The organism is Streptomyces sp. NBC_01016 (assembly GCF_026341035.1).
Lineage (GTDB): Bacteria > Actinomycetota > Actinomycetes > Streptomycetales > Streptomycetaceae > Streptomyces.
Genome location: NZ_JAPEOQ010000001.1, coordinates 1 through 51,584, shown reverse-complemented (window position 1 = coordinate 51,584; position 51,584 = coordinate 1). Strand labels below are relative to the sequence as shown.

The 51,584-nt window shown below is 69.8% G+C and carries 81 protein-coding genes; 7 read left to right on the top strand and 74 right to left on the bottom strand.

What is annotated here, in order from left to right:
• Positions 1 to 215 precede the first annotated feature (215 nt).
• From OG746_RS00405 to OG746_RS00210, 40 genes are all read right to left on the bottom strand, one after another.
• Positions 216 to 422, bottom strand: coding sequence for a hypothetical protein (locus OG746_RS00405; RefSeq protein WP_266710620.1), 207 nt, complete (start codon positions 420 to 422; stop codon positions 216 to 218).
• 125 nt (positions 423 to 547) lie between these two features.
• The gene (locus OG746_RS00400) at positions 548 to 1,006 is read right to left on the bottom strand and encodes a hypothetical protein (protein WP_266710618.1); all 459 of its coding nucleotides are present in this window, start codon (positions 1,004 to 1,006) and stop codon (positions 548 to 550) included.
• Between the two features lie 87 nt (positions 1,007 to 1,093).
• A complete protein-coding gene (locus tag OG746_RS00395; protein ID WP_266710616.1) occupies positions 1,094 to 1,936 on the bottom strand; it encodes a helix-turn-helix domain-containing protein in 843 nt (280 codons plus the stop codon).
• Positions 1,933 to 2,469, bottom strand: coding sequence for a DUF6879 family protein (locus OG746_RS00390; RefSeq protein WP_266710614.1), 537 nt, complete (start codon positions 2,467 to 2,469; stop codon positions 1,933 to 1,935). The genes OG746_RS00395 and OG746_RS00390 overlap by 4 nt, the downstream gene beginning before the upstream one ends.
• A gap of 5 nt (positions 2,470 to 2,474) precedes the next feature.
• Positions 2,475 to 2,678, bottom strand: a complete 204-nt coding sequence (locus OG746_RS00385) for a hypothetical protein (RefSeq protein WP_266710612.1) — start codon at positions 2,676 to 2,678, stop codon at positions 2,475 to 2,477.
• Between the two features lie 164 nt (positions 2,679 to 2,842).
• The gene (locus tag OG746_RS00380; protein WP_266710610.1) at positions 2,843 to 3,526 is read right to left on the bottom strand and encodes a collagen-like domain-containing protein; all 684 of its coding nucleotides are present in this window, start codon (positions 3,524 to 3,526) and stop codon (positions 2,843 to 2,845) included.
• The gene (locus OG746_RS00375) at positions 3,523 to 3,855 is read right to left on the bottom strand and encodes a hypothetical protein (RefSeq protein WP_266710609.1); all 333 of its coding nucleotides are present in this window, start codon (positions 3,853 to 3,855) and stop codon (positions 3,523 to 3,525) included. Before OG746_RS00375 ends, OG746_RS00380 begins: the two co-directional genes overlap by 4 nt.
• 38 nt (positions 3,856 to 3,893) lie before the next feature.
• Positions 3,894 to 4,148, bottom strand: coding sequence for a holin (locus OG746_RS00370; protein ID WP_266710607.1), 255 nt, complete (start codon positions 4,146 to 4,148; stop codon positions 3,894 to 3,896).
• 10 nt (positions 4,149 to 4,158) lie between these two features.
• Positions 4,159 to 4,983 (bottom strand): peptidoglycan recognition protein family protein, encoded by an 825-nt coding sequence (locus OG746_RS00365; RefSeq protein ID WP_266710605.1) that lies wholly within the window; start codon positions 4,981 to 4,983, stop codon positions 4,159 to 4,161.
• A complete protein-coding gene (locus tag OG746_RS00360; protein ID WP_266710603.1) occupies positions 4,983 to 5,204 on the bottom strand; it encodes an Acb2/Tad1 domain-containing protein in 222 nt (73 codons plus the stop codon). Before OG746_RS00360 ends, OG746_RS00365 begins: the two co-directional genes overlap by 1 nt.
• Positions 5,205 to 5,218: 14 nt before the next feature.
• Entirely contained in the window at positions 5,219 to 5,701 is a 483-nt protein-coding gene (locus OG746_RS00355) for a hypothetical protein (protein WP_266710601.1), read from the bottom strand.
• 68 nt (positions 5,702 to 5,769) lie between these two features.
• Positions 5,770 to 7,392, bottom strand: a complete 1,623-nt coding sequence (locus tag OG746_RS00350) for a right-handed parallel beta-helix repeat-containing protein (RefSeq protein WP_266710599.1) — start codon at positions 7,390 to 7,392, stop codon at positions 5,770 to 5,772.
• 10 nt (positions 7,393 to 7,402) lie between these two features.
• Complete coding sequence (locus OG746_RS00345) at positions 7,403 to 11,206, bottom strand: hypothetical protein (RefSeq protein ID WP_266710598.1); 3,804 nt, start codon at positions 11,204 to 11,206, stop codon at positions 7,403 to 7,405.
• A 3-nt stretch (positions 11,207 to 11,209) separates the two neighbouring features.
• The gene (locus OG746_RS00340) at positions 11,210 to 13,675 is read right to left on the bottom strand and encodes a phage tail tape measure protein (protein WP_266710596.1); all 2,466 of its coding nucleotides are present in this window, start codon (positions 13,673 to 13,675) and stop codon (positions 11,210 to 11,212) included.
• Positions 13,676 to 13,879: 204 nt separating this feature from the next.
• Positions 13,880 to 14,401 carry a DUF7426 family protein gene (locus OG746_RS00335; protein WP_266710594.1) on the bottom strand — a complete coding sequence of 174 codons (522 nt, stop codon included), beginning with the start codon at positions 14,399 to 14,401 and terminating at the stop codon, positions 13,880 to 13,882.
• Entirely contained in the window at positions 14,401 to 14,886 is a 486-nt protein-coding gene (locus OG746_RS00330) for a phage tail tube protein (protein ID WP_266710592.1), read from the bottom strand. Before OG746_RS00330 ends, OG746_RS00335 begins: the two co-directional genes overlap by 1 nt.
• Before the next feature lie 10 nt (positions 14,887 to 14,896).
• Positions 14,897 to 15,328, bottom strand: a complete 432-nt coding sequence (locus tag OG746_RS00325; protein WP_266710590.1) for a minor capsid protein — start codon at positions 15,326 to 15,328, stop codon at positions 14,897 to 14,899.
• A complete protein-coding gene (locus tag OG746_RS00320) occupies positions 15,325 to 15,675 on the bottom strand; it encodes a minor capsid protein (RefSeq protein WP_266710588.1) in 351 nt (116 codons plus the stop codon). Before OG746_RS00320 ends, OG746_RS00325 begins: the two co-directional genes overlap by 4 nt.
• A gap of 12 nt (positions 15,676 to 15,687) precedes the next feature.
• On the bottom strand, positions 15,688 to 16,005 hold the full coding sequence (locus OG746_RS00315) for a hypothetical protein (RefSeq protein ID WP_266710587.1): 318 nt from the start codon (positions 16,003 to 16,005) through the stop codon (positions 15,688 to 15,690).
• The gene (locus tag OG746_RS00310) at positions 16,005 to 16,412 is read right to left on the bottom strand and encodes a hypothetical protein (protein ID WP_266710585.1); all 408 of its coding nucleotides are present in this window, start codon (positions 16,410 to 16,412) and stop codon (positions 16,005 to 16,007) included. The genes OG746_RS00315 and OG746_RS00310 overlap by 1 nt, the downstream gene beginning before the upstream one ends.
• Before the next feature lie 34 nt (positions 16,413 to 16,446).
• Entirely contained in the window at positions 16,447 to 16,722 is a 276-nt protein-coding gene (locus OG746_RS00305; RefSeq protein WP_266710583.1) for a hypothetical protein, read from the bottom strand.
• A gap of 93 nt (positions 16,723 to 16,815) precedes the next feature.
• Positions 16,816 to 17,766 carry a major capsid protein gene (locus OG746_RS00300; protein ID WP_266710581.1) on the bottom strand — a complete coding sequence of 317 codons (951 nt, stop codon included), beginning with the start codon at positions 17,764 to 17,766 and terminating at the stop codon, positions 16,816 to 16,818.
• 18 nt (positions 17,767 to 17,784) lie between these two features.
• Positions 17,785 to 18,591 (bottom strand): hypothetical protein, encoded by an 807-nt coding sequence (locus OG746_RS00295; protein WP_266710579.1) that lies wholly within the window; start codon positions 18,589 to 18,591, stop codon positions 17,785 to 17,787.
• A gap of 150 nt (positions 18,592 to 18,741) precedes the next feature.
• Positions 18,742 to 18,897 (bottom strand): Rmf/CrpP fold protein, encoded by a 156-nt coding sequence (locus OG746_RS00290; protein ID WP_266710577.1) that lies wholly within the window; start codon positions 18,895 to 18,897, stop codon positions 18,742 to 18,744.
• Between the two features lie 13 nt (positions 18,898 to 18,910).
• The gene (locus OG746_RS00285; RefSeq protein WP_266710575.1) at positions 18,911 to 21,136 is read right to left on the bottom strand and encodes a phage minor capsid protein; all 2,226 of its coding nucleotides are present in this window, start codon (positions 21,134 to 21,136) and stop codon (positions 18,911 to 18,913) included.
• A 10-nt stretch (positions 21,137 to 21,146) separates the two neighbouring features.
• A complete protein-coding gene (locus tag OG746_RS00280) occupies positions 21,147 to 22,661 on the bottom strand; it encodes a phage portal protein (RefSeq protein ID WP_266710573.1) in 1,515 nt (504 codons plus the stop codon).
• The gene (locus OG746_RS00275) at positions 22,642 to 22,845 is read right to left on the bottom strand and encodes a hypothetical protein (RefSeq protein WP_266710571.1); all 204 of its coding nucleotides are present in this window, start codon (positions 22,843 to 22,845) and stop codon (positions 22,642 to 22,644) included. Before OG746_RS00275 ends, OG746_RS00280 begins: the two co-directional genes overlap by 20 nt.
• Entirely contained in the window at positions 22,845 to 23,018 is a 174-nt protein-coding gene (locus OG746_RS00270; protein WP_266710569.1) for a hypothetical protein, read from the bottom strand. The genes OG746_RS00275 and OG746_RS00270 overlap by 1 nt, the downstream gene beginning before the upstream one ends.
• Positions 23,015 to 24,301 (bottom strand): PBSX family phage terminase large subunit, encoded by a 1,287-nt coding sequence (locus OG746_RS00265; protein WP_266710567.1) that lies wholly within the window; start codon positions 24,299 to 24,301, stop codon positions 23,015 to 23,017. The genes OG746_RS00270 and OG746_RS00265 overlap by 4 nt, the downstream gene beginning before the upstream one ends.
• Positions 24,301 to 24,834, bottom strand: a complete 534-nt coding sequence (locus OG746_RS00260) for a hypothetical protein (protein ID WP_266710565.1) — start codon at positions 24,832 to 24,834, stop codon at positions 24,301 to 24,303. Before OG746_RS00260 ends, OG746_RS00265 begins: the two co-directional genes overlap by 1 nt.
• A 73-nt stretch (positions 24,835 to 24,907) precedes the next feature.
• Positions 24,908 to 25,303, bottom strand: coding sequence for a hypothetical protein (locus OG746_RS00255; RefSeq protein WP_266710563.1), 396 nt, complete (start codon positions 25,301 to 25,303; stop codon positions 24,908 to 24,910).
• 192 nt (positions 25,304 to 25,495) lie between these two features.
• On the bottom strand, positions 25,496 to 26,233 hold the full coding sequence (locus OG746_RS00250; RefSeq protein ID WP_266710561.1) for a DNA-methyltransferase: 738 nt from the start codon (positions 26,231 to 26,233) through the stop codon (positions 25,496 to 25,498).
• 192 nt (positions 26,234 to 26,425) lie between these two features.
• Complete coding sequence (locus OG746_RS00245) at positions 26,426 to 26,566, bottom strand: hypothetical protein (protein WP_266710559.1); 141 nt, start codon at positions 26,564 to 26,566, stop codon at positions 26,426 to 26,428.
• Between the two features lie 90 nt (positions 26,567 to 26,656).
• Complete coding sequence (locus tag OG746_RS00240; protein ID WP_266710557.1) at positions 26,657 to 26,905, bottom strand: hypothetical protein; 249 nt, start codon at positions 26,903 to 26,905, stop codon at positions 26,657 to 26,659.
• An 88-nt stretch (positions 26,906 to 26,993) separates the two neighbouring features.
• A complete protein-coding gene (locus tag OG746_RS00235; protein ID WP_266710555.1) occupies positions 26,994 to 27,665 on the bottom strand; it encodes a hypothetical protein in 672 nt (223 codons plus the stop codon).
• On the bottom strand, positions 27,665 to 28,060 hold the full coding sequence (locus OG746_RS00230) for a hypothetical protein (RefSeq protein WP_266710553.1): 396 nt from the start codon (positions 28,058 to 28,060) through the stop codon (positions 27,665 to 27,667). Before OG746_RS00230 ends, OG746_RS00235 begins: the two co-directional genes overlap by 1 nt.
• Before the next feature lie 10 nt (positions 28,061 to 28,070).
• Positions 28,071 to 28,730 (bottom strand): hypothetical protein, encoded by a 660-nt coding sequence (locus tag OG746_RS00225; protein ID WP_266710551.1) that lies wholly within the window; start codon positions 28,728 to 28,730, stop codon positions 28,071 to 28,073.
• Positions 28,727 to 30,133: a hypothetical protein gene (locus OG746_RS00220; RefSeq protein WP_266710550.1), complete on the bottom strand. Its 1,407-nt coding sequence runs from the start codon at positions 30,131 to 30,133 to the stop codon at positions 28,727 to 28,729. Before OG746_RS00220 ends, OG746_RS00225 begins: the two co-directional genes overlap by 4 nt.
• 144 nt (positions 30,134 to 30,277) lie before the next feature.
• A complete protein-coding gene (locus tag OG746_RS00215) occupies positions 30,278 to 30,454 on the bottom strand; it encodes a hypothetical protein (RefSeq protein ID WP_266710548.1) in 177 nt (58 codons plus the stop codon).
• On the bottom strand, positions 30,454 to 30,624 hold the full coding sequence (locus tag OG746_RS00210) for a hypothetical protein (protein WP_266710546.1): 171 nt from the start codon (positions 30,622 to 30,624) through the stop codon (positions 30,454 to 30,456). Before OG746_RS00210 ends, OG746_RS00215 begins: the two co-directional genes overlap by 1 nt.
• Positions 30,625 to 30,787: 163 nt before the next feature.
• Between OG746_RS00210 and OG746_RS00205 the strand changes: the two genes are divergently transcribed.
• The 3 genes from OG746_RS00205 (at position 30,788) to OG746_RS00195 (ending at position 31,857) form a co-directional block, all read left to right on the top strand.
• Positions 30,788 to 31,078 (top strand): helix-turn-helix domain-containing protein, encoded by a 291-nt coding sequence (locus OG746_RS00205; RefSeq protein WP_266710544.1) that lies wholly within the window; start codon positions 30,788 to 30,790, stop codon positions 31,076 to 31,078.
• Between the two features lie 2 nt (positions 31,079 to 31,080).
• Complete coding sequence (locus OG746_RS00200) at positions 31,081 to 31,527, top strand: DUF6221 family protein (RefSeq protein WP_266710542.1); 447 nt, start codon at positions 31,081 to 31,083, stop codon at positions 31,525 to 31,527.
• 93 nt (positions 31,528 to 31,620) lie between these two features.
• Complete coding sequence (locus tag OG746_RS00195; RefSeq protein ID WP_323179529.1) at positions 31,621 to 31,857, top strand: hypothetical protein; 237 nt, start codon at positions 31,621 to 31,623, stop codon at positions 31,855 to 31,857.
• Here OG746_RS00195 and OG746_RS00190 read toward each other — a convergent pair.
• Positions 31,829 to 32,056, bottom strand: coding sequence for a hypothetical protein (locus tag OG746_RS00190; protein ID WP_266710540.1), 228 nt, complete (start codon positions 32,054 to 32,056; stop codon positions 31,829 to 31,831). The genes OG746_RS00195 and OG746_RS00190 overlap by 29 nt on opposite strands.
• A complete protein-coding gene (locus tag OG746_RS00185) occupies positions 32,053 to 32,295 on the bottom strand; it encodes an ArsR family transcriptional regulator (RefSeq protein ID WP_266710539.1) in 243 nt (80 codons plus the stop codon). The genes OG746_RS00190 and OG746_RS00185 overlap by 4 nt, the downstream gene beginning before the upstream one ends.
• A gap of 114 nt (positions 32,296 to 32,409) precedes the next feature.
• Here OG746_RS00185 and OG746_RS00180 point away from each other — a divergent pair, with 114 nt between their 5' ends.
• Together OG746_RS00180 and OG746_RS00175 are read left to right on the top strand one after the other, a co-directional pair.
• A complete protein-coding gene (locus tag OG746_RS00180; RefSeq protein WP_266710537.1) occupies positions 32,410 to 32,622 on the top strand; it encodes a hypothetical protein in 213 nt (70 codons plus the stop codon).
• Positions 32,623 to 32,636: 14 nt separating this feature from the next.
• The gene (locus OG746_RS00175; protein WP_266710535.1) at positions 32,637 to 32,798 is read left to right on the top strand and encodes a hypothetical protein; all 162 of its coding nucleotides are present in this window, start codon (positions 32,637 to 32,639) and stop codon (positions 32,796 to 32,798) included.
• Here the strand turns inward: OG746_RS00175 and OG746_RS00170 are convergent.
• The 31 genes from OG746_RS00170 to OG746_RS00020 form a co-directional block, all read right to left on the bottom strand.
• A complete protein-coding gene (locus OG746_RS00170) occupies positions 32,787 to 32,972 on the bottom strand; it encodes a hypothetical protein (protein WP_266710533.1) in 186 nt (61 codons plus the stop codon). The genes OG746_RS00175 and OG746_RS00170 overlap by 12 nt on opposite strands.
• 41 nt (positions 32,973 to 33,013) lie before the next feature.
• Positions 33,014 to 33,232 (bottom strand): hypothetical protein, encoded by a 219-nt coding sequence (locus OG746_RS00165; RefSeq protein WP_266710531.1) that lies wholly within the window; start codon positions 33,230 to 33,232, stop codon positions 33,014 to 33,016.
• An 80-nt stretch (positions 33,233 to 33,312) separates the two neighbouring features.
• Positions 33,313 to 34,059, bottom strand: coding sequence for a hypothetical protein (locus OG746_RS00160; RefSeq protein WP_266710529.1), 747 nt, complete (start codon positions 34,057 to 34,059; stop codon positions 33,313 to 33,315).
• A 96-nt stretch (positions 34,060 to 34,155) separates the two neighbouring features.
• On the bottom strand, positions 34,156 to 34,419 hold the full coding sequence (locus OG746_RS00155; protein WP_266710527.1) for a hypothetical protein: 264 nt from the start codon (positions 34,417 to 34,419) through the stop codon (positions 34,156 to 34,158).
• A gap of 2 nt (positions 34,420 to 34,421) precedes the next feature.
• The gene (locus OG746_RS00150) at positions 34,422 to 34,625 is read right to left on the bottom strand and encodes a helix-turn-helix transcriptional regulator (protein ID WP_266710525.1); all 204 of its coding nucleotides are present in this window, start codon (positions 34,623 to 34,625) and stop codon (positions 34,422 to 34,424) included.
• Complete coding sequence (locus OG746_RS00145; RefSeq protein ID WP_266710523.1) at positions 34,622 to 35,443, bottom strand: WDGH domain-containing protein; 822 nt, start codon at positions 35,441 to 35,443, stop codon at positions 34,622 to 34,624. Before OG746_RS00145 ends, OG746_RS00150 begins: the two co-directional genes overlap by 4 nt.
• Positions 35,440 to 35,832: a hypothetical protein gene (locus tag OG746_RS00140; RefSeq protein WP_266710521.1), complete on the bottom strand. Its 393-nt coding sequence runs from the start codon at positions 35,830 to 35,832 to the stop codon at positions 35,440 to 35,442. The genes OG746_RS00145 and OG746_RS00140 overlap by 4 nt, the downstream gene beginning before the upstream one ends.
• Entirely contained in the window at positions 35,829 to 35,981 is a 153-nt protein-coding gene (locus tag OG746_RS00135; protein WP_266710520.1) for a hypothetical protein, read from the bottom strand. Before OG746_RS00135 ends, OG746_RS00140 begins: the two co-directional genes overlap by 4 nt.
• Positions 35,982 to 36,035: 54 nt before the next feature.
• On the bottom strand, positions 36,036 to 36,494 hold the full coding sequence (locus tag OG746_RS00130; protein ID WP_266710519.1) for a hypothetical protein: 459 nt from the start codon (positions 36,492 to 36,494) through the stop codon (positions 36,036 to 36,038).
• 117 nt (positions 36,495 to 36,611) lie between these two features.
• A complete protein-coding gene (locus tag OG746_RS00125) occupies positions 36,612 to 36,968 on the bottom strand; it encodes a hypothetical protein (RefSeq protein ID WP_266710517.1) in 357 nt (118 codons plus the stop codon).
• The gene (locus OG746_RS00120) at positions 36,968 to 37,144 is read right to left on the bottom strand and encodes a hypothetical protein (RefSeq protein ID WP_266710515.1); all 177 of its coding nucleotides are present in this window, start codon (positions 37,142 to 37,144) and stop codon (positions 36,968 to 36,970) included. The genes OG746_RS00125 and OG746_RS00120 overlap by 1 nt, the downstream gene beginning before the upstream one ends.
• Entirely contained in the window at positions 37,141 to 37,674 is a 534-nt protein-coding gene (locus OG746_RS00115) for a hypothetical protein (protein ID WP_266710513.1), read from the bottom strand. The genes OG746_RS00120 and OG746_RS00115 overlap by 4 nt, the downstream gene beginning before the upstream one ends.
• Positions 37,675 to 37,750: 76 nt before the next feature.
• A complete protein-coding gene (locus tag OG746_RS00110) occupies positions 37,751 to 38,182 on the bottom strand; it encodes a hypothetical protein (RefSeq protein ID WP_266710511.1) in 432 nt (143 codons plus the stop codon).
• Positions 38,183 to 38,258: 76 nt separating this feature from the next.
• Entirely contained in the window at positions 38,259 to 40,040 is a 1,782-nt protein-coding gene (locus OG746_RS00105; RefSeq protein WP_266710509.1) for an AAA family ATPase, read from the bottom strand.
• Between the two features lie 343 nt (positions 40,041 to 40,383).
• Positions 40,384 to 41,211 (bottom strand): DUF2303 family protein, encoded by an 828-nt coding sequence (locus OG746_RS00100; protein ID WP_266710507.1) that lies wholly within the window; start codon positions 41,209 to 41,211, stop codon positions 40,384 to 40,386.
• 5 nt (positions 41,212 to 41,216) lie between these two features.
• Positions 41,217 to 41,591 (bottom strand): YfdP family phage-associated protein, encoded by a 375-nt coding sequence (locus tag OG746_RS00095; RefSeq protein WP_266710505.1) that lies wholly within the window; start codon positions 41,589 to 41,591, stop codon positions 41,217 to 41,219.
• Positions 41,588 to 41,794, bottom strand: coding sequence for a transcription factor WhiB (locus OG746_RS00090; RefSeq protein ID WP_266710503.1), 207 nt, complete (start codon positions 41,792 to 41,794; stop codon positions 41,588 to 41,590). The genes OG746_RS00095 and OG746_RS00090 overlap by 4 nt, the downstream gene beginning before the upstream one ends.
• Positions 41,791 to 42,432, bottom strand: a complete 642-nt coding sequence (locus OG746_RS00085) for a WhiB family transcriptional regulator (RefSeq protein WP_266710501.1) — start codon at positions 42,430 to 42,432, stop codon at positions 41,791 to 41,793. Before OG746_RS00085 ends, OG746_RS00090 begins: the two co-directional genes overlap by 4 nt.
• Positions 42,429 to 43,055, bottom strand: coding sequence for a hypothetical protein (locus OG746_RS00080; RefSeq protein ID WP_266710499.1), 627 nt, complete (start codon positions 43,053 to 43,055; stop codon positions 42,429 to 42,431). Before OG746_RS00080 ends, OG746_RS00085 begins: the two co-directional genes overlap by 4 nt.
• Positions 43,052 to 43,318: a hypothetical protein gene (locus tag OG746_RS00075; RefSeq protein ID WP_266710497.1), complete on the bottom strand. Its 267-nt coding sequence runs from the start codon at positions 43,316 to 43,318 to the stop codon at positions 43,052 to 43,054. The genes OG746_RS00080 and OG746_RS00075 overlap by 4 nt, the downstream gene beginning before the upstream one ends.
• Complete coding sequence (locus tag OG746_RS00070) at positions 43,315 to 44,064, bottom strand: exonuclease domain-containing protein (protein ID WP_266710495.1); 750 nt, start codon at positions 44,062 to 44,064, stop codon at positions 43,315 to 43,317. The genes OG746_RS00075 and OG746_RS00070 overlap by 4 nt, the downstream gene beginning before the upstream one ends.
• Positions 44,061 to 45,203: a recombination directionality factor gene (locus tag OG746_RS00065; RefSeq protein WP_266710493.1), complete on the bottom strand. Its 1,143-nt coding sequence runs from the start codon at positions 45,201 to 45,203 to the stop codon at positions 44,061 to 44,063. Before OG746_RS00065 ends, OG746_RS00070 begins: the two co-directional genes overlap by 4 nt.
• Positions 45,203 to 46,141 (bottom strand): hypothetical protein, encoded by a 939-nt coding sequence (locus OG746_RS00060; protein ID WP_266710491.1) that lies wholly within the window; start codon positions 46,139 to 46,141, stop codon positions 45,203 to 45,205. Before OG746_RS00060 ends, OG746_RS00065 begins: the two co-directional genes overlap by 1 nt.
• Positions 46,141 to 46,395, bottom strand: coding sequence for a hypothetical protein (locus tag OG746_RS00055; RefSeq protein WP_266710489.1), 255 nt, complete (start codon positions 46,393 to 46,395; stop codon positions 46,141 to 46,143). The genes OG746_RS00060 and OG746_RS00055 overlap by 1 nt, the downstream gene beginning before the upstream one ends.
• Positions 46,392 to 46,832, bottom strand: coding sequence for a hypothetical protein (locus OG746_RS00050; RefSeq protein ID WP_266710487.1), 441 nt, complete (start codon positions 46,830 to 46,832; stop codon positions 46,392 to 46,394). Before OG746_RS00050 ends, OG746_RS00055 begins: the two co-directional genes overlap by 4 nt.
• Positions 46,829 to 47,200: a hypothetical protein gene (locus OG746_RS00045; RefSeq protein ID WP_266710485.1), complete on the bottom strand. Its 372-nt coding sequence runs from the start codon at positions 47,198 to 47,200 to the stop codon at positions 46,829 to 46,831. Before OG746_RS00045 ends, OG746_RS00050 begins: the two co-directional genes overlap by 4 nt.
• Positions 47,197 to 47,319: a hypothetical protein gene (locus tag OG746_RS00040; RefSeq protein WP_266710483.1), complete on the bottom strand. Its 123-nt coding sequence runs from the start codon at positions 47,317 to 47,319 to the stop codon at positions 47,197 to 47,199. The genes OG746_RS00045 and OG746_RS00040 overlap by 4 nt, the downstream gene beginning before the upstream one ends.
• Positions 47,313 to 47,792 carry a hypothetical protein gene (locus OG746_RS00035; protein ID WP_266710482.1) on the bottom strand — a complete coding sequence of 160 codons (480 nt, stop codon included), beginning with the start codon at positions 47,790 to 47,792 and terminating at the stop codon, positions 47,313 to 47,315. Before OG746_RS00035 ends, OG746_RS00040 begins: the two co-directional genes overlap by 7 nt.
• Positions 47,789 to 48,166, bottom strand: coding sequence for a hypothetical protein (locus OG746_RS00030; RefSeq protein ID WP_266710480.1), 378 nt, complete (start codon positions 48,164 to 48,166; stop codon positions 47,789 to 47,791). Before OG746_RS00030 ends, OG746_RS00035 begins: the two co-directional genes overlap by 4 nt.
• 93 nt (positions 48,167 to 48,259) lie before the next feature.
• Positions 48,260 to 48,532 (bottom strand): helix-turn-helix domain-containing protein, encoded by a 273-nt coding sequence (locus tag OG746_RS00025; protein WP_266710478.1) that lies wholly within the window; start codon positions 48,530 to 48,532, stop codon positions 48,260 to 48,262.
• Entirely contained in the window at positions 48,529 to 48,816 is a 288-nt protein-coding gene (locus OG746_RS00020) for a helix-turn-helix domain-containing protein (protein WP_266710476.1), read from the bottom strand. Before OG746_RS00020 ends, OG746_RS00025 begins: the two co-directional genes overlap by 4 nt.
• Positions 48,817 to 49,038: 222 nt before the next feature.
• On the opposite strand from OG746_RS00020, the gene OG746_RS00015 reads away from it, so the two are divergent.
• Both OG746_RS00015 and OG746_RS00010 read left to right on the top strand, forming a co-directional pair.
• Positions 49,039 to 49,500, top strand: a complete 462-nt coding sequence (locus OG746_RS00015) for an XRE family transcriptional regulator (RefSeq protein ID WP_266710474.1) — start codon at positions 49,039 to 49,041, stop codon at positions 49,498 to 49,500.
• Between the two features lie 171 nt (positions 49,501 to 49,671).
• Positions 49,672 to 50,151 (top strand): hypothetical protein, encoded by a 480-nt coding sequence (locus OG746_RS00010; protein ID WP_266710472.1) that lies wholly within the window; start codon positions 49,672 to 49,674, stop codon positions 50,149 to 50,151.
• On the opposite strand, the gene OG746_RS00005 is transcribed toward OG746_RS00010, so the two are convergent.
• Positions 50,152 to 51,450, bottom strand: coding sequence for a tyrosine-type recombinase/integrase (locus tag OG746_RS00005; protein ID WP_266710470.1), 1,299 nt, complete (start codon positions 51,448 to 51,450; stop codon positions 50,152 to 50,154).
• Positions 51,451 to 51,584: the final 134 nt, after the last annotated feature.

Here is a 51,584-nt window from a genome sequence, read left to right as displayed (position 1 = left end):
CGGTGGTCAGTTCTGGGAAGGCGGGGCCGCCCGGTTGCTGCGTGGGCCCCACCCAACCGGGGCGGTCTGCCTCGGCCGGGGTACCACGGGGCACGTGCGGTGCAGTTCGATGCTTGCGCCCGCGCCCGAGTTGCTGAAGACGTCGGCCAAAACGACCTCATCAACGGACTGGATCGGCTCGTCGCATCGCCAGCAGATCCGCCCGCGGTCGGTGGTCATCGCGCCCGCCCTTCCTTGAGCGCGCGCCGCAGCTCGGCGGAGGCCGGGCACAAGCCGCCGTTGTCGACGCACTGCTCGCAGGACGCGGCGTGTTCTATGAGCTGCACGTACACCTGCTTCGCCGAGCACCGCGGGCAGCCACGCGGGAACCAGTGCCGGCCGCTCTCGTCATCGCGCTCGCCGACGTCGACGCTGTGGCCCATGGCGAGAGCGCTGCTGCACCACACGCAACTGCGCCCGCATCGCTGTGGTTCGGACAGAGTGTTGACGGGCGGTACGGATACGAGGATCGGCTCGGCGGGCGAGCGGACTGGTGCTGTTCTTGGGGTCATCCGAACGCCTCCGCGCGAAGTCGGCCGGCAGCGGGACCGACCGCCGCGGCGAGGTATACGGGATCCGTGATCACTCCAGAGCCGTCCGGGGCGTCGAGCCAGAACCGGCCGCACGCCGGGCGCTGGGACGACGGGCAGTGCAGCGGCCAGTCGTAGGGGTGCACGGTGAGCGGGCGGATATCAGCGAGGTCGTCGGCGGCGTCCAGCGGGACGAGCCACCATGCGACCTCCAGCCCGGAGTCGATGAGCAGGGGCCCGCGCGCTCGGCTGGGCATGCGCTTGCGTGCTTCCAGTGCGGTAAGGAGCTGGGCCTCGACGGCGAGCCAGTGGGTGCAGTGGATCGGTACGAGCCCGCCCACCGACCACACCTCGTGTGCGAGGCGTGTGTGCCCGGTGCATTCGGCAAGCCACACGTCACCGGGTGGGTGATTGGTTGCGCGAGTCTTTGCGGCCATGACCAGGACCGTAGGGAGACGGCGGGCGCGTGTGCTCGGCGATTGCGCGGGATTGCGCCTATGGCTGGTGGAGTTGGAGGGAGTTGTTCACGAGAGGTCGAAGCTCGCTCGTGCGCGAGCGATGAGCCGGTGCGCCTGCGGCCCGTAGGCGGCGGCCTCGTCGAACTGGTCCCAGACTCGACCGTACAGGGCCACATCCTCCGCAGACTCCAGCGTGAACTCCGTGTTGATCGTCTCGACGACAACCCGCTCCTCGTCGAAGATCCAAAACCCGTGCTTCGTGGTGCTCTTGAGTGGCACGCCGAAGGGCACGATTCCGAGCGAGACCGTGCTCATGCCGATCAGCCCGGCAAGACGATCGAGCTGCCCGGCCATCACCTCGCGCGGGCACACCAGCACGTGAAGCGCAGCCTCCCAGATGAGGACCCGGAACGTTTTACCCGGCTGATACAGCACCTCTTGGCGCTTCATGCGGGCGGTTACTGCCTCGTCGGTATCGCGCGGCGACCGCATCAACTCGGCGTTCCTGGTCAGGAGGTGGCGTGCATACTCCGGCGTCTGGAACAGCCCCGGGACCACTGTGGCCTCGTAGCCGCGGACGGTCGCCGTTCGCCGGTACTCGGCGACGTACCGGTCCTGCACGGCGCGGTGCCCGGAGGAAAGCTGACGTCGCCACGACCGTTGCTGCGACTCCAGCCCACGCAATCGGCTCTGCAAGTCAGCACTCGCGGAAGGCGCGTTGACCGCCTGTGCCCACGCGTCCAGATCCTCGGCCGTCGCGGTCTGTTTGCCGTGCTCCAAGCGGCTCACCTTGGACCGCTGCCAGCCGATCCGTTCGGCGAACTCCTTACCGTTCAGGCCGGCCTCGGTGCGCAGCTCGCGTAGCCGCGCGCCGAGGGCTTCACGGCCAGCCTGAAAATCGGTGCTCACCTGGCAGACGGTACCTGCGCTTGAAACTGCCTGGTAGGCACGGCGTAATGCCAGGCGAGGTCGCGGACCTGGCACGCATGGACGACGCTCTCCGCGTCTTCGAGGACATGCACGCCGAGAGTGGTCCCGTGGTCGTCGATGACGAACTTGATGACCGTGCGGGAGTCGAAGAGCCAGAAGTCGTAGCTCGGCAACCCGAGTTGCACCGCATCGGCACGCCACATGTTCCGGATGTCCTCGCCCGAGTTCACATTGCCGAGCCCGGAGGCGAGGAGGAAGCGCTGCCCCTCGGTGGGCGGGTTGTCGACCAGCCGCACGCGTTCGTAGCGCTTCCCTTCCGCTCTCTGTTTCGCGACCTGCGTGCGCCACGAGTCGGGTGGTTCGTTCGCGATGTCCTCGCCAGCCTTCCACCGGCCCCACTTCGCGCCTGCCCGGTCCGAGGCGTAGCCCCGTTGCGTCTCCAGACGCCAGGCAGTGTGCTCAAAGTCGGTGAACAGGTGGCTGATCTCGTCGAACGGGATCAACTGAGGCACTCGGGCTACTCCTTGGGGGCGAATCGGGTGAGCAGTTCGCGAGGGATGCGGACGAAGGTCTCCGAGTCCTTCACGTCCCGCAGTTGGGCGAGGTGCTCGGGGTCCGTCTCGCGCTCGCCCTGGACAAGGATCTCGCCTGTTTCCTCGACCTCGTACAGGGTCGGGCAGTTGCCGTGGTCTGACGTCGTGCCGATGAACCTGAGCGTCATGTCGCCCTCCATCTGCGCTGGTTGGAGATCCAGCATGCTGCGCATTCGGAGCGTGTGTCTTCGGATTGCGCGAGATTGCTCCGGTGCCGGGGAGCCCCGGTCGGGGCCTGCAATCGGGCATGACGAAACGGCCCCCACCACCCGCAGGTGATGAGGGCCAAGCTCTATACGTACTGCCTACGTTGCGGATCCAGTCCTACGGCGAGCGGCTCCGTGTCCGACGAGTCGGGGGCTGGCTGCTCTGGAGGTGGGGCCGCGCCGACCCGGCGGCACACCAGCGCATCCGGGTCGGTGGCCGGCGCCTGCCACGAATACCCATCCGGGCACGACGTCGTGCCGTCCTTCCCGTCCTTGCCGTCGGTGCCGTCCCTTCCCGGGGCGCCGGACGCTCCGGGCTGTCCACTCGCTCCGGGAGGACCGGACGGGCCCGATGCCGTCGAGTCCGACCCCGGCACACCCGGTGCGCCCGGCGACCCTTGCGGGCCCGGTGACGGCGTGAGCGTAGGCGCCGGCTTCCCCGATGCGCCCTGACGGCCCCGTGGCCCCGGCACGAGTACGGGATCCTTCACCCGCGCCGGGAGATCAACCGCGCGCGACGGATCCGGCGCGGCAGGCGTGCCCCCCTCCGCGCGCACCTGCTTGCGCAGGATCCGTACGTCCTCGGCGAGCGTCCGCACGTCGCCGCTCCGGCGCGATGCCTCGGCCCCCAGCTGGTCCGCACGGTGCGCCTCGGCGTCGATGCGCATCCACACGAGGAGGACCGCCCCGGACAGGACGAGGAGGATCGCCGCGAGCATGAGGGAGCGCCACCGGCGGACGAGGAGCGGCTGTGCGTGGCGTCCACTCACGTGTGCTGGCCTCCCAGGTCGGCGAGTTGCTCGCGTAGGCGACGGTTCTCGTGGTTGAGGTCGCCGATCTGTGAGAGCAGCGCGGCTTTCTCGGTGCGCTCACTGGAGAGTTCGGCGTAGGCGGCCGCCAACTTCACCTCGTTCTCGGCGAGCTGGGTTCGCAGCTTGTCGCGCTCCTCTTGGAGGTTGTCGACGAGCGTGGAGTAGCCGCCGAACACGGCGCCCGACTGGTTGGCCCGGTTGGCTCCGCGCTGGCCGATGATGCCCGCGATGGCCGCGGCGAGCCCGACGACGATCGTTCCGACGGCGCCGAGCGTCGCTGCGTCCACGTAACACCCCCTCCATCACGGCCAGTTCGAGAAGAGGGTCAGATGCTCGTCGGGCCGCGCGGCGTGTCCGCTGTGGCCACGGTCTCCGTGATGCCCGGGCCCGTGGTGCCGCCGCTCGCCACGATCGCGGTGAGTAGCGCGGCGACCGCGGCGAGCCCGCCGACCGACAGGGCGGCGCCCCAGTCGACGTCAACGAGGCCGAGCCCGTCGCCGGTGAGCAGGGCGAGTACGGCCTGAGCGAACGTGCGGATCATCCGCTCGAACGTGGCCTTCCAGAACGGAAGCGTCATCATCTGCTGAACCTCACTTCTCGTCGACGTCGAGGCGGACGGTCACGGACTCGATGGCGTCGGTGATGCGCTTCATGAGCGCGTCGACATCGACGGGGTCGCCGCGGTCGGCGAGGGCCTGCGCGAGCGTCTTGATCGTGGCCGACTGCGCGGTGACGGTGGCCTCGGTCGAACGGACACGGTTCGCGATGTCGGAGAGGACGCTGACGGCTTCCCACGTGGGATTCGTCTTGATCGTGCTCGACGTGCTCGGCGCAGGGATGGCGTCCGTCTTCCACACCGCGTTGTAGATGTCCTGCTTGGTCATGCCCGCCAAGGGGTCCTCCTCGATGCTCTGTCCGGCCACGAGGCGCTGCGCCCGGGCCACGATTTGCGGAAGCTGGGCGACGATCTTCGAGCCGGGGCACGAGGTGTGCCCGCCCCACGCGGAGCCGCCCATCGCGTGATAGCCGAGGCCCTTGCCGCTCGGCGACGAGGCGACCTGGAGCGGCACGTCGTAGACCTTGTGGGCCCACGCGAGCACCTCGGCTATGCAGTTCATCTGCGCGTCGGTCAGGGTGTCGCCGCCCTGGCCCTCGTTCTCGACCGACAGCCACGTCGAGTTGCCGCTCGCCTGCGCCCAGGCGCGGTCAGCGGTGTCGACCCACTGGTAGAGGGCGCCGGTCTTGCCGGTGCCGAAGTGCGATGAGGCCTGCGCTCGGCTGTTGCGGAACCATGAATCCGTGCCCGCGAGAGTGCCGGCCATGATGTGCACGACGACGCCGCGCACGCTGGTCTGCCCGCCCTTGGTGTAGTTGACCGGGATCGGGCGCTGCGTGGCGCTGGAGAGCTTGGCCATCAGCTGTCCGTCCCGGCGCGCGCGATCGCCGCGTTCGCCCAGAACATGACCTCTTCCAGCTTGGTCACGGCGAGAGCCTTCTCCCGTCCCTCCGGGAGCCGTTCGTTCAGCTCGTCGGCGAGGCGCCTGCACGTCTGCCGGACGCTGGTGTGCTCGTCGCGCTTCTCCTGCGTAGTCGCCGCGTGGAAGGCGAACCGGTTCTCGATGTCCTCGGGGTGCATGGGGCTCCAGACGTCTAGTCGGGGTGGATGGCGAGCTTGAACTCGGCGAGCGTGATCCGGCACGACTTGGGCGCGTTGTGCGCGGCGAGCAGTGCCACGGGCGTGCCCGGGTGCACGAACATCTCGTGCGTCTTGTGGAAGAACTGCTGACCGGGCGACGGCGGCCGGTGCTCGGTCGCCGTCGAGTCCGCGCCGCCCGCGAGGTCGAGCGGGTCACGGACGAACCGGTCGCGCAGCTCGGTGTAGTCGCCGGCCTCCCAGTAGATGAGCGCCGTGAGCGTCGCCCACCCATCCACGGCCGGCCAGATCAGCCCGGAGCGGTCGTCGCGCTGCCAGTCGCGCACCTCGTAGCCGAGCGGGTCGGCCTGCTCGTGCATGCAGTGCTTGTCGTAGGACTCGGCGCCCTGCTCGTAGGGGAAGCGGACGATGTTGTACTCGCCGCCGCCGGGCATCGACTGCGGGAGATCGGTCTTCAGCGAGCACACGTACACAGACATGCGGGCCTCCAGACATGAGAAAAGCCCCGGCCAGCGGGCTCGGGGCGTGCAGGTGAAGGAGCGATGGATCAGGTGATGTCGGTGGCCGAGGTGTTCGGAGTCGACGGGTCCGTCAGCGCAGCCCCAACCCATGTCGAGCCGCGCCAGTCATTGCCGAACCGGTGGACCAGAGTCACAGTGTTTTCGGTCCGGAAGCCGCCCTTGCCCTCGGGGGCGCTGCCGTACGGGCGCGTCTTGTTCCCGGTAACAGTCACGGAGGAACAGCCGCCCGAGATGTTGATGCCCCAGTAGCCGTCGTTGCTGTCGCGGGAGGGGCCCTTGATGAAGTTGCCGCGCAGCTGGATATCGCTGGAGGCTTGGTCGAGGAGGATGCCGCCCTTGCCCGGGTAGCAGATCTGGCAGTCGGCGATGGTGACCTGCGTGCAGTCGACGGCGGTGATGCCGTAGCCGTGCCCCCATGTGACCTGGTTGGAGCCGACGGTGATCCGGTTGCAATCCTCCAAGGAGATGCCGGTGTTGCCGGTGTTCGCGATGGCGTTGCCGGTGACTGAGGCCCGCTCGACGTACTGAAGGCGGATGCCGTTCGCGGTGGTGCCGGTGTTGTCGAAGACGTTCCCGGAGATCGCCACGTTGAGGACGGTGCCGGAGGGTTCGCCGCGGGCCTCGATGGCGTCCGCGTAGTTGCCCATATCTCTGAAGGTGTTGCCGGAGATGCTCAGGTTGCGCATCGGCTGGGACAAGTGGGTGTCCACGCCGTCGACGTTTGTCGTGTCGTTGGAGTCCGTGAGGATGTTGGAGCGCAGGCGGACGCCGCTGCCGCAGGCCACGAACGTATTGCCGACGACAGTCAAGTCCTCGTAGCTGTAGGCGCTGATCGCGTACTGGAGCAGGCCCTCAAACGAGTTGTTGGCGATGCGGATGCGGCGGTGCCAGCGGCCGATGGTGGCCGAGTGTGAGCCGACGCCGCGCGGCCATGCAGTGGTGCCGGATGTGCCGGAGGCTCCGAAGTGACAGCCGGAGACCAAGATGTCTTCACACGGGGTGTGGTCGTACGGGCCGAACCCACCGAATTCACCAGCAGACTTCGCGAGGTCGATCTGTACGGCCTCAGAGAATCCGCGCGACTTGTCGGCGGTGTTGTCGACGTAGCCGCGGAACTTGCAGTTCTCGACGAGGCCGTGGCTGGTCGAGTTCATCTCGATGCCGTGATAGCCGGAGACGTCGCGGATCTCCAGGTCGCGGATCGTGATGTCGGTGGCGTGCCCGATGCTGATGCACATGGCGTTGCCGGTCAGGCCGCTCGCCGTCCCGCGCATGTTCCAGAGGCCGCCCTCGATGATGATCCGAGAGTGCCCGGTGTAGCCGCCGAGGCTCTGGCCTCCGTCCCCGTTGAGGAGCATCGTCGCGGCGACGTTCCGCCGGAACTCCGCGCCCTGCATGAGGGTGAGCCGCGTGTTCGTGTAGATGCGGAGGGTCTGCCCGATCAGGTAGACACCCGGCGGCACGAGTACCTGCGCGCCCCCGAGATCCCGCGCGGCATTGAGCGCGGCCTGGATGCCCGGCGCCGCATTCGTCCCGCCTGACGAGTCGGCGCCGTAGTTGGTGACCATGAACGTTTGGCGCTGGTTCATGGACTCCAGGCGTGGCGCCGTGATGTCCATGCCGGGCCGCCACTCCACAGGGGTAGCCAAGAGAGACCTCCTACAGGGATGCGATCGCCGGATGGGCGAGAGAGAGCGGTGTACCGGCCGTGTGCGGCTTGACGACGCCGTTCAGTGAGCGCGTGACCGTGAAGGTCTGGGAGTCAGTGACCTGGAAGTTGTCGAAGGACGCGGTGACCGGCAGCGCCTGCGTGGACGATGTCCCGAGCAGGGACCGCACACCGACAGATCCCATCGCTGTCAGGTCCGTGTCCGTCTCGGATAGTTGCCACGCCTCCGGCTCCGTGGCGGACCGCAGCCAGCACTTCGCGCGGATCGTTGACCCGATGACCTGGAGACGGAGCGTGTAGTACGTGCCCGCGGCGAAGCTAGGCACGGTGTACGAGCCCCCCAGCTGGGCCTCCGCCCCGTTGCGCTTCCGGAGTGTCAGGACGATGTTCCCCGCCGGGGCCACCTGCGCGCGGGCAAAGTAGAAGTGGTTCGTGTCCGTGTAACGGGCCATGAGGAACGCGTAGGTGGAATCGCCTACGGCTACCTTGTCCAGGGCCCAGTCCGCACGGACGTCGACGTCAGCCGACGGAGAGGGGGCGAACATGTACCGGAGGACGTTCCGCGTGTTCATCACGTGCTGGCCGACGCTGCCGTTCACGGCGTAGTCACCAGCGGAACCGCCCGTCCAGGCCCAGACCTGGCCGGTGTCAGCCTTCCCCCAGCCGCCCGTGACGGCCCGGGTGAATGTGTCGGATACCGACTGCCCCGTCGGTGTGACGGCCCGCGGTGCCCACACGTAAATGGGTTGGGCTGCTGGCGTGCCGCCGAAGCGGGGGCGCATCTTGCCCCGGGTCGCGTTGGCTGGCGCCGTCACCGTTGCCTCCACCCACGTCCACTGGTTTGCGGGCACCGCTGCGCCGGTGTTGGGGCCGCCAGTGGATAGGTAGGTGCCCGCCGCGTTGTGCCAGTAGAGCGTGGGCTGGACATCGGTCAGGGCGACCGGGCAGTACACCCACATGCCCGCCCGGTACGCCTGTCCGGGAACGATGCTGTCGGCTGCGGACAGCGCGGAGGATGCGCCCGCCACAGCGCTCGCCCCGTTCGGTGTGATCTTCAGGGACGTGGTGCCGCGCGGGTGGGTCACCGACTGGTCCCAGGCCAGCGTCGAATTTTCCACGTCCCAGCCGACGATGCCGCTCTCGAAGAAGGGGTCCGCAGGCAGGATGGTGCGCCCGACGGTGTTCACCCGCACGACCTCGCCACCGAGGGCGACATCGAACGGGGTCTCCCTGGGGGCGTCCGTCCATTGCGCGCCGACGGTCGTGCGCACGGCCAGCGCCGTATCCGTCGCGGAGACAGGGCCGGCCAGTTCGGAACCGCCCGTGTCCGCTTTCCCGTACACCGCGTGGTCGGCGCGCGCGGTCATCCACGGGCCGCCCGGATCGCACGTGAACGTGATCTCCCACGTGCGCGGCTTGTACGTCTCCGTCAGGCCCGTGATCAGGAGATCCACCGGTCCGTACGCCACCCATGAAGGAAGGTTGAGGATGCGGAGGATGTCGCCCTCACGCAGGCGGAGCACCGCGTCGATCAGCTCCGGATGCTTGTGCAGCCGCACCGCCACCGACGGATACCGCGCCCCGTCATACGTGCCCAGATGGAGCCGCCACGGCGCGATGTACTCCAACTGCTGGTCATCGTCGACGTTCAGCGTGACCGACTCGTCGTACAGGCCGATCCCCGCCGGCGGTGGCAGCACCGACAGCGGGCCTTCCTCAAGGAGCGAGCGCGCCGAGCTCCCGCCCGTGCGGGACACCGTGATGTCGTTGCGGGTCGCATCGTCGTCGGCCGTCGGCTCCAGCGAATCCGCGGCGATCTGGCCGGCCGCGTAGTCGAGGACGAGCGCAGGCTCCTGCGTGTAGAGGCTGGAGCGGTCGCGGTAGAGCACCCCGAGACGGTCGCGGGACTCGACAAGCATGCCGCCGTCCGCGTCCGCCGCTTCCTGCAACAGATCGAGGAGGGCCTCCGGACGCTGCGGGCCGACCTGCTGCGTCGTCAGCTCTCCCGCGATGCGCGAGATGGACAACCCTTCCTCGAACGCCAGACGCTGCATCCGCGCCCACGCTGTCTCTCCCGCGTACGCGGTGTCGGACCCGTTGTAGAGAGCGTTGTCCGCGGTCGGCAGCACGGAGAGGTGGCCGACGCTCCATCCCTCCAGCTCCTTGCCCCAGGTCGCGGTGACCGCTGTGACGTGACCGGCCGAGCCCGCCGTGGTGAAGAAGCGGTATTGCACGCGGCCGGTGACGTTCTCCCAGCTCACTTGCCACGTACAGGTGCCGTCGCCCTCCTCGCGGGCCCACGCACGCAGTCGGTGCCACTCATCAAATGGGGCAACGTACTGGAAGAGCGCGGTCAGGGTGAACAGAGCGGCGCCACTGGCGTCGAAGCCCTGGATACGGCCCCTGTCAGCGCGCATGCTCACGACCAGGCGGCGGACGGTGCCGGTGGCGGAGACGCCCATCACCTCGGCGTAGTCCCCAGATTCCGGCGGTGCCTTGCCGTCGGCGTTGTACACCAACTCGACCTGCCATTGTCCGAGGTCGGCGTGTGCGGGCACGATCGCGGACAGGGTGCCGCCCGAGCTGCTGATCTTCGGGAGCGGGTCGGAGGAGGGCAGGGTGTCGAGCGCGCCGAACTCGACGCCGGTCAGTGCGGCCGGGGTGACGCCCTTGATCGGCGAGTAGGCGCGGGTGGCACCCTGGTCCTCTTCCATCGGCCAGTATGCGACCGGGTCACCGGACGGAATCCGGCGGCGAAGCGTGCTGTCGAGGGCCTTCACGCCCTGCCCGTAGCGGCGCAGGATCCCGGCCGCCTGCACGGACGTCCATACGTCCGCGCCGCTGCCTACCCACTTCTGCGGCCACGACGCGATCTCGCCGACGAACAGGTCACGCCGGTCGGCCACGGCGGCCGTGCCCGAGAACGACCAGCTGCGGCCGGCGGAGTCGGTGAATGGCGCGGTGCCAACGGGGCGTTGTGTGAAGTTGGGTGCGGCGACGATCGTGCCGTTGATGCCGGAGCGCACCTCGGCGCGGTATGCCTTGCCCTCGAACGGCAGGCGGTTGAGGGACAGGTCGCTGGGGCCAACGGCCAGCGGCGCCGGGCCGGAGAAGAGCACGACCGGAGCCGAGGGTGCGGTGCCGTTGGTGAACGTCTTGCCGATCTGCGTCCACGGGCCGTCGAGGGTGGGCGCCCAGAAGTGGTCAACGGCCCACTGCCCGGCGCCGTTGTCGGCGTCAAAGGTCACGCGCAGGGCCGCACGTTCGGGCAACGCAGGCAGCGGCTGGGAGGCGCTGTAGTTCACCGTGCCGTCGAGGCTGAAGAAGAAATAGAGCCGCCCGTCGGCGATCCGCATCAGGTAGGAGCGGTTCCCGGATGCTCCCCACTTGCCAAGCAGCATCTGCACGCCGGGCCGGTACCAGGACGCCGACAGTTCGATACGGAGGTCGATGTCGCCGGTGATGTCCAGCGCCGACGTGTCGGGAGTCGAGGCGTAGTTGGCCGGGTCGCCGTCGAGGTCGAGGAAGTGGCCGCCGCCCGGCAGCGACAGGCGTACGGGCGTGTTGCGGCCGATGAGCCCGTAGTAGGGACTCATCGGGTTGCGCGGGCTGTACCGTCCGTCGCGGTTGTTGATCGTGAGCGGCACCGACGCAGGCTCCGCCGTCGTGCTACCCGACCGGATGCCGCGCGTGTGCGTGATCGCGTCGCGGGTGTAGACGTCCCCCGTGATGTCCGTCCACCGCCCTGCCTTGATCTCGACGCGCAGCCCCAGAGGGTCCTCGGGAAAGGCCACGAGTCACCCCCTTCCGAGGACGGTCTGAACGTTGCCGCCGCGCACCTTCACGAACTGGCGGATGAGGTTGGCGAGCAGCTCGTCGGCCGCTGAGCCACCGGTGTCCACGCGGAGGGTGATGGCGGACGAGCCGCCACCGCCGGAAGCGCCGGCCACCGCCCCGCCGACCGAGGAGGCCATGGCGGCGGACGGGGTCGGGGTGTCGACGAGCGAGGACATCGTCCGGTCGAGGACGCCCGTGTTCGCCTCGACGCCCTGCGCGATACCGGCCGGAATCCACCGGCCCACCTGCGACGCCATCACCTTGGACGGGGAGTGGATGCCGAGTGCCTTGGCGATCGGGCCCGGGATCATCCCCTTGGCGAACGACATCAGCCGCGAGCGGAGCCAACTGCCCATGGACTCGACACCGGCCAGGAGGCCGCGCACGACGTCGGCGCCCTTGGAGACGAGGAGGTCTTTCAGGGAGCCGATGGCCCGCGAGATCCGGCCCGGTAGCCCGGCCGCCCACACCAGGAACTCGGTGCCCTTGCGGGCGGCAGCGTCCTTGAACATCTGCCAGCTGCGGGAAGCGACGAGCGCGATCGTGGAGCCGAGGTTGGACAGGGCCCTGCCCGCGCGCCCGGGCAGGGAGGCGACCCACATTGTGAAGTTGGCCAGGAAGGTGGACGCGGGCGTGGCGACGTACCGCGACCACAGGCCGCCGAACCATGTGCTGATCCAGGTGCCGAGTTGGGAGAGTTTCTCTCCAGCGCCTTCGAGGAGTCGCTGTCCGAGACTCCCGATGATCATTCCGGCGGCGGCGACGACCGCTGCGAGGACGAGCATCGGCAGCAGCGACATCCCGACGATGATCGCCTGAGCGAACAGGGCGATCTTGAACATTTTGTCGGGGTTCTCCATCATCCAGTTCGCCATGTCGGTGCCGAGCTGCTGCAAGCCCGCGACAGCCTTCGGGGCGAGTTCCTTGATCTTCGTGACGAGCTTCTCGCCGAGGAGCGGCAGGAACGCGAAGAACTGGTCGAGGCCCGTCGCGCCGTTCTGTCCGGCCTCGGCCCACATGCCGCCGAACTGCTGCACCACGAACGTCTTGACCTTCTGGAAGGCAGGGAGGACCTGCCCGCCGAGGAAGTCCACGACGTTCTGCTGAATGCCTCGCTTGAACGCCTCCAGGCGCGTGCCCGCGTTGTCCCGCAGGCTGTCGCCCATCCGGTCGGCAGCACCGCCCACCTTGCCGAGGGCGGAAGCGGCCGAGGACGGGTCGAGCGCCATGAGCGCCTTCTGCGTGTCCTCCGACTTGGTGCCGAACAAGGTCAGGGCAACGTTGTTCTTGTCGGTGCCGTCCTTCATCTTGGACAGCCCCTCGAAGACCTTGTCCAGGGCTGCACGCGCCGTCGGGCCGCCCTTCACGAACGCGGCCTGCATCTCCTTGCCGGACAGGCCGATCTTCTTGAACGCGTCGTCGACCTTGCTTCCGCCGGTCTGCGTGATCAGCGTGAATTCCTTCAGAGCGTCTGCGACCACGTCCGTGTCGCGGGCGCCCGCCTTCATGCCCTGCGACAGAAGCCCGGTCGCGTCGGTGGCGGACAGTCCCATCTGCCTGAAGATCGTGGAGTATTCGTTGAAGGTGTCGGCGATGTCGTCGGCGCGCGGCCCCATCTTCTGGAGGCCGCGGGTCAGTGCGTCGACGGCCTCGGTGCCGTTCTTCGCCAGCCCCGTTTTGATCATCTGGCCGACCGCGTTCGCGGTCTGCCCGAGATCCAACTCGAACGTGTTCGCCAAGTCGGACACCTTCGTGGCGAGCGACTGGAGCTGTGCCTCCGTTGCCCCCGGCGGAGCGATACCCGCCCGCATCACTGCCGAGATCGCGTCGGCGGCGCCCTGGAAATCCTCGGTGACCGCGTCCGCGTACATGCGGCCCGCGATATGCCCGTACTTCTTCATCTCCGGGCCCGTCGCCCCGAGTTGGGCGCCGAGGCGGCCGGTGATGCGGGACTGGTCGAGGGCGGTCTGCATGCCCTGCATGAGGAGCGCGCCGGCTGCCGCACCGATCGCCGCCAGTCCGAGCTTGGCGGACAGGCCCGAGCGGACACTGGTCGCGACATCGCTGACGCCCGCGGACGCGCGCCCGCGCATCCGCTGCATGAACGAATCGCCGCCGGAGTCGCCGACGCTCCCGGCTGCCTCACCGACGCTGCTGGATGAGCTGCGAACGCCCTCACCCAGCCCCTCGCCTGCCTGCCGACCTGCGGCGGTCATGTGGCGGGACAGGTCGCGTGTGCCGTTGGTCGCGCCGTGTGTGATGCCGTCGCCGAGCTGCTGTCCCGCCGACTGCCCGGCGCGCCCGGCGTCCGCGCCCATCCGGTCGCCTGCGCGCTGCATCTGGCGCTCGGCGTCGCGCAGGCCGTCGGCGACACCGGAGGCATCGAGGGTGATGGTTCCGGCGAGTTCACCGACGTTGAGCGCCACGGCGCTACCTCCTTCGAGAGTGCTTGGGTTCGGGAGGTGCGAAGTGCCGTGCGACGCGTGAATCTGCGGACAGGAGGCCGTACAGGCGGATCAGGAACCAGCGCCACGACCGATCGCGCATGACGCCGCAGGAGAGGTCGAGGCCGTACACGTCGTGCATGTCGGCCTCGACGAGCGGCCACTGTTCGAGCAGGGCCTCGCGGGTTATCTGCGGTGCGCCTTTCCGCTCCGACCGTTGCGGCGTGAGCCCGCCTTCGTACCACTCGTAGAGCCCCGTGACCGGGTCGTATTCGCCGCAGCCGACGCCGAGGCGCCGTTGGTCTGCGATCGACGGACCTGCCGGTTCGGGGCCAGGAGAGAAGGGTCGCCACCCGCAGCCCAGTAGGCGGCCGCGTTCTCACGGCTAGAGGTGATCCACACGACAGCGGTCATCGCGATGTGCCGGAAGCGGGTCCAGGCGACGTGGGAAATGATCTCGTCGTAGGCGTCGCCGAGGGCGAGCCGGAACAGGTCCTTCTCCTCGTCGTCGTTGAGGATCTCCTCGTCGGCGGGCGCACCTCCCAGAGCGAGGCGGGCGGCCATGGTGGTGACCTGGTCGATCCGCAGGCCGTCCTCGGCGGGCGGCGACGGAACCTTGAAGATGCGGGTCTGCCCGTCCTTGCAGCGCACCGGCAGCTCCAGCCAGTCATCGAGGAAGTCGCCGAGCGCCTCGAACTGTGCGGCCATCAGGGCGTGACCACGAGCGGGTTGGCGATGGTCTCCAGCGGGCCGTCGCCGGTGAACGTGATCTCCACCTGTCCGAGGTCGGTGGTTTCGCCGCCGGACTCCGCCCACTCGGGGATGGCCTTGCCCTCGTACGCCTCCGGCAGGCCGTTGCGGTCCATGTACCGCAGGTGGATCAGGTTGGCGGAGCCGTAGGCGTAGTGCGCGAGCCGGATCGCCTCGTGGACGGGGTGGTACACCTTCGTCTGGTCGTTGATCTTCCGGTTGATCGTGACGGACACCTCCCACGCCTGACCGGTCTTCGTGTTCCCCGCCCAACCGTCGGAGTCGTAGTCCGAGCTGTCCTCGATGTTCGGCTCCGAGGAGGGCTGGAACTCCACGACGCCCGGGCACAGCTTCCAGTCCGGTGTCGCTTCCGTCCCGACGTTGACCTCCAGGCGCCAACGCCGGGCGAGCGCAGTGACGTTCGTTTCCACAGGTGTGGACATAGGGGTGCTCCTATTCGTGCTGGTGGGGGCCCGGCCGAGAGGTCCGGAAGTAGTAGTTCGAGGTCAGTTCCATGCGGCCGTGCGCGTCCTGCCCGATCCACGCCTGCGACTGGCGCCACGACAGCGCCACGTCCACGCCGCCCGCGCTGTAGTGCTCGCGCATGTGCAGCACGCCGAAGACCGCGTCGGCGAGGTCGGCGATCGCGTCCGGGTCCCGGCCGGCACGCATGCGGATCTGCACGCCCGTGATCACGTCCGTGCCGCCGCCGTCCTCGACCGGGTAGTCGGTGATCCCGAGCGCCCGCTCCGGTGTGGCCGGCATGACGCCGCGGAAGATTCCGGTGTCCGGGTCGGAGATCACTGCGTCGGGCCGGTAGACGCCGACGCCGGCCTCGATGAGGAGGCCGGCGATGCCGCCGAGGAGGCTGCTCGTGTAGCTCACCGCAGGGCCCGCCTGACCTGCGCGGCGATGAGCGCGGCGACCTGCCCGCGGTTCTCGTTGAGCGGCTGCTCCAAGTACTTGGCCTGTCGCCCGGGTGCGTGCCGGTAGTCCATTTCCTCGTGCTGGCGGACGGCGTACGGGGTGTCGTAGGAGACGGCGGCTGTCAGCGTCCCCTCGTCGACGGAGGCGGTGCCGGAGTGCTGGAGCGGTCCCTCGTCGAGGGGGACGACGGCCTGTGACTCGGTGAGGACATGCTCGGCCGCGAGGTGGAGGCCGCGGGCGGAGGCCGCGCGGATGGCGTGCTCTGCCGGGGCACCGTTGAAGTTCAGTCGGAAGCGTTGGGCCACGGCAGGGCCTCCCTATTCGAGCTGGATTTCCACGTGGTCGGGGGTGCGCAGGCGCCCGCCCGCGCGGTCCTTGAGCTGGATGACCTTCGTGATGCGGCCGCCCGCCGTGGTGACGCGGGACAGCGGTGGCGCGTCCACGCCCCGCCGCGCGTAGGCGGTCGAGGAGGAGGTGACGGTGTCGCCGCCGGGTGAGCGGACGGCGCGGGTCTGCTCGTCGAGGAAGCACCGCACGCTCACGGGCGGCCCGTAGATGGGGCCCTTGGAGCCGTCGCCCTCGTACGGCTCCAAGGTGATCGTGTGGACGAGGAGCCAGCCAGGGATCCGCCCCATCACCAACCCCCGGTGACGACGCCGATGCGGAACTTGTCCGCGGGCAGCACGGCGAGCGCGCGCACCAGGCGGGGCGCGTAGTACGACGGGCTGCTCCTGTTGTCGCCTGCGCCGAACTGAAGGCTGAGCGAGCCGAGGGTGACGCCCTGGAGCGGGCCCGACACGTCGGTCTCCTCGCCGACCTCGCCCCAGAACTCGACCTGCGCGCAGACGGCGGTGGCGAATGCCTCGCTGACCACCGGGTCGGCGGGCATGCCCTCGGCGTCCGTGTCGTAGAACGCCGCGAGCAGGAAGTCGGCGTCGAGGAGCTGTGACGCCTGCGCGAGGAGGCGTTCCGCGCCGGCGGGCGGATCAGTGCCGAGATACTCGGCGAGCTGTGCTGTCGTCGCGTACACGCGGCCGGGCATGCGTCACCCCCAAATGGCGTGCAGATAGGGCGGCTTACGCGTCGCCGTAGCGCTCGACGAGCTGGTCCTTGGTGAGCGTGTCCAGCTCGTCGTTCTCGTCGGCGTCCTGCACCTGTGCGCGCGCGTACGCCAGCCACTCGGATTTGTTCGCGCTCTTGGACGGCCGGCCGTCCTGCTCGTCGGCCGGGCCCTTGTCTTCCGGTGCGGCCTCGGTGTCGAGGCGTTCCCAGTTCGGGAGCATCTCCAGGCGCGCGTCCGGGTGCTCGTACTCGACGACATCGCCGGTGTTGTTGTTGCGGTACTTCGGCATGAGCCCTCCCGGGCCAGATCAGGGCAGGCATGCGGAGGGGCGCCAGGCCGTCACGCCCGGCGCCCCTCCAGCCACCCACCACCCCAGTGAGGATCAGGCCGCGTCGGCGCCCTTGATGAGGACCGCGCGGTTCGCGTCGAGGGTCTTCGTGCCGTACAGGCAGTCGACCGACACGACGGTCTGCTTGTACTTGATGTCGTAGTCGTAGACCACGCGGAGGGCGAACCCCTTGTAGTTCATGATCGTGGCGTCCTGCGCGCCCGGGGGGACCTCCAGCGTCCGCGTGACGAGCGCGAACGCCGTCTTGTGGAACGCGACGTTTTCCTCGGTCGTCGGCTGACCAGCCGCCGGAGTGCCCGCCGGGCCCGGGATGTTCTGCGTCATGTACGGCGCGAACCCGGAAGCGTTGGCGCCGAACTGGGCCTCGGTCAGGCCCACGGTGTCGCCCCGCTGGTCGGCCGCACGCCAGATCTTCTCGGCCGTCCAACGTGCCTTGGTGCGAGGCCCGACCACGACGCGGCGCTCCGCCGCCGGAACGCTCTTTGTGTCCAGGAGTGCCCCGGCCTCGATGAGAACCCGGGAGTCGGACCACGGGTACTTCCCGGCCGGGTAGTTGTAGTTTTCCCCGTCCGTGTTCTCGGAGACGGGGCCGACCGTCTGAGAGATGTCGTCGCGCAGTGCGAGGAGGTCGCGGTCGATCTTCTGCGCCATGGCCTCCATGGCGGGGTCGAGGAGCTGCGTGGCGAAGTCGTTGATCTCAAGCGTGAGCTGCTCGGTCGTGACCGCGAATGACACGTCGGGCAGGTGGTTGAGAACCACCGGGAACCCGGACTCCGTCGCGTTCTGGGGCACGATGCCCGTGGCCCGGTTGAACTCGTTCGCCGTGAACGTCGCGGGCTTGCGGACGGTGATCGTGTCGCCCTGGCTTCCTGCGAAGTCGGACTCGTAGTCGCGGTGTACGAGCTGCGCCATGTGCGTGGTCTCGTACAGGGTCGCGAGCGCGCGCGTCGCGATCAGGTCGGGGGTGAGGAACGTGTTGGCCATGAGGGGCCCTCTCTACGGTCAGCCAGCGCGCGACTTCCGTCGCGCTTCCCGCTGGGCATCGATGCTGTTCGTGGGCGTGCGCTTCTCGGTGCTGCCGGAGAAGTCGCTCGATGTGCGCGCGGGCGCCTGGCTCGCGGCCTTGAGCTTGGGGTTGTCGGTCACGGCCTGCTTGATCGCGGCGTTGACCTTCTTCGCGAACTCCTCGTCGCCCGGGTCGAGATCCCCGATCGACTTCAGGAACGTGCGGGAGTCGGTGAGCGCGTCCGGGTCGGCCCCGTGCTTGGCCGCACCCCGATAGACGGCCAGCTCGACCGCGGTCTCGCGGTGAGCAGCGGTCGCCTGCTCGATCTGCTGCTTCAGCACCGCCGGATCCGGAGGCGTCTTGTCGTCGTCCTTGATCAGGCCGAGCGCCTTGCCGAGCTCCTGCACGATCTCCGTACGTGCCTCGTCCGCCGCGGACTTCTTCGCCGTGGTGCGGGCCTTCGCGGCTTCACCGTTCGCCGTCTTCAGCTCCTTCTGGAGCCGGGCGATCGTGGCTGCCGGATCGTCGTCGCCGTCCTTCTTCGCGGGCGGCTTCGGCTTCGGCTTGTCGTCCTTCCCCTTGGCGTCGGAATCTCCAGCGTCGTCGTCGCCGGTCCCGCCGGCGTCGTCGTCTCCGGAAACGTCCGTGCCCTCGTCGCTACCGCTGTCGTCGCTGTCGGATCCGGAGTCGTCTCCGTCCCCGCCGTCGGCGTACAGGTAGGGGGCGAAAGGGGCGTGCCCGTAGGGGTGTGCCCACCCTTCGCCGTCGAGGGCGCGGTGGCGGGCGAGAGTTCGCTTGTTCATGCGTGCACTCCTGGTGCGCGTAGAGGTGGGCCCCGCACCCGGCGGGACCTGTCTGCATGCCGGAGCGCGCCAGGCGCACCGGACGTGTGTGGGCCCGGATCCGGGCATGAAAAAAGGCCCGCACCAGGCGGGCCGTGAAGTGGGCTGATCTCAGCCGAGGTTGACCGGGCGGGCCTTCGCGTAGCCGCGCACCCACGCCGTACGGCGCAGGTCACCAGCGGGGTACGGGCACGTGGACGGCGGAGCCTTCTCGCGGCCAGCGGCCAGCCCTTCGCCGAGCGCGCGTACGAGCTGCTCGCGGGGCATAGCGGCCTCCGGGTCAGAGTCGGTTCTGCTGGTCACTCCGGGCCTTGCGGGCGGTACTCGCGGCGTCGCTGGCCTGTCCGGTGACCATCTCGGTGTACTCGGCCAGAGTAGTGCGCGGGTTGTCCGCCCACCACCGTTTCAGGTCTTCTGAGGCGCGCGCGTAGGCGACGTGTGACGGGCCCGTGAAGAGGCTGCCCGGGTCGATGCCTGCGGCCTTGGCCTCCCGGCTCAACAGGTAGCCGTTCGTGGCGTCCTCGGCGGCCATGTACTGCGCCCACACGTGCTCGTCGTACATCTCCCGTATCTGCTTCCGGGTGTACGCGCCGCGCGCCGTCTGCTGCTCCGCCTCCCGCTCGGCGATCCACCGCTCCGTCGCCGTCATGCCCGCATACGGGTCCGGGAGATCGTCGACCAGATGCGACCAGTCGTCGACGTCGCCGAGCGGGCCGAGGGCCTCGTCGAGGGCGGCCCGGTCGGCGAGCTGGCCCTCGACCGTGTGCGCGCCGGCTGCCGCGGGCGCGGGCTCGGGCGGGTAACGGCGGTCGAGCTCGGCGGCGATCCTCGCTGCGGCCCGTTCGTCCGCGTACCGCATTGCCCAGCCGAGCATGTCGTCGCCGAACGGCGCCAGATCCGCGGCGAGTTGCCCGGCAGGGAACATCGCGGCGAGCATCTGCCGGCGGTCGGCCTCCGCGGCGATCGCGGAGAGCTGGTCGCCGCTGGCGGTGGCCGCGCGCAGGCCGAGGGCCTCATCGGACATGCCGACCAGCGTGGTGTCGATGCCGGGCATGCCGGTGTCGAGGTCGCGCCGGTCGAGTTCCGCAGCGATCCGGAGCGCCTCGTCGGGCCCCATGTCGCGCAGTGCGCGCCCGAGTTCGTCATCGGCAAAGCCGGTGAGGTCGTCGACGAGCCGGCCGAGCGGCCGGATCCGCGCGAGGAGCGCCGCATGGTCGCGGCGATCAGCCTCGTCACGGACGCGGGCGAACGCGCGGTCGTCGAGGGCGCCGGAGCGCATCGCCTGGCCGAGCTGCGTGTCGCTCATCTCGGCCGGAGTCCGGGTGTCGCCCGCGCGGAGGCGTGCGGCCTCGATGGCGTCCTGCGGCGGCCGCGTGCCGGTCGACAGGTTGGAGGCGCCGGGCTGCTCGCGGTAGCGCTTGCGCATCAGCTCCGGGTGGTTGTCCAGGTGCTCGCGCATGGACTTCTGCCAGCCGCGCACGCGCGCCTGTGCGGCCCGCTTCGCTGCCGGGTCGACGGCGGATGCGGCGCGCAGCTTGTACTTGCGGATGTGCCGCTCGATCTCGCGCTGCCGCTGCGTCGCCTCGTACCCGTCCGGATCCGTGGCCGCATCCTTCGGCGGCACCGTGAGGCCCGGCAGGTAGGCGCCCACGGTGTGCCTGCAGTTCGGGTGTTGCAGCCCCGCCATACGCGCCTCGTCGACGGTGCCAGCCACGTCGACGCGAACCATGCGGCCGTCCTCGGTGGCGTGCTCGACCTCGACCGTGCGCCGCCCCGACGGGCCGGACAGGGCGAGGATCTTGCCCTCCCACGGGCGACACAGCGGGCACTCGTGCGGCGAGTTCGAGACGATGACCAGGTCGACGCCGGCCGCGGTGAGCTGGTCGGCGTGCGCCTCGACAGCGGCCCGGCCCACGGCCGTACGCGTCGCCATCTCCGCATAGGTAGGCATCGACCACGAGCGCCCGGCCCGGTCCATGAACGAGGCGATGCCCCGGTCGGTGAACCGCTGCACGGCCTGCTGGGTGGCCTGCCTGCGCGTGTCGACGCCCATGAGCGGGGTCGCCGCTGACTGCGCGATCACCTGCCGGTAGACGTCCTCGACGCCGCGGAGGATCCCCCGGTGCGAGGCGGTGACAAGTTCGTTGGCCTCGATGGCGAGGCGGTCCACGCGGCGGGTGCCCGGCGTCTCCTCGGCGATCCGGCGCGCATCGTCGTCGTGGAGCGCGCCGAGTTCGAGGATGCCCGCGCGGGCGCCCACGTTGTACGCCTCGGCGACTGCGTCATGGATCTCCAGCGAGGTCGCCTTGCCGAGCTCGTCGACGACCGCCTGAGCGCCGCGGCGCAGGGCTTGGATGTCGGCGAGCTTGGCCTCCATCCAGTGCGGTGCGTCGATGCCGTCGGCGAGCCGTCGGGCCACCATGGCGAGGAGCCGCTCCTCGGCGGCCGCGTACAGGTCCCGTACCCCCGCGGACAGGTCTTCGGCCATCCACGGGGACACCGGCATCCCGTACCCCCTACGGCAGGTCGCCCATCTGCATCGGGTCCGGCACCGCAGTACCGGACTCGGCTTGGATGAGGGCGACTTCGGCCTGTACCTGCTTGTCGTCCCACTCGGGATGCACCATGCGGACGAGGGTGTCGGTCGACGTTGCCTGCGCGCGGCGCAGTACGTCCGCCGTATTGGCCAGGCTGAGCGGATCCTCCTGGACGGAGTCCTCGAACTCGATGTTCGGCCGCTGCGCCTGCACGCCGGTGCCGAACACGAACGCGTCGACCGCGAGGAGCGCCTCGACTGAGTGCGCCAGTTCGGGCCGCCACCGGAGGATCTTCCGGCCGCGCGTCGTCATCGAACGGCGCTCCTTGGCCACGGTCTCCGTCGCGGTCACCGCGATGTCGCCGCCGAGCCCGAACGTCTGCCCCGAGTAGCCAGCACTGCGGAGGATCTGGTTCACGAGATCCTCGGCCGTGTCCCGATGCTCCTGCACGCGGATTGCGAACTGCGCCACCGTGAGCTGCGTACCGGAGTCGCCACGCGCCAGCATCTCCAGCCCCGCGAACGCCTCTTGATCCGGATTCCACGACGCGCCGCGCCCCGGTCCCTGCGACTGGAGGTACGCATTCGGCACGAGGATGCGGCCCTTGCCGAGGCGGATGTCCCGCATCCACGACGAGTAGGTTTCGTCGAGCGCGTCCATCAGCGGCTCGACGCCGTCAAGGTCGGAGCGGCCGAGGTCGGCGAGCCGCGGCCGGCACCGCCACCGGCGGGACGCCTGGTTGGGGATGTACGACACGTCGAGCAGGGGGTAGCCGGTCTCGATCGCGCCCTGGTCGTTGACGATCTCGGCATAGCCCTCGGTCGCCGGACTGTCCTCCAGCGGCACCGGCCGGCCGAGCTTGTCGCGGGTGCCCTGGTAGAGGCCGTGGAGGATGACGCCCGGCTCGTGCCGTTCCAGGTGGCGCCAGACTTGGCCGTCGTCTTCGCCGACTACCCGCCAGAACGTGACGGCGCTGAGCTTGCCCCACGTGAACTCGGGGACTGCGCGGTCGGCGTGCTCGGCGACGAGCCAGGGACGGTCGGCGATGTCGATGTCGTAGACGGGGCGCAGGTACACGCCGCCGAGCGCGGCGCCGACTTCGGCCGCGGTCTGGAGGGTGGCGAGCATGCCGTCATCGGCCAGTTCGTCGAGCCGGGCCTGCGTCGCGGTGTCCTCGACGACGAGCTTCGGCGGCTCGGAGAACAGGAGGTCGGCGGATCCGCCGCAGAGGTCGCCCGCGATCGGCACGTGCATCTTCGTACGGCGTTCGCCGGGCGCGGTCGGGGTGCCCCACCACCAGCGGGCAATGCGGCCCACGACGCCGCCCGCGTACTGCATGCGCTTGGGGTCGGGGCCGCCGCCGGTGCTGCCGCCGTAGAGCTGCTCCAGGCGGTCGGGGTCGCCGGACCACCAGGAGTCCCAGGTGTGCATGGCGTCGAGGGCGGGACCGAGGTGCGGGGGCGGCCACACGGTGTCACTCGTGGGCAGCGGCATCCGACACCTCCTCGGTGAGTTCGGCCTCCAGTTGGCCAGCGCAATCGCGGAGGAACGCAATGAGTTGGCGCCGTACGTCCCGCTCGGTGACGGTGCCGTCGATCACCGGTACCGCGAGGTCGCCCCAGTGGCCTTCGTGCTCACCGACGCGGACGTGAACGGGCATGCTGATCTCTGCCGCCATCAGGCGCGCTCCCGTTCCATCAGTAGGTTCGCCATGCCGAGCCACGACCCGGCGAGGTCGTCGAGCCGCTCCATCAGGACGAGGTTCGTTTCCCCTTCGGCGTGCCGTAGGAGCCGGGCCGCGTTTTCGATCGCCGCCTCCGGGGTCATCGGCGGTGGCTGTTCTCGGCTCACGCGGCGACCTCCAGTCGGGTGGGCAGGTAGGGCCGCCACAGGGCCTCGGTCGTACGGATGCCGTATCGGAGCGCGTCGCAGCTGTGGTCGTTGTCCTTGATGGGCTTGTCCTCGCCGCGCTCCGCTGCCGCGTCGTCCCACGAGTAGCCGGGCAGTTCGTCGATGAGGCCGCGTGCCGACTCGTGTACGGCGAGATCACCGGTCGCCAGGAGCGACGACACGGTACGGATCCCGTCGAGCACGGTGTTGTCGGCGGCCGTCACACCGCTGACGCCGTCGCGGTGCAGCTGCTCGATGTACGACGACGCGGACGGGTCGACGATCGTCCACTCCGGGGCGACGCCGACGACGTTGCTCTCCGGCTGCGGCACTCGGGCCAGCCACGCCCGTCGGGCCTTGCTGTACTCGGCGTCGGTGAGCGAGCGGCGTTCCATCCGCGAGTCCCACCGGAACTCGCTCGCCACGTACAGCCGCGATCGTCCCGTGCCCGGGTCCCGGCCGATGCCGAACAGGAGGTCGGCGTACGGGTTCACGGTGCCGTAGTCGATCGCATCGCACAGCCACCGCTCGATGCGCGGCAGCGTCTTGACGACGTGCTGCTCCGGATCGAACTGCTCGTAGATCGCGCCCTCGGACTGGACCCAGTGTCCGGCAATGAACCGCCGGTACCAGAGGCCGACGTACTCGGCCTTGAGTGAGGCCACGTATGCCGGGTCCAAGGCGGGGTTGTCGTCGAGAGTGAAGTGCCACTGCCTGAGGTCGAGTTCGCCGGCGCGGTCGAGGAACTCCTTCTTCAACCAGTGGCCGGGGTTGTCGGGGTTGGTCGTGGCGAGCAGCCGGGCGCCCTTCACGGAGAGGCGGCCGAGGAGCTGGTTCCAGAATCCGCGCGGCATGAGCGTGGCCTCGTCGACGTAGGCGAGGCAGCACGTCATACCGCGGAGCCGTCCCTCGGCCCGTGAATCGGCGGCGCCGATGAGGTGGATAGTGCGGCCGAGGATCGTTGCGGTGGTCGCGCCACGGGTGTGCACGACGAGCTTTGCGACCGGGCCGAACAGGGCCTCGTCCTGGAGCGGGTCCAACACGTTCCGCTCGATCGTCTGCAACGACCTGCCCACGATGATTATCAGCCCCGAGGCGGGGGCGACCGACACGGCGATCAGGAACGCGACCAACGAGGCGATCGTCTTGCCCGAACGGATAGCGCCGTGCCACACGTTGATGCGCGCCTGCGCGCCCGCGATGGAACTGATCTGCTTCCGTGACAGGGGCAGCGAGTCGAGCATCAGCCCTCCCCGCTGTCGTCCTCCCCAGACGGCTCCTGAGCGGCCAGTCGGGACAGTCCATCGGCCAGCGAGCCGAGCATCGACCGGGCCGCCATGACGTTGGTCTCGTCGACCTCTGGCGGGATCAGCTTCATCGACTTCTCGATGGCGATGCCGGCTGCGGCCATCAGTGATTTCTTGGCGTCCGCGGGCGGCTCGTCGACGTCGTGCTCGGTGTACGTGTTGTCCTTGCCGCCGATGTTGAACACCTTTGAGGGCGTCCAGAGTTGCTCGGTGAGGCGTTCGGCGTCGCCTTGGAGGGCCTCGGCGAGCATGATGCGCCGCTCTTCGAGGTCGGCCTTCCGTGCGCGCGTGGCCTCCTCCGTCAGGGTGCGATCGAAGGACAGGTCCATTCGCGCGGCGTACACGCTGATGGTGCGGAGGCTGCGGCCCATGGCGCGGGCGATGGCGTTGCGGCCAAGGCCCTGCCGGTGGAGTTCCCGGAGCTGCGTGAGTTCGGCCTCGGTGACCGTGTGGGTGTACTGGTTCGGCACAGGGTCACCTCCTCGGGACATGCGGGAGCCCGGCCGCGGGGACGTGTGCGGCCGGGCTCGTCAGTGGGGTCGGTCAGGCTTTCCAGCCGGCGTCGAGGCAGGACTGAGCGAAGGTGTCCGCTGCGATCTGCCACGACCCGTCGGAGCCGCCCGCGCCGCGGGCGAGCACCTTGCCGTTGTCGGCGATGTTCTTGGTGTACGACTTCGGCGCCCACTTGTTGACCTTGTGGGCGAGGTCGAGGCGGGCCTGTGTGGTGTCCGCGCTCTGGTAGTCCTTGGCGAAGTCGTCGCAGGCGAACTTGCCGGCATCGTCGAGCTTGTTCGGGTTGGCCTTCTCGGTGGCGCTTGCCTTCGGCTTGTCGGTGGCGCTTGCCTTGGGCTTGGCGTCGCCGTTGTCGACGGACGAGCAGGCGGTGAGTGCGAGGGCCGCGGTGACGAGTAGGCCGGCGGCGGTGGTGCGGCGGTTCATGGTCCCCCCAGGACGGGTGTGCTGAGGGGCCATCATCGCGGCGTGTGGTGTAAGTGGGAATGCCCGTTGCGGACCTTTTGTGGGTTTGCCTGTTTCCGGGCATGCCAAATCTGCGGCCCACTATGGGGCATGATCCACGCGAACGTCAAGCAAAGTTGAGGTTCGCGTGGAGATGCTCCTGGGGGCCCGGGGTCAAGCCAAAGACACCTGTACTGATGCCAGGCGCTCACGCGTCACGGCAGAGTACGCGGCGGAGTGCTCGATGCCGACGAACGAGCGCCCCTCCTCGAGAGCGGCAACCCCGGTAGTGCCCGCGCCGGTGAATGGGTCCAGCACCGTTCCCCCTCGGGGCACGATACGTACGAGCTCCCGCATCACATCGACGGGCTTCTGTGTGATGTGGCGCCGCCGGGCGCCGCGGGGCTGGCTGCCGGTGAAGTGCCCGGGGAGATAGACGGGCTCGTCGCCGGTGAAGACCGGGCCGTTGCTGCCCCAGACGATGAACTCGCACTCCTGTCGCAGACGGCCAGGCTGGGGCCGCGCGGTGGGCTTGTGCCATACGGCGATGCCGCGCCAGGTGTAGCCGGCAGCCTGTAGGGCGTCGGTGGTGACGGGAAGTTGGCGCCAGTCGGTGAAGACGAGGGCGGCGCCGCCGGGCCGAGTGAGCCGGTGGCATTCGGCGAGGATCAGGGAGAGCCAGGCGAGGTAGGAGCGTTGGTCGCGGTTCTCGCCGGTGAAGTCGCCGAGGTCGTGCCCGTGGTTGCGGCCGGCTTCTGTGAGGTACTTCGCTCGGGCGGTGCGGGCGGTGCGCTCGGTCATGGTGCGGCCGCCGCTGTTGTATGGCGGGTCGCAGATGACTGCGTCGACTGGAGTGTCGAGAGCAGGAAGCAGGGTGAGGGCGTCCCCCGTGTGCAGTGTCCAGTTGGGCATGGTGGCCTTTCGCTGGGTCGCGTGCGCTGGGATGCGAGCGAGTCATTAGCGGTGGCCTGGCAGCGTGATCGTTCTTCTCAGGTAGTTGCCCATTGAAACCTGTTGGAACGCGAAGGCCCCGCCGCGACGGGGGATGCACGGCGGGGCCTCACTGCCGGGCACAACCCGGCGTGCGCGTTCAGTGTGGCGGAGCTACTGCTTCGGCGCACCCGGAACGGGCTTCTCCTCTACGGGGTAGTACCCGCCCCGCGAGGCCCGGTACTCGGTGGCGTTCTCCGTGTCGGTCTCCGCGCGCTTCGGGTCGCGTATCGGCATGTCCTTGGGCAGTGGCACGATGGCGCTCCTGTCTCGTGAATCGGGATGGGTGAACCGGGGCGGTCGGGCGCCTGGCAGCAGTCGGCCGCCCCGGGGCTTATGGGTTGGTCAGCGGCCCCAACAGTTCGAGAGGACCAGGGCGAGCAGCACGAGCACGGCGAGACAGCTCCCGTTGGGGAGCCAGCCGTCGCCGCGGCCGGCCGCGTGGACGTGGTCGATGCCGTCGCCGTCGATGGGCCGGTGGCCGCCGTGCGCGGCATCGCGGTGCGCCTGTTGGTCGGCCTCCGCTTCCGTCTTGGCGTCGCGTCTCTCGGGCGCCTCGGTGCGGCACTGGGCGCAGCGGTACAGGTACGGCACGAGGTGCTCCAGGGGTTGCTACTACGGGCCGCTACGGGTGTAGCGGGGGCTGCTACATGGCTGGTCAGGGACGTAGCTACGGCGGTAGCTACACGTCAGGGGCCGGATCGGTCGCCTCGTCGGGAGAGGGGGCGAGAGCGGCCTCCAGGTCGGCCCGGTACACGCCCCGGTTGACCCTCCCTGCGGCGTTCCGTACGGAGGGGCGGAGGGGCACGCGGAGGGCCGCGAGCTTGGCCTCGACGTCGGCCCGCGACGGGGGCTCCTGCCCCGCCTGCGCGGCCCCCTTTTCGAGGTGCTCCAGGAGGGTCTTGAGGTGCACCCCGCGGGCGTCCCCGATGAGGTGTTGCAGGAGGCCGAGGAGCGGCTCGATCGGGGGCTCCTCGACGGCCTCGGCGTCGGCCCGCTTGGCGGTGCCGCGTCGCTCCTCGACCCGCTCGGCGAACTGGTTGATCGCGGACCGGGGAACGAACAGGCCGACGACCGTGAGGAGCACCAGGGGTACGGCGATGAGGACCCACCCGCGGTAGTAGGCGCAGGCCCACACGGCGAACACGTGCCCCCAGTACGTGGCGGTGGCGCCAAGGCGGGCCGTGCCCCAGGCGAACCACGCCTTCACGGCATGGACCAGGGCGGCGGGGAGCGAGAGAGCTTTCCCGTCCTCCTGCTCCTCCCCAAGCTCCTGCTCCTCGACGTCCTGCTCGGCCTCCTCGACGGGCTCCGGCTCCGGGGCGGCCGGCTTCTTACGCAGGCTGATGTGCATCACTGGAGACCGATCCGCGCGTTCTCGATCGCGTCCGCGAGGTAGGTCCAGTTCCCGCCCGCGCCCTGCGCGAGGTAGAAGAACACCAGCGTGACGAAGCCCAATTGCTTCGTCGACAGCTTCAGATAGAGCATGACGATCGCCGTGGAGAGCGCCAGCGCCGGCATCGTGGCCCCTTTGGTCAGGCCACGCAGGAAGTTGATGACGGTACCGGCCGCGTCCGGAACGATGTTGAACGGGCCGCCCGCCGCCTTGTAGGCGCTGGCTGCGAGCATCGCGACGAGCAGCGTTGTCCACCAGCCGAGCGGCTTGAGCTTGCCGCCGCCCGGGATGCCGACGATGAGCAGCACAGTCAGTACGAGGGCGATGCCGACGGGGCCGAGGTCTCCGAACACGCGATGATCCTTAAGCGGTTGGGGCGTACAGGAGCACGCCAGCGAGGGCAGTAGCAGCGGGAACGGAGGCCATCCAGGCGACGGGCCACCACCAGCGGCGCGACCGCCGGTACAGGGCCAGGCAGGCGAGCCCGACGACGAACCAGAAGATCGACTGAGCGTCGATGGGGCCGTGCGCGTGGATCCACGCGACGACGTCCTCGGCGAAGTCGACCCAGCCGAGCGACCAACCGAGGCCGGCCGCGGCGAGGTTGGCAGCGAGGCGGCGGATGCGGGGCGGGACGTTGTCGAGCGCGTCCATGAGGGACTGCCGCGGGTCGGCGACTGCCGGGTGTTCCTGCTTCGGCTTCTTGGTCTTGGCTCGCTTGCTGCCGGAGCGCGTCTTGAGGCGCGGGGCGCGCTTGCGCGGGGTGGGCTGCTCCTGCGGCTCGTCGTCCTCCGGATCCGGACCGGTGTCCGTGCTGGTCGCAGGTCCGATGGGTGATTCGCCGTCCGGGCCGTAGAGCCGGGTGAACCAGTCGTCCGGATCCGGGGCGGGCTGGAATCCGGCGGGCAGGCGTGCGGGCGCGGCGGGGAGCGGCTGCTCCTCGTCGGCATCCGGGCCGACGCCGTGCTTGCGGAGGATGCCGCGGATGCGCAGCTCGTCGGGTCCGGGTCGGGTGTCGGTCATGGGGTGGGCCTCTCGGCGAGGGCGTCGCGTACCTGCTCGGCGCGCGGCTGGCCAATGCGGAGTGCGGTCTTGAGGGCGCGGATCGAGGCGGGCTGTCCGCGGTGGGTGCGCCTGTACTCGGCGTCGATCTCGCGGGCGCGGTCGAGGAGTTCGGCGGGTACGTCGCCGTCGGGTACGCGGGCGTGTACTTCGTCGCGGGTACGGTCCGCGGCGAGTACGGGTACGGGTGCGGCCATCGGGTTCGGGATGGCGTCGGTGAGCGCGAGGTCGAGTACGAGGCCCTGCTCGTGCACGGCTTCCGGCTCGGGCAGTTCGGGAAGTACGGGCGCGGGGTGTACCGCGGGGTGTACCTGTGCAGGTGGGAACCCTGCTCGGGTCGCGATGCGTACCTGTGTCTCGGAGACGGGTACGCCGTACTCGCCGCACAGGGCGGCGATCTCGGCCGCGGTCTTCAGCGGGTGCGCGGCCCGTACTTGGGTGACGACCTCGAACGGGTCGAGGCGTCGGAGTTCGGCGCCGGCCACGCCGAGCGGGGTGGGCGGGTGCGGCTCGTCGAGTACGGGTGTACTCGCCCACGGCGACACCAGAGGTACGGTCCGCAGCTCCGCCGAGGTACGGCGGGCGGCGAGTTCGAGGAGGAGCCGGTGACGCTGCGCCCCGTCGATCCCGACGCAGGCGCGGGCGACCGCGGCAGCGAGTCGGGCTCGTCCCCACGCACGGAGGTGGCGCCGGGACGCGAGGCGTACGGCGCGCGCGGTGGCCCGGTCGCGGCTGATCTGCTCGGCGGTGCGGTCGCGGGTGGCGAGGCCGAGGCGGGACAACATCCGCTCGCGCAGCTCGCGGCCGATGACGGGGAGCAGCCCGGAGGACAGCGCGGCCGGGCGGGCGACTCGGATCTCCAGGCCCATGGCGAGGTGCCAGAGCATGCCGGCCATGACGGGGCCGATGACGGCGCGGACGGTGCCGCCGACGATGCCGGACTCGGCGTAGCAGGGGATGACGAGCACGGCGGTGATGAGCCACATGAGGACGCCGGGCACGCCGCCGGTGCCCGCCTTGGCGTCGGTGGTGGTCGCGGCTTTGTGGGCGCGCGCCATGATCCCGCAGGCGAGGAGGGCCAGTTCGGCCGCGGCGAACATCGCGGCCCGCTCGGTGGCGTCGGCCATGTCGAGCCAGTTCTCGGCGAAACGCCAGCTCGTGTCGCCGGAGTAAGCGGTGCAGACGAGGGCCCCGGCTGCGGCGACGAGAACGGCGGCGGGCGGGAACCTGAACGCACGGATCGCGTCCGCCGCATGCCACAGGGCCACGGCAAGGAAGGTGACGACGACGACCGCGAACACTGCGGTGATGGCGGCCGGCCAAGGGTTGGCGACCGCCCACTCGGTGAGCTGGTCAACGATCACTGGTGCTGCTCCAGAGATGAGGAGGCCGGGCCCGCACCGGGGGTGAGGCGGGCCCGGCCGGTCAGTGGGTGGTGATCCAGACGACGGCGAAGACCCCGGCTGCGAGGCACGCGACGATGCCGAGGAACTCCCAGGGGCTGCCCCTCACGCGAGCACCGCACCGATCACGGCGGCCACGGCGAGGACGCACAGCAGGAACATCGCCCCGCACCCGGTCTGCGGCTCGTGGTCATAGCTGACGCGTTCTTGGATCTCGCGCTGGGAGCGGCCGCGGTCCGAGTTCCGGGGTCGGTTCCAGGTGCCGCCGAAGGTGTCCGGCATCAGGTGGCCGCCTGCTCGTTGCCGTGCGCGCGGGCCTCGGCGAGCTGGTCGCGGGCGGCGGCCTGCTGCGCGGGGTTCTGCGCCGTGGCGTAGTCGGCGGCGGCCTCCTGGTGGAGCGCGGCGACGCGTGCGGCTTCATCGGGCGGGGACTGATCGGTACCGTTGGGCATGCCTGCCTCTTCGTGGAGTTGAAGGTGGGCGCCCCCGGCCCATATGGCGTTCCAGCGCCGGGCCGGGGGCTTTGTGCATCAGCCGTGCCGGGCTGCTTTCACGAATGTATGGGACCCCATACACTCGTGGCAAGCGGCCCGCCCAATCGAGATGAGGCCGGGTGTGACCGAGGAGGCTCAGCGGGTGATCGAAGCCATGAACGCGGTGGAGGCGATTGCCGATCCGGAGGTGCGCGCCAGGGCTATCGGCGAGGTGCTCGCGGATCAGGCGGCGAGGGCGCAGCGTTGGCGGGAGGATCGGCGGGCGGTTGTACTGGAGATGCGGGCGCAGGAGCCGCCGGTGTCGTATCGGAAGATCGCGGCCACGCTCGGGGTGTCGCTGCGGACGGTGCAGGACATCGAGGTCGGCTATTCGGGGTCGGGAAAGAATCGGCCGCGCAAGGAGGAGTCTTAGCGGTGGATGATCTCGTGCGGTGGCTCGGTGCTCAGCTCGACGAAGACGAGCGGATCGCGCGGGCGACCCTGTGGGACGACGACGCCGCTCTTGGTAGCGGCCGCTGGAGGTCCTACGATCGCGGGCCTGGCTTCGTGCATCGTGAGGCACGCTGGGTCGTCATCGACGGGGCTGACGAAGGCGTCGTGGACTACCGGCCGCAGGCAGCGGACGACGAGGCCGTGGCACGGCACATCGCCGAGCATGATCCGGCGCGGGTGCTGCGTGAGATCGACGCCAAGCGGGAGATCCTCGCGACCGTTCAGCTGCATCTCGATGCAGCGACGTCCACCGACTCCATGCTGAGCGGCCCGGCGAAGATGGGGCTCGTCGCGCTGCGACCGGTGGTGAAGGCGCTCGCTTCCCCGTACACGGAACGGCCCGGCTTCCTCGATGAGTGGCGCCCCTAGGACTGTCGCAGTTGAGCCCCCGCCCCGGCTGGGTGCGGGGGCTTCGTCGTGCCCGCCGCGCCCCGTCGTGGGGCGCGGCTTAAGATCCGGTTCGTGGCGATCGAACTTCCGGATGACCTGACCAAGCTTCAGCGCGCGGCCGACGACGAGGGCAAGAAGCTGGAGCACCTCGACGGCGACGAGCTCACGGCACAGCGCGAGCTCTGGTTCGACAAGGTGGCCGAGGCTCAGGCCGCGGTCACTGCGCACGCCAAGGACAACGGCCTCAGTCGGTTCGACGTCGAGAAGCAGCTCCGGCAGATCACCCGGCACCCCCCGAAGCCGGAGTAGGCCACTCGCGGAGCGGCCACTCCCGCCCGTCGTCCCACTCGGTGAGGAGCAGCCGCGCACTCGCGTGCTCCTCGTGCTGCGCCCGGAGCCCGTCGAACTTTCGGTCGGCCGTATCCGGGTCGTCCCACCAGCCGTCCAGGATCCGCGCGCCGTCGCGGTCGAAGGCGACGTGGTAGCGGCCGGGCGGGGTGTAGGTCACAGGTCGCCGCCGCAGTGCGGGCACATGCGTCGGCGCCTCCAGCCGCGCGTGCGGATGTCGATGCCGCGCTCGCGCATCTTCTTGAGTTGGAGGCTGATCGTCGAGGGGGTGACGCCGACGGCGTCGGCCAGCTCGCGCACGCTCGGCTCGCCTTCGAGCTTGAGGAGCAGCTCGCGGTACGCCTGCTCGATGCCGGCCTGTCGCATGTCGGCGGGCTGCGAGTGGATGGTGCGGGACATGGTCACCCCCGGAGGCTTGGCGATCACTTCCCTTCAACTAGAGCACGTGTTCGATTTATTCGGCAACGAAGCGTGCGACCTGCGAGCCTCGCCCGGCAGGTGCACCCTGGAGGTATGGCGAGCGCCCCGATAGTCGTGCACCCGCCGCTCGGCACGGGCGGCCGGCGCCTCGTCGCGCGCGGGCAGATCCTCGGCCTCGCACACTCCGATCACGACGTCGTGGAGTTCCTGCGCCGGGCCGGGCTGGAAGGCGCCGAGGAGCTGCTCGATGATCCGTCGTGGGTGAAGTGGCGGGGCGGGCGCGCGCACCACTACGAGGCGGCATAACCCGAGGAGGAGCCATGGCTTACGAGTTCGACGAGAAGCCACCTCGCTGCCAGCTCTGTGGGCGCCCCAAGGTCGAGGTCTCGCGCCGCACGGATCCGGACGTGCCGGATGTCGAGCAGGACTGGGTGTGTCCGGTCCATCGCGGACGTGCGGACGAGCCTCCCTCAGGGGAGTGACGGCACCCTCGCCGCGAGGTTCCCGAGCAGGTAGCGCGCGAGCTCGACGTCAGGCTCGTGCCCGTCGCGGATGTCGGCGAGGAGCCCCATCAGCTCGTGTGCGTCATCGAGGCTGAGCACAGGGAGCAGCGGGGCGGGCGGCGGGGGCACGAAGGTCACGTCGTCGAGGTCCACGACTGGATAACGCGCCCCACTAGCCGGCAGTCACTCGATGCCTACTCTGCCGTGGCGGAGATCATCCCGGCGTAGTCGTAGATGATCTCCTGGTCCTGCGCCACGAGGGCCGACTCACGGATGCCATAGAGCGCGAGCTGAGTCGGGTCCGGGTCGTACTCGACAAGGATCAAACGGTCGACCTTGTCGGACTTCGGCCACGGCCAGTCAAGGCCGTCGAACGGGCCACCGTAGAAGTAGATGCGGCGGGACTTGAACATCGAATACCACCTTCGTGTTATCCAGGCCCCGCGCCTAACTCCTAAGGTACAGGCCGACACTGACGCATGCTCCGGCGTCGTCAAGCGGCGACGAGTCCGCCCTCTGTCCAGATCCGTCCGCAGCCTTCGCAGTGCGCGACCGGGGCCCGGCCCTCGCCGCCGTGCATCGTGATCTCCCCACCGCACGCGCACCGTTGGGCGATCGTCCGCTGCTGCGCCGCGATGTCGAGGGCGCGCTCGACGCGCTCGGCGGCGCCGGCCGCAACCATGCCGATGCGCTTCGCGTGCTGCTCGTTGATCGGCTGGCACGGGCCGGGCCGGTATTCGACGCGGGCGCACAGCCACAGGGCGGCGCGTACGGCGTCGCGGCGGCCGGTGTGCCGCCACCTGCGCGGGTCGGCCAGATCAGCGCGGGCGAGGACGGCTTGACGCTGCCGGTCGCGGTGGGCGATGTCGGCCTCGCGCTGGCTGGCGTAGGTGGCGTGGCGTGCGGTCGGCATGGCCATCGGCGTGCGCTGTACCTGCCGTGCAATGTCGTCGGCGCAGGCGGTGAGCGCGGCCTCGACGGCGCGCATGGTGTCGAGGATGTGCAACCGGATCGGGGTGGGGCGGTCGCCGAGCTGGAGCGGGTCGCGCTCGAGGGAGCGGAGGTGCGCGGCCTGGTGGCGCTCGTACTCGAGCTGCTCGGCGTCGGCGTCGTCGAGGCGGGCGAGGTAGCCGCGGAGGCCGAGGCCGAAGGCGCCCAACTGGGTTGGGGCTCCGGCGGCTTCGCGGAGGTCCGTCCAGTGCAGCGCGACGGTACGGAGGTTGGTGGCGGTGGGGTTCATCGAGTGCTCCTGTGGTGCGTGGGGCAGGTACGGTGAGGCCACCGGTGGGGGCGTGCCTGGTCTGGGGAGATCGTGGGCGCGCCCCTTCGTGCTGTGTCAGCGGATGCTGCCGTCCTGCCGCTGGTAGCTGTGGCGTGAGGCAAGCGGCAGGGTCTTCCAGGTGGGCAGGCACTTCGGGCAGGCATCGGAACCCTGTGTGGAGGGCTTGCCGGTCTTCGTGACCATGGGCGGGAAGCGCCAACCGGCGGCGTAGGCGGCTGCCCGCGCTTCGGTGCTGCTCCGGAACGACTCGCCGTCGTTGAACGGCTTGCCACATCCGTCGCAGTGGAGGATCACGCTGGAGATAGACAGAGTGGCCACGGCTACTGCTCCTTCGGCGTGATCGTCTGTGCGTCGAGCCACGCCTCGACGTCGTTCCACCGGGCCCGAAGGTGACGCCCGACCTTGATGAGCTTCGGGCCGCCGCCACGGCTGGACCACTGGTAGACCGTGCCGAGGGGGACGCCGCAGTACTCGGCGATCTCCTCGGCCGTGGCCAATGGGCGTCGTGCGGTGTTCTCGGTCATCGGTTCCTCGCGATCTCGCAGCGCCCGGTCTCGGTGTGCATCTCGCCGCACTCGGGCCCGCAGCGCCGCATCAGCTCGGCCGTGTAGGCAGCGATGCCGATGTACTTCTCCTCGGTGGTGTGGCCGTCCCACTGCGCGCGCGGGTCGTCGGCCTCGACGTACTCGACGGCGGCGAACAGGTAGGCGTCGCGCGGCGCAATGTGCCAACTCGCCTGCCGACCGCCGATGGTGAGGTAGGCGATCTGCCATCCCGGCTCGTCGACGTCGGGCGCGGGCGCGATGACGGCGCCGGGTGTCATGGCGGCGAGGAGCGCGACGAGATGCGCGCGCTCCCGGTACGCGGCGCTGAGCTGTTCGTTCTCGGCCTCGATGCGCTCGGTCTCGGCGTCGTACTGCTTCAGTGCCTCGTCGCCGGGGCTGCGCAACTCCGTCGACGACACGAGGGCGGAGCGGATGGCGTCCATGGCCGCGTCCCAGCCTCGTTCCCACTGGGGGTCGAGGTGCTCGTCGGGCGGTCCTTGCTCGATGACGGCGATGACGCGGTGGACCTCGGCCTCGGACATGCGGGCGATCGCGGCCGTGGTGCGTGCGGCGGGGAGGACGACGCCGAGGACGGCGGTGGTGATCTCGGCGAGGAGCGCCTCGTGTTCGTCGGTCCGGTTGTGCTCCGGGTACTCGTCGAGGATGGGCTCGATGGCTGCGCGGAGTTGGGCGTGGAGCGCGGGCGTGGTCTGGGCTGCTTCGGCGCGTTCGACGCGCGCGTACAGGGCGTCGAGTTGGTCGCTGGTCATCTCGTCCAGAGGGATGCGGTTGGTCATGCGGCGCTGCTCCTCGTCGTGCGGGACGGGCAGGTCGGTTCGTGTTGCGCGCCGCGGCTGACGAACGCGTCGACGCAGCACGTGGCGTACAGCTCGCTGGTCGGGCGGCGCAGGCAACTCGGGTTGTGGGCTTGCCCGTCGGAGTGCTCCGCAAGGTGGCAGCACGCTGTGGACGACTCGATCGCTGTGAGGGTGCGGCCGAGGGCCTGGAGTTGGATGCGGCCGTGTCGGGCGTAGTCGCGGGATGCGCACCAGGCGAGGACGCCGGCCACGTAGACGACGCCGACGGCGAACCAGTACGAGCCGGTGGCGACGAGGTAGGCGGCGGTGCCGCTGCTGAGGGTGGCGGCCGCGGTGAGCCATCGGGCGGTGCGGAGGGCGGGTGTCATAGGTAGCTCCCGGTGAGGTGGAGGTCGGTGATGTGGGCGCCGGCGGGGATGCGTTGGCCGCGGAGGTCGGCGGGGAGGCCCGGCTCGTCGAGGGCGGGCTCGTCGTCGTCCTCGTCGGCTTCGTCGAGGGCGAGCTGTTCGGCGGTCACGGTGCGCGCCTTCCGGGTAGGCCGCCGCCTCGGGCGTGAGGCGGCGGGACGGGGTCAGCTGTGGGCGATGGCGGACGGCTCGGCGGGGTCGATGAGGTCCGCTATCCAGTCGGCGACGGCGGTGGCCGGCATGGTCGAGCCGCGGAGGTGGTCGCGGTTGGCGCGGATCGTCTCGGCGAGGTGGTGGGTGTACGCGTGGAGGGCTTCGTTCATCTGCTGCTCGCTGGTGTCCTCGCGGCGCATGAGGAGTAGCGCTTCGCGGGGGCCGACGCCGAGTTCGCGCGGGCAGCATCGGCGATCGCTGAGGTGGACGTTGTGGTCGGCGAACGCGGAGACGATGGCGGGGTCGTCGAGGAAGTCCTCCAGCGACTCGTCTTCGGTGTCCCAGTCGCCGTCTTGGAGTTCGCGGATGAGGTCGCCGAGGACTTTGCGCTTGGTGTCGTCGTCGGCGCCGGTCTCGACGAGTGCCTTGGCGACGGGGTCGAAGATGCGGTTCGCGCTGTTCCATCCCATGTCAGTGGGCCTTCCGGTTGGTGGTGTGGTGGTGGAGGGTGCGCCCTGCCCACCGGATGGTGAGCAGGAGCGCGGAGACGAACGGGCCGAGCACGAGGCCGACCGCGAGCGCGGTGATCACGGTTCGGCCAGGGCGAGTTGGCCGGCGTCCTCGATGGCGCGGCGGCGGGTGGCTGCGGCGGTGGCGCGGTGGTGCGCGGCGTCGTAGCGGAGGTGACAGCGTTGACAAGCGGCGAACAGGTTGACGTCGTCAACATGCTCCGGGATGTGGTCGCGGTGGGCGGTGGTGAGTACGACCGTGGAGCCGGTGACGGGGTGCGCCTGGCCGTTCTCGGCGGTGCATCGGCCGTTGTGGTTGTCGCCGCATTCGCCGCGGCATTCGCAGCGTCCGGCGGCGCGGATGGTGCGGATGCGGAGGCTGATCTCCCGCCAGTTGGCTGGGTAGCGGTCGCGGTTCTCGGGGCGGATCGGCATCACGCGGCCTCCTCGTACTCGACAGCGCGGGCCGTGCGGGCTCGGCCGCGGAGGTGGGCGGCGAGTGCCAGGCCGCCGAGGAGGAGCGCGGTCGCGGCGCCGGCCGTGGCGCCGACGGTGAGGACGGCGCGGCCGATGAGGGTGGTGCCGAGGTCGGCGAGGTCGTGGACGATCACGGCTGCTGCTCCTCGTCGGCCATGCGGCGGAGGCGCTCCGCGACGGCGCGGGCTCCGGCTGCTGCTTTCTGTCCCACGTCGTCGTACAGGCGGGAGGCTTCGTTCATCGCGATGTCCGCGGCGTCGCGGTACGCGGTGGCTCGGGTCTCCGTGGTGCCGCGCAGCTCGAACTCAGCGGGTGTAGACGGAGCTCCGGCGGGGAGGACGTGCTTCCCGCAGTACACGGCGACGGCGAGGGTGAGTTCGGAGACCAGGTTGTCGGCGCCACCGGGACCGAGGCGGACGGGCACGGTGCGCAGCTTGTCGGCGATGACGGCGGCGAGCGGGCCGAGTTCGGCGAGGCGCTCGGCGTCGGTGCGCGGCTTGTCGCGGCCGGGGCACTGGAAGGGGCGGTTGTAGACCTCGAACACGTGGGCGTCGTGCTCGTCGGTCCGGCGGCAAGGGCTGGGCGACGGGGCGGGGTCGTGGGACTCGTCGGTCATGCAGGCGATACACGGGGTCGTGCACCCGCCGGCCGGGTTGGTGGTCATGGTGGCTCCGGGGTGTCGTGTGGTGGACTGGCGGTACCGGCCGCCCGCAACTCGACTGCGGGCGGCCGGTGCTGCGTCAGAGGGCTTCGGCGATGGCCTGCGCGAGGCCGGTGACGAGGCCGTTCTTCATCTCGTCGCTCATGTGCGGTTCGAACGCGAAGTGGATGCGGGCGATCGGCATGTGGTCGCCGTCGAGCGTGAGCTGGTGCTCGGTGGACGGGACGAGGTTGTCGGCGCCGAGGTCGATGGCCCAACGGGACGTGTCGGCCGCGTCGTTGATCAGGTCGTGGATCTTGCGGTGCGCCTGGTCGAACTGGTCCTCGTCGAGCAGCTCGTCCCAGTGCGGACCCTCCGCCCCGTCGGCCTCGGCCGGCGGTATCAGGCCGGGGATCTCCGAGCCCTGCATTCGTTCGCTGACGCCGAGGAAGTCCGGGTCGTCGGTGAGCGTGGAGTGCTGGTATGCGGCCTCGTCGTGGAGGTCGTCGTCGGTGTACGGGAGTTCGGTCATGGTGATCTCCGTTGCTGGGGCGTTGGGTTGGGCGGGGTCTCGCGCGCGGGCCGGGTGTAACCGAATGCGCGCGGGGTCAGGCGGCGTCGTGGGGTTCGTGGGTTTGGGGTGGGTGGCTGCCGGTGTCGGGGTCGCAGGCGAGGTGTGTGGTGTAGCCGCGGTCGAGGCGGTAGCCGTGGAGGGGGTGTTCGCAGACGGTGCAGAGGGGGTCGTCTGTGGCTTGTGGGGTGGCCGTCCCTTCCCCTTCCCCCACCTTCGGTGGGGGGGAAGTGGGGGAACCTGGGTCGGGGGAACGTTCCCGTGAGGTTCCCGGGGAATGTTTGACCTGCGGGTTTTCGGATCCCGTGGGGGTTCCCGGGGAAGGTTCCCGGGGAACGTCTTCGGGGAAGGTCTCGGGGAACCTGTCGGGGGAACCCAAGTTGTCCCGGTTTTTCCGTTCCCGGACGGCGGCTTCGATCTTGTTCTTGGCGATCTTGATTCCGGCGTTCGCGAGGGCCGCCTTCGTGCGCGGGTTGCCCGCATCGTTCGGGAGGCCGAGGTCGTCGAGCTTGCGGACCAGCCACCCCACGGAGCCCTCCTCGACGCGCTCGGTGGGGGTGTCGTAGGTCATCAGGACGTGCCGGGTGGCGCCGGGCACGTAGGCGTCGCCGTCCTTGCGGTACTGGCGGAGCATGACGAACGAGTCCGGGCCGATCCCGGTACGCGTGTAGGTGCGCTTGAGGACGACGGTGCCGCCGCCTTGGGCCCGCAACTCCCATACGTGGTCGACGTCTTGGTTCTTGGCGGAGGAGCCGCGGGCGCCGCGCTCGCTGTCCTTGCCGAGGTGGTCGAGGCGCACGCTGGAGATGCCGGCGCGCTTGAGGGGGAGGAGGGTGTGGCGGTAGAGGGCGAGCCAGGTGTCGGCGTCGTTCTCGGGGCCGGAGATGAAGCGGGAGACGGTGTCGAGGCAGACGAGTTGGGCTTCGCACTCGGCGACCATGGCGAGGAGGTCGGCGCCACCTCCGGCGGTGTCGAGGGGGCGGACGGGCGGGAACGAGGCGTACGTCATGAGGCCCATGCGGCCGGGCCCGCCGCCGTAGGACAGGAGGCGTCCTTGAACGTCCTGGTGGCCGTTCTCGGCGTCGACGTACAGGAGCGGCACGGGCGGGCGCGCCCGGTCGTCGAGGAAGGACTGGCCGGTGGCCATGCGCCACAACCACTCCTGCGTGAAGAGGGACTTGCCGGCCTTGCCGTCGCCGACGATGGTGATCTGCTGGCCGGGTGCCATGAGTCCGCCGAGGAGGAGTTCGACGTTCCCGAAGTCGGTGGCGAAGAACGGGTCCCAGTCGATGAACGAGCCGGTGAGGTGGGTGGGGCCGTGGGCGGTGTGGCGGCGCTGCTCCTGCTCGCGGTGCTTGTCGGCGAGCCGGTCGAGTTCGTCGACGGTGGCACCGGACAGGATCTTCGCTTTGAGCTCGTTGGCGTGCTCGTCCCACCGTCGGAGCTCGGCACGTTCGGCGATCTGCTCGGCGAACGAGGCAGCCATGCCCGCACTGATCGTCTCGGCTCCGAGCCGGTCGACGAGGTTGCCGCCCTCGACCTCGTGGAGCCGCTTGAGGCGGGCGATCTCCGCTTTAACGGTGACCGGGTGGAGCTGCTTGCCCTCGGCGACCATGCCGCCGACGACGTCCCAGATGAGGCGGATCGCGGGGCTGTAGATGTCCTTGCGGTCGAGGACTTCGGCGCACTCCAGGTAGGCGACGCGGTCGTGCATGACGATGCCGGCCACGTAGGCCTCGGCTTCCGCATCGTGTGGTGATGTGCGGTTGGGGCCGTCGTGGTCCGCCGTGTCGCGCTGGAAGGGGCGGACGTTGCTCACGGGCGGGCTCCTCAGAACAGGGTGTCGGGCGCAGGCGGTGCGGGTGCTGGCCGGACGGGTGGGGCCGTGCAGCGGTGTTCGGTGACGTGGGGGTGGGGGCAGTTCTTGGGGTGCCAGGGGGTGAGCCAGCGAAGTTCTCGAGCGCCGGTCCTCGAGGAGTGCAGGCACCAGATGAGCCGATTGGGCTCTCGAGCGGCGGCCTGCTGCTCGAGCGTGAGGGGCTCGAGGTCGGCGGTGATCTCGAGTGCTGCTCGAGCGCCGACGAGTTGGCGGTGGATAGGGGCCCGGCACGCGGGGCAGCGCTTGGGGGAAGTGGTGCCACCCCGCGGCCGGACCCCGGTCATCAGGCGGGCGTCCCGTTCATCACGGGCTGCTCGATCTGCTCGCCGATCACGGTGACAACGTCCGTGAACGCGGTGCGCATGACGTCGCCGGGCCGCTCCAGCTTGTAGCCGATGCGGAGGCCGCTGTCGGTGATGCGGTAGCGGAGGCGGGCGGTGAGCCGGTAGCCCTCGCTGCCCTCGAACGGCACGAGGCCGATCGTGAACTGCTCGGGGATGGTGAGCTGGCCCTTCTGTCCAGCCTTCGCGTTCACGGTCTCGACGTACTGCAACTGCCGTTGCCCGGTGGCGAGTCGAGTGCCGGACTGGAAGTCGACCTTGGTGGTCGCCTGGATCGACTGCGCGATCTCCAGCATGTCGGCCGAGGACGGGTCGAGGAGTTCGGGGAGGTGGTCCTCGAGGAACTCGGCGAACACGTCCTGCGCGAGGAGCTGGCCGTCGTTCAGGATCCACTGCGTCCACGCTTCGGTCTCGCGGAGCGTGAGGCGGAGCCGGTGGCCGGACCAGCGGGCGCCGTCGGCCTGGTGGGCGTCGAGGACGGCGGTGACGGTGAGCTTCTCGGCGTCGGCGTAGACCTCGCTGCTGTCGTCGGCGTGCTTGGTGAAGTACGCGTGGAACGAGGCGGTGTCGCGGACGGTGGTGGTGCCGTGCTTCCGCGGGGGCTGGCCGGTGTGCTCGGGGCCGGTGAGGTCGACCTTCTGCACGCCGCTCGCGGTGTGGAAGGCGTAGAACTTGCCGGGCTCCAGCTCGGCCGGGGCCACGGTGCGGATGGCCACGTCGGCGATGGTCTGGGCTTCGCCATTAGTGGAGGCGAGTTCGGTGTAGGTCACGGTGATCAGGCGTCCTTGAAGGTGGTGTTGGACGGGGCGGGGCGGAACTCGATGGACATCTGGCGGGGGTCCTCGCGGACGGGGTTGCCGTCGTCGTCGAGGAAGTAGAGGGACTTGACCGGGGTCGGCTTCGGGGCCTTGACGGCGGACTCGACGCCGATCGGGAGCGGCGCGGAGTCGACGCCGTTGGCCGGGGGTTCGACGACGAGGGTGATCCGCATCTCGCCCTTCTTGCCGTGGGACTTCACGGCGTCGAGCAGCTGGTGGAACTCGGCGGACAGCTCCTCGGCGGTGCGGCCGTTGAGGTGGCCGGCGAGGAACGCGGCGAGGTCGACGATCTCGGTGATCTCGCCGGTGGTCTTGTCGGTGGTGCTGGTCATGCGGCGTTCGCTCCTTGCTGGGGTGTGGTGGCGGTGCAGTGGGCTCGGTGGTCTGCGATGGGGTTGGCGCGGACGAAGTCGGTGACCTTCTCGCGGCCGGTGACGCGGCGGTGGAGGCCGCACGCGGTGCACAGGAGATCGGCGACCGGGGTTTGACCGCGCTCGGTGCGGCGGATCTGGAGCCCGCCGATCCAGGCGGTCATGCCGCGGCCTTGGTACTGCCGGTGGTACGGAGACGCCGGTCGGCGTCGTTGTTGGCCCGGTTGCAGGGCCCGCACGCCGGCTCGTTGCGCTTGCGGTGCTGGTAGTAGCCGGGGCGGGTCCCGCACCGGGCTTCCGAGTCGCGGATCGCGCCGTCCGTGAGGTGGCCGGCGGTGAAGCAGTCCTCGTCGCAGGAGCGGCGTACCGGGCCTTCGGGATCGCGGCCGTAGCCGACGGTGAATGCGGCCTGCGCCGCCGTGTACCGCTTGCCGCGAAACGAGATCATCTTCACGCCGGTCCAGCGGGTGTGGCCGTCGTCATCGACGGTTGTACGCAGCGCGACAGCCTCGGCGAGCGTGGCGGGCAGGGCCGGAGTGGCGGCCGGGGGCGGTGGCGGCGCGTTGATCGCACGCCGCTCCTCGGGGGTGAGGCCGCCGCGGAGGCCGTACTGGACTTCGTCGTTGCGGAGAGCGTCGTTCAGGCAGTCGTTGAGGACGGGGCAGTGGTGGCAGATGTCCTTGGCGGCGGCGATGAGTGCCTTGCTGTCCGGGAACATGGCGTCGGGGTCGGCGTCGGCGCAGGCGGATCGGGCGCGCCAGTCGTTGGTGCCTGCGGGCGAGGCGGTGAAGCGGCGGCTCATCCGACGGTCACCGCCTCGCGCTCCGGCCACGTGCACGCGGCCAGGGCCTGCCGGTTCAGCGCTGGCACCGTGGCGAGCGGGTCGCCGAGCCAGTCCCGGGCCATGGCGTACAGGACCAGGGCGTCGGCCTCGTCGTACCGGGCCCGGCCTTCAGTGCGGACGCCGAACAGCTCGGCCGCGGCGTCGCGCACGATGCCCTTCAACACGTCGCCGCTCGCACGCTTCCCGGTCGCCGGGTCCTTCGGCTGAGTGGTGCCGGTGACGTACTTGATGCGCTGGTCCGGAGGGACGACGGCGTACGGGATGTCGCGCTTCCACAGGTCGTGGCGGATCATCCACCGCATCGCGGAGAGTTGGTCCATGCCGGCGAAGCGGGCCTTCGAGAACGCGGCGCCCTCGATGACGGCGAAGTCGGCGTGGCGGTAGAACGAGGCGCAGCCGTCCTGCTGTTCAGCGAAGCGGCCGTGCAGGGTCTTGGCCTTGGCGCGGACGTGGTCGGTCCAGCCGTCGCCTGCGACGCCGGTGGTGCCGATGGCGACGTCGAGGGCGATGGTGAGGGGCCGGGGCCCGGCCGCCGTGGTGGCGGCCGGTGCCTCGGTGTCGAACAGGGTGGGTGCGGTCACTGTTCACCTGCTGTGGTCGTGCCACAGGTCCAGCACGTGCGGGACCCGTCGGTGTGCATGGCGTGGAAGGTGGTGCGCGAGCAGCACGGGCAGGGCGCGCACTCGTTGGCCTCGATGTCGCCGTCGGCGAGGAGCTGGTCGACGTCGGCGTCGTCCAGGAGCACGGGCCGCTGCTCGATCGGCGTCGGCCGGCCACCGTGGCGGTGGCGGCCGGGTCCGCGGACGAACGCGCGGACGGCGCGGGCTGCGGTGCGGGCGGTCACGAGGCACCGCCCGTGCGCTGCGCGGGGACCAGCGGCCAGGAGCCGTCGATCACCTTGTCCGGCGCCCCGCCCTGCTCTGCCGTGGCCTTCGTGCGGAACCACTCCTGCAACCCGGCCTGCTGCTCGGCGCGCCACCGCTGCTGTGCGGAGAAAAGTTCGGTCGGCCCCATGTGGCCGAGCCGCGCGAAGTGCGCGAACTGCGCCTCCGCGATCAGGAGCGCGGCGAGCGCGTCGGCCTCGGCCGTGTGCCAGTCCTTCAGCTCGACGCTGTACCGCTCGGCCGTGGGCTTCAGCTTCCGCATGCCGCTGCCCTTGACGTAGCGGTTCATCTGCTTGTCGATGACGTGCGGGTCGACGAGCGCGGGCACCCCGATGCCGGCCAACCGGTCGGCCATGGAGGGCAGTCCGTTGCGGGCGAGGTCGTAGGCGAGGACGGACCAGTCGAACGACAGGTTGAAGGCGACGACGGGCATCCCGTAACGCAGGCCCGCGGCGAGCCGCTCGGCGATGTCGTCGAGGGCTTCCTTCGGGTCGGCTCCCTCGGCGGCCTTGGCGTCGTTGATGCCGTGGATCTCGGCGGCCTCGGCGGGGATCGGGATGCCGGGGTTGATCAGCCAGGACATGACCGTGTCGTCGCGGCCGCCGCCGCGTACGACGAGGGCGGCGGTGACGATGCGGGCCTCGGTCGGGTCCGGGCCAGTGGTCTCGGTGTCGAAGCCGATCTTGCGGATGGAGGCGAACGTCATCGGACCTCACCCGCCTTGACCGTGGCGAGGTAGGTGTTCATCTGCGCGAGTGATCCGGACGACGGGTGGGTGCCGCCGTTGCGCTCGGCGAATCCGGCCTCGACCTGCTCGGTCGTGAGCCCGAACTGGCCTGCTGCGGCGATGATCTGGAACCAGACGCCTTGGACTTCCGCGGGGTCGTCGTAGACCACCTCGGCGTCGTACACGCCCTCGTCGTCCGGGGCATCGGCGACCGCCGGGCTCGACTCCGTGTTCGCCGGCGGGGTCGACGCGGCGGTCGGCTTGGCGAGTCCGATCGCCTTGAGCTTCTCCAGGTAGTCGAAGGGTGCGCCCTCGTTCTTCGCTGCCTGGAATACCGCGAGTGCCTCCTCCTGTGTCGCGGCCCCCTTCGCGGCGGCGAGGTAGTTCTTCGACGGGCCCGACGCTGCGGCCGGAGCCGACGCGATGGCTGCGCGCTCCGGGCCCTTCGCGACCTCGGTCTTGCCGCTCCCGATCTCCCCGCTCATCAGCGCGGCCGGGGTGATCTCCACGTCGAGCGTCGGGACCATGAACCGGGCGGGCTTGTCCTTGACGATGGCCGTCTTCTCTTCCATCCCGAGCCATCCGGCGACGTAGCCGCCGGCCTGTGCGAGCAGCTCGGCCGCGGGCGGCAGGGTGACGGCGGCGTGGTAGCCCTTGGAGACGAGGAGCCATTGGCCGAGTGCGGGGACGTCGCGGAGCATGACGTTGACGCGGGTGGTGATGGCGCAGTCCCGGTCGTCCGGGTTGCACATGCACGGTCGGTCGGACTTCTGCTCGGTGACGCCGTCGCATCGGCGCTTGCACTGCGATCCGGCGTACAGCTCGTACCACTGCGACACGGCGTCGCGCGGCGGGATCAGCACGGGGAGCCGGTTGACGGTGGAGTACACCTCGAACTCGGCCGGGCCACCGTTCGCCGGGGTCCACGGCTTGACCTCGCCGCCGTACAACTCGGCGACGCTGGCGAGGATTTCCCGCGAGGGGGAGGTGAAGCGGAACTTGTCGAGCTTGGCCGGGCGTGTGTACTCCTTGCCCTTGGCGGAGACGCCGGCGACGACGTGGCCGATGCGGATCTCGCCGAGCTGACGCATCCGCATTTGCAGATCGAGGATGGGCATCAGGCGGCCCTCTCTTCGGTGATGGTGGGGAGGGTGAGGGCGGGGCGGATGACCGTCTTGGACAGGCCGGACGTCCACTCGGAGTTGGCCTTGACGGTGAGGAACGCCTGGAAGACGTCGTCGTCCGCGACGGCGGGGATCAGCCGGTATCCCTCGGGCCGCAGGTGGAGGACGACGCCGGACCAGAACGTGTCGGGCATGGGCACGGTGGACCCGTCCCGCAGCCACGCGACCTTGGCCTTGCGGTAGGCGGCCATCTGCAACGAGGCCTCGGGGTACACGCCCTTGACGTCCAGCTCACCGCCGGTCTTGGTGTCGCCGCAGAACACAGAGTCCGCGGGCACGTCCGTGTTGAAGTACGCGGCGAGCGCGGCGGCGACGAGCGGGGAGCGGAGCAGGTAGTCGAGCGTTCCGGCGTAGCCCTGCTCCCGGTTGCCGACGACCATCTCGGAGGCCTCGAAGGTGACTTGCCAGTCCTCAACGAAGGTCAGGAAGTGGTCGAGGAACGGGGTGAGGTTCGGGTCGCCGAGCAGCTCGGCAGGCATCGGCGTGCCGAGGACGTGAGCTTCGATCAGCTTGTGGACTGCGGAGCCGACGTCCTTACGCTCGTCCTTCTTGCGGACGTGGGCACGGGCGAGCCAGTTGCGGGCCTCGGTCCGCTCGGCGGGCTGGAGGCTGCTGCTCACGAGATAGGGCAGGTGGTCCATCGCCGTGTCGGCGGTGATGTTCCCGGCCCAGAAGGTGAGGGCGTCGCCCTTGGAGCAGCCCTTTTCGAGGATGGTGGTGACGCGGCGGAGCTTGTCGCCGGTGACCTTGTCCCGGTACCAGCCTTGCGACGGTTGGGGGATGCGGTCGGCGCCGGTGGGTGCGGGGGCCTTGGCCTTGCGGCTTCGGCCGGCGGCCGGGGCCGAAGCCCCGGCCTGCGCGGTCGTCGTCATCAGGCGTCGCCGCCCTTCCGCGGCTTGACCCCGGCGACGCGGTACCACTCCTCGCAGTCGAGGGGCGGAAGTCCGCTGTCGCCGTGGCCGTCCATGGGCGCGCCCATGGCAGTTGCGGCGGCGAGGGCCAGAGTCGCGTGGACCTGCGCGGCCGCGAGGTTCTCGGGGCGGACGAAGCGAGTGCCCTCGGCCCCATCCACGGCGGCCTCGGCGACGAGGCGTTCGGCCTCGACGTAGTGCTCGGGCCCGGTCATGAGCGGCCGTCCTTTCCCGTGGTGCTGAGCGTGTAGAAGCGGCCGTCGTCGGGGCCGTGCGCGGAGGCGAGGCCGCGGTCGACGAGGGCACGGAGGAACTGGCTGGCGGTGTTGCGGCCGAGGCCCTTGAAGCCGGCGTCGCGGAGGACGCGGCGGACGTCGCCGGTGCGCCACTCGCCGCGCTTGGCCGTCATGGCGTCGTGCAGGGCGCGGAGGCGGTCGTCCTCGATGAACACGTGGGGAGTGGCCGTCGGCGCCGTGGCGCTGGCCTTCTCCCGGGCGTCGTAGGCCGCCTGCTCGTCGATCTCGTGCTCGACCAGGACGCGACGCAGCTCGTCCATGTCGCCGTGCTCCGCGATGGTGCGGATCACGCTCACCAGGCCGCGCAGCATGGCGAGTTCGCCGGGGTAGTTCTCGGTCTCGGCAGCGGTGCTCACGCAGCACCTCGCTGTCCCGGCACCGGACGCGGCGCCGCAATCCGAGCCAGCGACCCGGCAAGCCGAGCCACCTGCCCGCCGTACACCGGCAACTTGGCGTCGCCCGCGACCTCCTGGAGGAGCCGCTCGACTCGCTCGTCCCGCTCGTGAGCGGCGTGCGAGTCCGGGCCCTGCGCGCCGGCCGACCGCTCCAACTCGGCGATCTCGACCAGGTCGTCGAGGAGGCTCTCGCCGTCCTCGTCGGCCGCAGAGGCGAGGTTGAGTACGACGGCGCGGACGAACGCGGTGACGTCGAGTGTGGCGCCGGTCGGGGTGGCGTCGACGTAGATGCGGTAGGGCCCGTCAACGGGCATGCGGTCGTTGCTCATCGCGTGCCGTCCTTCGGCTTGTCGTTCATGGGGAAGTGGCGGTCGACGGACCAGCACACGAGGACACAGCCGAGGCCGAAGAGGGCCAGGTATCCGAGGGCGATCGGCCAGGTCAGCACGAGGCACCGCCCGTCTGAGCCAGCGCCGGAATCCCGCGCTCGGCACGGAACTCCGCGATCGCCGTGTAGCAGCACACCGGTTCGTCCTCGACGCTGTGCTCGTCCTGGTTCGTCGAGTCGTCGGCCGCTTCGTCGGCGGTGAGCACCTCCCACGTGAGGTGGCAGTGCGAGCACGTGTGCGTCTCGGTGCAGGTGACGGCTACCTCCCTGACGTGCGGGAGGTGCCGCAGCTCGGCCGCGATCTCGTCGCAACGGCGGCGGTAACTGGCGTCGGGGTCGCGGCTCACGAGGCGGTCGCCCACGGACGCGAAGCCGAAGTCCCCGAGGCGGCGGGGCAGTACGGCGACGGTGATCGGTCCGGTCGGCGCGAGGTACTCGGTGAGGTCGTCGACGCCGGTGAGGCCAAGGTCGGTGGGCTTCTGGGGATTGAGAGTGACCATCACGCGCCACTCGTCGCGGTGGGTCTCCTTCACGCGGACACCGCCGAGTCGTCGGCCACGGCCGGCCGCTCGTCGCCCAGCACGTACACGCGGACTCGTCCTTCGTCGACCTGCGCCTCGAACTCGATGTGGTCGCGCTCCGGCTCGCAGCACCCCAACTCCACCTCGGCCGGGGACACATTGAGCGCGATGCGCCACGCCTCCAGGTGGTGCCACTTCTGCGCCTGAACAGTGATCTGCTCGGGGCGGGTGTAGGAGAGCGTGATGTGCGCGGCAGGCAGGTTCGGGTGCAGCTCGATGATCCGGTCCAACGCGGCCAGCGCCACGCGCTGCTCGGACAGCGGAACTCGCTCCCACCGGCTAACGAAGGGGGCGGTGACCGTGGTCGCGGTAGTCTCAGTGGCCATCGGGGCCTCTCTTTCTCTGTGTGTAGGGGCGCCGTAGTCGGGGGTCGCTCAGGCCGGCAAGCGGAGCGGCCCTTCGGCGCGTTGTGGGGAAGTTCAGGAAGTGCGGACGGCGGTGCCGCGCCGAGGCAGCGGCCGAAGCTGCGCCATCGGGTGCGGGCCATCCGGCTTGGGAGCCGAGACGATCGCCAGCGGGCCGGCCGTCGGCTCGTGGTGGTGCAGCGCGTCGATCCGCTCCAGGTCCTCCGCCGTGAACGTCACGACTCGGCCCTTTTTGCTGTGCGGCAGCGCCTTGATGTGCCGGCGCAGCCAGGTTTCGGAGACGCGGAGTTCGGCCGCGGCTTCGGCGTAGGTGAAGCGGCGAGTCACGCGACGGCCAGTTGTTGGGGCGCGGGCTCGGGGGTGCGGATGGTGCGGCTCTTGGGCGCCCACAGGCAGAGCAGTTCGATTCCGATCTCGCGGCAGATGGCGCGGGCGACGGTCTCGGGTGCCGAGCGGGTGGTGCCGGTGAGCAGGGCGTTAACGGTGGCCCGCGGCACGCCTATTGCGGCGGCGAGTTCGCGGCCGCTGACGTCGGCGCCGGTCCACGTGCGCTCCATGAGAAGGCGGAGCAGGTCGGGGCGGACGAGTTCGTAGCGGGGTTCGGGCGCCACGATCTACCTCCTTGGACAGTGTGGCCAGTTTTCTGGACACCCAGAGCATGGCAGGAACCTGGACGCTGTGTCCAGATAACTGGACGGCGAGTTTCGGGGAATTTTGGTCAAGCTGCGGGGTGGGGTGGCGTTCGATGGCCAAGAACCTGGACACTGTGTCGGTCGAGATGGCTAGAAAAGTGCGCCGACCAGTGCATATGCCAGAGGCGACGCAGTTGTCACGTGGACACCACCCCCCACACGGCCCACGCGGAGACGAGGATGATGGCAGCGGAGGAAACGACGAGACGGACGGACCTGTCCGATCTTGTGCGCGATCAGATGAAGGAGCGCGGCCTCGGCTACCGCACCCTCGCCGAGGCGGCGGTCGATCCGGAGCGTCCGGGGCAGGGGCCGCTCTACACGAAGAGCACCATCGAGAACCTGATCAAGAACCGGGGCGTGAAGGCGCCGACCGAGGGCCAGCTCCGTGCGCTCGCCGCTGCGCTCCATCTCCCGGTGAGTGCCTTGCAGCGTGCGGCCAGCGCCCAGTTCTTCGGGCACGTCTCCGAGCGATGGGATGTCGAAGGGAAGCGGCGACTGTTCCTGGCTCGGGTCGAGGAGATCGACGAGGAGGAGCTCGACGAGCTCGATGAGCTGGCCCAGATCTTCCTCCGGCGGCGCACCCGACGCTCGGTCGAGTGAATGTACTAAATAGTTAATAGTACTTTCAGTTACACCTTGAGTCCCTCTAGTCACAACCTGATCGGTATGGCACAGTCGGTGATCCGCCTGGGGGGCGTGATGGATCACTTGTAACCTGCATGTTCGAATCAAGTTCGAATGCAGGGGCGTGCCATGCGAAGGGGCTCGACAATGGCAGACGAAGGTGCAGCGCGCGCGACGGAAGAAGAACCCCAGGCGGAGTTCGACATGGAGTTCGTGCCCCACCTGCCCGACGGGCGAGCGATCGTGCCCGCGGAGAGAGAAGGCAGGTTCGTCTTCCTCGTCGCGACCGGCGCCATGACCCGGCAGTGCTTCGACGAAATGCTCCACCACCTCCAGGCCATCGTCGGCAGCGGCCGATGGCGGCAGAACTGGGAACCCGCCCGACCTGCCGAGGTCGAACCCCCTGCCACGGTCGCCGAGTTCGGCATGGAGATCCGCCCCAATCTCCCCGACGGCGCGGCGATCCTCCCCGACGAGCAGCCCGGTCGCTTCGTGTGGCTCGTCGCGGCCGGCGCCATGACGCGTCAGTGCTTCGACGAGATGCGCGGCTACCTGCTCCACATCGTCGGCAGCGGCGAGTGGACGCAGGACTGGAGCGGCGGCCCCTCGCCGCAGCCGGGCCGCTGATCACGCGGAGCGGACGGCCTGTAGCCCTTCGCGGGGTGCCACCACGCGCATCGCGTTGGTAACTGCGGCGCTGATCTCGTCGTCCAGGTTGTTCAGCAGGTGCCCGTACCGGTCGATCGTCGTCGTGATCGACTCATGCCCCAACCGGGCCTGGATCGCTGCGGGGTTGATGTTCTGTTCGATCAGCCACGCCACGTGGGTGTGCCGTAGATCGTGGATCCTCGGCTTCTTGCCGAGTCCCTTCGCGATGGCCTCGGCGAGCGCCCGCTCCCACTTGCGGTGGTAGAAGTTGCTGTGCCGCCACGCCTTGCCCTGCCCGCCCCGAAAGATCCAGTCCTCCGGGCGGCGGCCGGCCGTCAGGCGGCGCAGCATCGCCAGCTGGTCGGGGTTCAGCTTCACCAGGCGCCGGGCCTTCTTCGTCTTGGGCGGCCCGATCTTGAACGTGTTGTCCTCCTGCCGCTTCCATGCCCGCTGCACGTTGGCCTTGCCCGTGGTCCAGTTGATGTCGCGGGTCTGGAGGGCGGTGGCCTCGCCCCATCGCATGCCGGTGCCGACGAGGAAGTCGGCGAGGTCTGCGGCCGCGGGGTCGAGGGTGCGCAGTTCGAGGCTGATGCGCGCGTACTCCTCGTGTTCGAGGAACACCATCTCCTCGTCGGTGCCCTCGTCCTGGCGGGGGAGGCCGGTCTTCTTGCAGGGGTTCGATTCGCGGAGCGCGGGCTCTGACTCGATCGCGGTCTGAAAGATCACGTACAGCAGGCCGTGCCGGTTGGCGACGCTCTTGGCGCTGGCCTTGATCCGGAGCACCTTCTCGGGATCATCCGGGGCCGTGATCGCGTGCCGCTGCCGGCCGACCCAGACGTTCACGTCGGCCTGCGTGATGTTGCAGATGGTCGGCGGGAGCTCCGTGCCGTCTGGCTCGGTGTGGACGAGGCCGCCGAGGCGGTGCTCGGCGCCCGCCTGGTCGACGTATGGCACGCCGAGGAAGTGCTTCTCGATGTCCCGCTTGTAGTCGCGCTTGGTGCGGGCGTCCACGGTGTTCAGTCCGTCGACGTAGCGGTGGGCGTAGTCGCCGAAGGGGTGGTCGTCGGGGTGCTGCTCGGGTTCGACGAATCCGTGGCCCTTGATCCAGCCGTACGGCCACTGGTTGCCGTGCGCCTCGACGAGCTGCTTGAACTGGTCGGCCTGCTCGGCGCCGGTGTCGCCGCCGAAGTTCTCGGTCTGCCAGGCGCCGCCTGAGCGCCACTTCACCTGGTACGTGACTTCGCCCGACTTCTTGGGGCGTTCAACGATGCTCGCCATGACCGGGACGATAGGCGCGCGGGGCGGCCTTGGGGAGGGGGTCGTGTTCCCGTGGTGTTCCCACGGGTGCGGGCATGAAGAAGGCCCGGCCTGCTTTCGCAGGTCGGGCCTTGATCATTCAGGGTGAGTGACGG

Coding starts and splice junctions, on each gene's coding strand:
- OG746_RS00405 (WP_266710620.1), bottom strand. CDS start 422: ATGGGCCACAGCGTCGACGTCGGCGAGCGCGATGACGAGAGCGGCCGG.
- OG746_RS00400 (WP_266710618.1), bottom strand. CDS start 1,006: ATGGCCGCAAAGACTCGCGCAACCAATCACCCACCCGGTGACGTGTGG.
- OG746_RS00385 (WP_266710612.1), bottom strand. CDS start 2,678: ATGACGCTCAGGTTCATCGGCACGACGTCAGACCACGGCAACTGCCCG.
- OG746_RS00370 (WP_266710607.1), bottom strand. CDS start 4,148: ATGATGACGCTTCCGTTCTGGAAGGCCACGTTCGAGCGGATGATCCGC.
- OG746_RS00365 (WP_266710605.1), bottom strand. CDS start 4,983: ATGGCCAAGCTCTCCAGCGCCACGCAGCGCCCGATCCCGGTCAACTAC.
- OG746_RS00360 (WP_266710603.1), bottom strand. CDS start 5,204: ATGCACCCCGAGGACATCGAGAACCGGTTCGCCTTCCACGCGGCGACT.
- OG746_RS00355 (WP_266710601.1), bottom strand. CDS start 5,701: ATGTCTGTGTACGTGTGCTCGCTGAAGACCGATCTCCCGCAGTCGATG.
- OG746_RS00335 (WP_266710594.1), bottom strand. CDS start 14,401: ATGGCCGCACAGTTCGAGGCGCTCGGCGACTTCCTCGATGACTGGCTG.
- OG746_RS00330 (WP_266710592.1), bottom strand. CDS start 14,886: ATGTCCACACCTGTGGAAACGAACGTCACTGCGCTCGCCCGGCGTTGG.
- OG746_RS00315 (WP_266710587.1), bottom strand. CDS start 16,005: ATGGGGCGGATCCCTGGCTGGCTCCTCGTCCACACGATCACCTTGGAG.
- OG746_RS00310 (WP_266710585.1), bottom strand. CDS start 16,412: ATGCCCGGCCGCGTGTACGCGACGACAGCACAGCTCGCCGAGTATCTC.
- OG746_RS00305 (WP_266710583.1), bottom strand. CDS start 16,722: ATGCCGAAGTACCGCAACAACAACACCGGCGATGTCGTCGAGTACGAG.
- OG746_RS00300 (WP_266710581.1), bottom strand. CDS start 17,766: ATGGCCAACACGTTCCTCACCCCCGACCTGATCGCGACGCGCGCGCTC.
- OG746_RS00295 (WP_266710579.1), bottom strand. CDS start 18,591: ATGAACAAGCGAACTCTCGCCCGCCACCGCGCCCTCGACGGCGAAGGG.
- OG746_RS00290 (WP_266710577.1), bottom strand. CDS start 18,897: ATGCCCCGCGAGCAGCTCGTACGCGCGCTCGGCGAAGGGCTGGCCGCT.
- OG746_RS00285 (WP_266710575.1), bottom strand. CDS start 21,136: ATGCCGGTGTCCCCGTGGATGGCCGAAGACCTGTCCGCGGGGGTACGG.
- OG746_RS00280 (WP_266710573.1), bottom strand. CDS start 22,661: ATGCCGCTGCCCACGAGTGACACCGTGTGGCCGCCCCCGCACCTCGGT.
- OG746_RS00275 (WP_266710571.1), bottom strand. CDS start 22,845: ATGGCGGCAGAGATCAGCATGCCCGTTCACGTCCGCGTCGGTGAGCAC.
- OG746_RS00265 (WP_266710567.1), bottom strand. CDS start 24,301: ATGCTCGACTCGCTGCCCCTGTCACGGAAGCAGATCAGTTCCATCGCG.
- OG746_RS00255 (WP_266710563.1), bottom strand. CDS start 25,303: ATGAACCGCCGCACCACCGCCGCCGGCCTACTCGTCACCGCGGCCCTC.
- OG746_RS00250 (WP_266710561.1), bottom strand. CDS start 26,233: ATGCCCAACTGGACACTGCACACGGGGGACGCCCTCACCCTGCTTCCT.
- OG746_RS00235 (WP_266710555.1), bottom strand. CDS start 27,665: ATGCACATCAGCCTGCGTAAGAAGCCGGCCGCCCCGGAGCCGGAGCCC.
- OG746_RS00225 (WP_266710551.1), bottom strand. CDS start 28,730: ATGACCGACACCCGACCCGGACCCGACGAGCTGCGCATCCGCGGCATC.
- OG746_RS00215 (WP_266710548.1), bottom strand. CDS start 30,454: ATGCCGGACACCTTCGGCGGCACCTGGAACCGACCCCGGAACTCGGAC.
- OG746_RS00210 (WP_266710546.1), bottom strand. CDS start 30,624: ATGCCCAACGGTACCGATCAGTCCCCGCCCGATGAAGCCGCACGCGTC.
- OG746_RS00185 (WP_266710539.1), bottom strand. CDS start 32,295: ATGTCCCGCACCATCCACTCGCAGCCCGCCGACATGCGACAGGCCGGC.
- OG746_RS00180 (WP_266710537.1), top strand. CDS start 32,410: ATGGCGAGCGCCCCGATAGTCGTGCACCCGCCGCTCGGCACGGGCGGC.
- OG746_RS00175 (WP_266710535.1), top strand. CDS start 32,637: ATGGCTTACGAGTTCGACGAGAAGCCACCTCGCTGCCAGCTCTGTGGG.
- OG746_RS00165 (WP_266710531.1), bottom strand. CDS start 33,232: ATGTTCAAGTCCCGCCGCATCTACTTCTACGGTGGCCCGTTCGACGGC.
- OG746_RS00160 (WP_266710529.1), bottom strand. CDS start 34,059: ATGAACCCCACCGCCACCAACCTCCGTACCGTCGCGCTGCACTGGACG.
- OG746_RS00150 (WP_266710525.1), bottom strand. CDS start 34,625: ATGACCGAGAACACCGCACGACGCCCATTGGCCACGGCCGAGGAGATC.
- OG746_RS00145 (WP_266710523.1), bottom strand. CDS start 35,443: ATGACCAACCGCATCCCTCTGGACGAGATGACCAGCGACCAACTCGAC.
- OG746_RS00140 (WP_266710521.1), bottom strand. CDS start 35,832: ATGACACCCGCCCTCCGCACCGCCCGATGGCTCACCGCGGCCGCCACC.
- OG746_RS00130 (WP_266710519.1), bottom strand. CDS start 36,494: ATGGGATGGAACAGCGCGAACCGCATCTTCGACCCCGTCGCCAAGGCA.
- OG746_RS00125 (WP_266710517.1), bottom strand. CDS start 36,968: ATGCCGATCCGCCCCGAGAACCGCGACCGCTACCCAGCCAACTGGCGG.
- OG746_RS00115 (WP_266710513.1), bottom strand. CDS start 37,674: ATGACCACCAACCCGGCCGGCGGGTGCACGACCCCGTGTATCGCCTGC.
- OG746_RS00110 (WP_266710511.1), bottom strand. CDS start 38,182: ATGACCGAACTCCCGTACACCGACGACGACCTCCACGACGAGGCCGCA.
- OG746_RS00095 (WP_266710505.1), bottom strand. CDS start 41,591: ATGACCAGCACCACCGACAAGACCACCGGCGAGATCACCGAGATCGTC.
- OG746_RS00090 (WP_266710503.1), bottom strand. CDS start 41,794: ATGACCGCCTGGATCGGCGGGCTCCAGATCCGCCGCACCGAGCGCGGT.
- OG746_RS00085 (WP_266710501.1), bottom strand. CDS start 42,432: ATGAGCCGCCGCTTCACCGCCTCGCCCGCAGGCACCAACGACTGGCGC.
- OG746_RS00070 (WP_266710495.1), bottom strand. CDS start 44,064: ATGACGTTCGCCTCCATCCGCAAGATCGGCTTCGACACCGAGACCACT.
- OG746_RS00065 (WP_266710493.1), bottom strand. CDS start 45,203: ATGCCCATCCTCGATCTGCAAATGCGGATGCGTCAGCTCGGCGAGATC.
- OG746_RS00060 (WP_266710491.1), bottom strand. CDS start 46,141: ATGACGACGACCGCGCAGGCCGGGGCTTCGGCCCCGGCCGCCGGCCGA.
- OG746_RS00055 (WP_266710489.1), bottom strand. CDS start 46,395: ATGACCGGGCCCGAGCACTACGTCGAGGCCGAACGCCTCGTCGCCGAG.
- OG746_RS00045 (WP_266710485.1), bottom strand. CDS start 47,200: ATGAGCAACGACCGCATGCCCGTTGACGGGCCCTACCGCATCTACGTC.
- OG746_RS00030 (WP_266710480.1), bottom strand. CDS start 48,166: ATGGCCACTGAGACTACCGCGACCACGGTCACCGCCCCCTTCGTTAGC.
- OG746_RS00010 (WP_266710472.1), top strand. CDS start 49,672: ATGGCAGACGAAGGTGCAGCGCGCGCGACGGAAGAAGAACCCCAGGCG.
- OG746_RS00005 (WP_266710470.1), bottom strand. CDS start 51,450: ATGGCGAGCATCGTTGAACGCCCCAAGAAGTCGGGCGAAGTCACGTAC.